The sequence below is a fragment of the Mycobacterium sp. E2238 genome, from assembly GCF_001672665.1.
GTDB lineage: Bacteria > Actinomycetota > Actinomycetes > Mycobacteriales > Mycobacteriaceae > Mycobacterium.
This window is the reverse complement of record NZ_LZKF01000107.1, coordinates 1-56,276: the sequence shown is the minus strand read 5'-3', so window position 1 is coordinate 56,276 and position 56,276 is coordinate 1. Positions and strand designations below refer to the sequence as shown.

Annotated in this window: 57 protein-coding genes and 1 tRNA gene (1 of these 58 running past the window's edge); 27 read left to right on the top strand and 31 right to left on the bottom strand. The window is 66.9% G+C overall.

From position 1 onward, the window contains the following. Positions 1-93, bottom strand: the beginning of a protein-coding gene (locus A5711_RS09055; protein ID WP_067945613.1) for a thiolase family protein. The gene continues 1,101 nt to the left of window position 1, outside the view; the window shows 93 of its 1,194 coding nt (coding positions 1-93); it begins with the start codon at positions 91-93; its stop codon lies off the left edge, out of view. A gap of 59 nt (positions 94-152) precedes the next feature. Between A5711_RS09055 and A5711_RS09050 the strand changes: the two genes are divergently transcribed. Beyond that, complete coding sequence (locus tag A5711_RS09050) at positions 153-488, top strand: Zn-ribbon domain-containing OB-fold protein (protein WP_067945611.1); 336 nt, start codon at positions 153-155, stop codon at positions 486-488. Positions 489-498: 10 nt separating this feature from the next. Here A5711_RS09050 and A5711_RS09045 read toward each other — a convergent pair whose 3' ends face one another. After that, on the bottom strand, positions 499-2,664 hold the full coding sequence (locus A5711_RS09045; protein ID WP_067945609.1) for an acyl-CoA dehydrogenase: 2,166 nt from the start codon (positions 2,662-2,664) through the stop codon (positions 499-501). Positions 2,665-2,772: 108 nt separating this feature from the next. Beyond that, positions 2,773-3,531, bottom strand: coding sequence for an SDR family NAD(P)-dependent oxidoreductase (locus tag A5711_RS09040; protein WP_067945607.1), 759 nt, complete (start codon positions 3,529-3,531; stop codon positions 2,773-2,775). Positions 3,532-3,650: 119 nt separating this feature from the next. Here A5711_RS09040 and A5711_RS09035 point away from each other — a divergent pair, with 119 nt between their 5' ends. The 4 genes from A5711_RS09035 to A5711_RS09020 are packed head-to-tail and all read left to right on the top strand — an operon-like array spanning position 3,651 to position 9,696. Further along, a complete protein-coding gene (locus A5711_RS09035) occupies positions 3,651-5,180 on the top strand; it encodes an ATP-dependent DNA ligase (protein WP_067945605.1) in 1,530 nt (509 codons plus the stop codon). Positions 5,181-5,219: 39 nt separating this feature from the next. Next, the gene (locus tag A5711_RS09030) at positions 5,220-7,484 is read left to right on the top strand and encodes a carbon starvation CstA family protein (RefSeq protein ID WP_067945603.1); all 2,265 of its coding nucleotides are present in this window, start codon (positions 5,220-5,222) and stop codon (positions 7,482-7,484) included. 9 nt (positions 7,485-7,493) lie between these two features. Continuing rightward, positions 7,494-9,023, top strand: a complete 1,530-nt coding sequence (locus tag A5711_RS09025; RefSeq protein ID WP_067945601.1) for an Hsp70 family protein — start codon at positions 7,494-7,496, stop codon at positions 9,021-9,023. A gap of 7 nt (positions 9,024-9,030) precedes the next feature. Beyond that, a complete protein-coding gene (locus A5711_RS09020) occupies positions 9,031-9,696 on the top strand; it encodes a nitroreductase family protein (RefSeq protein WP_067945599.1) in 666 nt (221 codons plus the stop codon). Positions 9,697-9,710: 14 nt separating this feature from the next. On the opposite strand, the gene A5711_RS09015 is transcribed toward A5711_RS09020, so the two are convergent. Next, entirely contained in the window at positions 9,711-10,175 is a 465-nt protein-coding gene (locus A5711_RS09015; RefSeq protein ID WP_067945597.1) for a cyclic nucleotide-binding domain-containing protein, read from the bottom strand. Positions 10,176-10,314: 139 nt separating this feature from the next. On the opposite strand from A5711_RS09015, the gene A5711_RS09010 reads away from it, so the two are divergent. Next, complete coding sequence (locus A5711_RS09010) at positions 10,315-11,145, top strand: oxidoreductase (protein WP_067945595.1); 831 nt, start codon at positions 10,315-10,317, stop codon at positions 11,143-11,145. Between the two features lie 125 nt (positions 11,146-11,270). On the opposite strand, the gene A5711_RS09005 is transcribed toward A5711_RS09010, so the two are convergent. From A5711_RS09005 to A5711_RS08995, 3 genes are all read right to left on the bottom strand, one after another. Next, positions 11,271-12,377, bottom strand: a complete 1,107-nt coding sequence (locus A5711_RS09005; protein WP_067945593.1) for an NDMA-dependent alcohol dehydrogenase — start codon at positions 12,375-12,377, stop codon at positions 11,271-11,273. Between the two features lie 16 nt (positions 12,378-12,393). Beyond that, positions 12,394-13,668, bottom strand: a complete 1,275-nt coding sequence (locus tag A5711_RS09000; RefSeq protein WP_067945591.1) for a cytochrome P450 — start codon at positions 13,666-13,668, stop codon at positions 12,394-12,396. 88 nt (positions 13,669-13,756) lie between these two features. Continuing rightward, positions 13,757-15,043 (bottom strand): sensor histidine kinase KdpD, encoded by a 1,287-nt coding sequence (locus A5711_RS08995; RefSeq protein WP_231987446.1) that lies wholly within the window; start codon positions 15,041-15,043, stop codon positions 13,757-13,759. 36 nt (positions 15,044-15,079) lie between these two features. Between A5711_RS08995 and A5711_RS08990 the strand changes: the two genes are divergently transcribed. Next, the gene (locus A5711_RS08990) at positions 15,080-15,754 is read left to right on the top strand and encodes a response regulator transcription factor (RefSeq protein WP_197520760.1); all 675 of its coding nucleotides are present in this window, start codon (positions 15,080-15,082) and stop codon (positions 15,752-15,754) included. Here A5711_RS08990 and A5711_RS08985 read toward each other — a convergent pair. Then, entirely contained in the window at positions 15,747-15,941 is a 195-nt protein-coding gene (locus tag A5711_RS08985) for a ferredoxin (RefSeq protein WP_067945587.1), read from the bottom strand. The genes A5711_RS08990 and A5711_RS08985 overlap by 8 nt on opposite strands. A 162-nt stretch (positions 15,942-16,103) precedes the next feature. Here A5711_RS08985 and adhE point away from each other — a divergent pair, with 162 nt between their 5' ends. Continuing rightward, entirely contained in the window at positions 16,104-18,737 is a 2,634-nt protein-coding gene (gene adhE, locus A5711_RS08980; protein WP_067945585.1) for a bifunctional acetaldehyde-CoA/alcohol dehydrogenase, read from the top strand. On the opposite strand, the gene A5711_RS08975 is transcribed toward adhE, so the two are convergent. After that, complete coding sequence (locus A5711_RS08975; RefSeq protein WP_067945583.1) at positions 18,722-19,678, bottom strand: LLM class F420-dependent oxidoreductase; 957 nt, start codon at positions 19,676-19,678, stop codon at positions 18,722-18,724. The genes adhE and A5711_RS08975 overlap by 16 nt on opposite strands. Before the next feature lie 542 nt (positions 19,679-20,220). Between A5711_RS08975 and A5711_RS08970 the strand changes: the two genes are divergently transcribed. After that, on the top strand, positions 20,221-21,000 hold the full coding sequence (locus A5711_RS08970) for an enoyl-CoA hydratase/isomerase family protein (protein ID WP_369829924.1): 780 nt from the start codon (positions 20,221-20,223) through the stop codon (positions 20,998-21,000). Positions 21,001-21,029: 29 nt separating this feature from the next. Beyond that, positions 21,030-22,325: an acyl-CoA dehydrogenase family protein gene (locus A5711_RS08965; RefSeq protein WP_067945582.1), complete on the top strand. Its 1,296-nt coding sequence runs from the start codon at positions 21,030-21,032 to the stop codon at positions 22,323-22,325. Here A5711_RS08965 and A5711_RS08960 read toward each other — a convergent pair. After that, positions 22,322-23,020, bottom strand: coding sequence for an MspA family porin (locus A5711_RS08960; RefSeq protein ID WP_197520762.1), 699 nt, complete (start codon positions 23,018-23,020; stop codon positions 22,322-22,324). The genes A5711_RS08965 and A5711_RS08960 overlap by 4 nt on opposite strands. A 246-nt stretch (positions 23,021-23,266) precedes the next feature. Between A5711_RS08960 and A5711_RS08955 the strand changes: the two genes are divergently transcribed. Then, on the top strand, positions 23,267-23,452 hold the full coding sequence (locus A5711_RS08955; RefSeq protein WP_231987445.1) for a hypothetical protein: 186 nt from the start codon (positions 23,267-23,269) through the stop codon (positions 23,450-23,452). Positions 23,453-23,464: 12 nt separating this feature from the next. Here the strand turns inward: A5711_RS08955 and A5711_RS08950 are convergent, their stop codons facing one another. From A5711_RS08950 to A5711_RS08935, 4 genes are read right to left on the bottom strand one after another with little or no spacing between them, the layout of a single operon-like run. Continuing rightward, positions 23,465-24,424 carry a phosphotransferase family protein gene (locus A5711_RS08950; protein ID WP_067945578.1) on the bottom strand — a complete coding sequence of 320 codons (960 nt, stop codon included), beginning with the start codon at positions 24,422-24,424 and terminating at the stop codon, positions 23,465-23,467. Then, a complete protein-coding gene (locus A5711_RS08945; protein ID WP_067945575.1) occupies positions 24,425-25,225 on the bottom strand; it encodes an SDR family NAD(P)-dependent oxidoreductase in 801 nt (266 codons plus the stop codon). Positions 25,226-25,270: 45 nt separating this feature from the next. Further along, the gene (locus A5711_RS08940) at positions 25,271-25,705 is read right to left on the bottom strand and encodes a DoxX family protein (protein WP_067945573.1); all 435 of its coding nucleotides are present in this window, start codon (positions 25,703-25,705) and stop codon (positions 25,271-25,273) included. Next, positions 25,695-26,618, bottom strand: a complete 924-nt coding sequence (locus A5711_RS08935; protein ID WP_082975686.1) for an alpha/beta fold hydrolase — start codon at positions 26,616-26,618, stop codon at positions 25,695-25,697. Before A5711_RS08935 ends, A5711_RS08940 begins: the two co-directional genes overlap by 11 nt. A 67-nt stretch (positions 26,619-26,685) precedes the next feature. Here A5711_RS08935 and A5711_RS08930 point away from each other — a divergent pair, with 67 nt between their 5' ends. Continuing rightward, positions 26,686-27,009 carry a multidrug efflux SMR transporter gene (locus A5711_RS08930; RefSeq protein ID WP_082953410.1) on the top strand — a complete coding sequence of 108 codons (324 nt, stop codon included), beginning with the start codon at positions 26,686-26,688 and terminating at the stop codon, positions 27,007-27,009. On the opposite strand, the gene A5711_RS08925 is transcribed toward A5711_RS08930, so the two are convergent. Next, positions 26,926-27,843, bottom strand: a complete 918-nt coding sequence (locus tag A5711_RS08925; protein WP_067945568.1) for an alpha/beta fold hydrolase — start codon at positions 27,841-27,843, stop codon at positions 26,926-26,928. The two genes, A5711_RS08930 and A5711_RS08925, sit on opposite strands and share 84 nt — an antisense overlap. 241 nt (positions 27,844-28,084) lie before the next feature. Between A5711_RS08925 and A5711_RS08920 the strand changes: the two genes are divergently transcribed. From A5711_RS08920 to A5711_RS08895, 6 genes are all read left to right on the top strand, one after another. Continuing rightward, on the top strand, positions 28,085-30,598 hold the full coding sequence (locus A5711_RS08920; RefSeq protein WP_067945566.1) for a glycogen/starch/alpha-glucan phosphorylase: 2,514 nt from the start codon (positions 28,085-28,087) through the stop codon (positions 30,596-30,598). Positions 30,599-30,641: 43 nt separating this feature from the next. Further along, positions 30,642-31,259, top strand: a complete 618-nt coding sequence (locus A5711_RS08915) for a hypothetical protein (protein WP_067945564.1) — start codon at positions 30,642-30,644, stop codon at positions 31,257-31,259. Between the two features lie 106 nt (positions 31,260-31,365). Further along, the gene (locus A5711_RS08910; protein WP_067945562.1) at positions 31,366-32,838 is read left to right on the top strand and encodes a hypothetical protein; all 1,473 of its coding nucleotides are present in this window, start codon (positions 31,366-31,368) and stop codon (positions 32,836-32,838) included. Between the two features lie 100 nt (positions 32,839-32,938). After that, positions 32,939-33,376 (top strand): hypothetical protein, encoded by a 438-nt coding sequence (locus tag A5711_RS08905; RefSeq protein WP_067945560.1) that lies wholly within the window; start codon positions 32,939-32,941, stop codon positions 33,374-33,376. Positions 33,377-33,594: 218 nt separating this feature from the next. Continuing rightward, positions 33,595-33,993, top strand: a complete 399-nt coding sequence (locus A5711_RS08900; RefSeq protein WP_067945558.1) for an MmpS family transport accessory protein — start codon at positions 33,595-33,597, stop codon at positions 33,991-33,993. Beyond that, the gene (locus tag A5711_RS08895; protein WP_067945556.1) at positions 33,990-36,818 is read left to right on the top strand and encodes an RND family transporter; all 2,829 of its coding nucleotides are present in this window, start codon (positions 33,990-33,992) and stop codon (positions 36,816-36,818) included. The genes A5711_RS08900 and A5711_RS08895 overlap by 4 nt, the downstream gene beginning before the upstream one ends. On the opposite strand, the gene A5711_RS08890 is transcribed toward A5711_RS08895, so the two are convergent. The 3 genes from A5711_RS08890 to A5711_RS08880 all read right to left on the bottom strand — a co-directional run bounded on the left by A5711_RS08890 (position 36,815) and on the right by A5711_RS08880 (position 38,087). Then, positions 36,815-37,555 carry an SDR family NAD(P)-dependent oxidoreductase gene (locus tag A5711_RS08890; RefSeq protein ID WP_067945553.1) on the bottom strand — a complete coding sequence of 247 codons (741 nt, stop codon included), beginning with the start codon at positions 37,553-37,555 and terminating at the stop codon, positions 36,815-36,817. The genes A5711_RS08895 and A5711_RS08890 overlap by 4 nt on opposite strands. Positions 37,556-37,564: 9 nt before the next feature. Further along, a complete protein-coding gene (locus A5711_RS08885; protein ID WP_067945551.1) occupies positions 37,565-37,807 on the bottom strand; it encodes a hypothetical protein in 243 nt (80 codons plus the stop codon). Between the two features lie 85 nt (positions 37,808-37,892). Then, positions 37,893-38,087, bottom strand: coding sequence for a long chain fatty acid-CoA synthetase Faa4p (locus A5711_RS08880; protein WP_067945713.1), 195 nt, complete (start codon positions 38,085-38,087; stop codon positions 37,893-37,895). 224 nt (positions 38,088-38,311) lie between these two features. On the opposite strand from A5711_RS08880, the gene A5711_RS08875 reads away from it, so the two are divergent. After that, entirely contained in the window at positions 38,312-38,641 is a 330-nt protein-coding gene (locus A5711_RS08875) for a hypothetical protein (protein WP_067945549.1), read from the top strand. A 2-nt stretch (positions 38,642-38,643) separates the two neighbouring features. Here the strand turns inward: A5711_RS08875 and A5711_RS08870 are convergent, their stop codons facing one another. Continuing rightward, positions 38,644-39,129 (bottom strand): MarR family winged helix-turn-helix transcriptional regulator, encoded by a 486-nt coding sequence (locus A5711_RS08870; RefSeq protein ID WP_067945711.1) that lies wholly within the window; start codon positions 39,127-39,129, stop codon positions 38,644-38,646. A 135-nt stretch (positions 39,130-39,264) separates the two neighbouring features. Here A5711_RS08870 and A5711_RS08865 point away from each other — a divergent pair, with 135 nt between their 5' ends. Further along, positions 39,265-40,209 (top strand): NADP-dependent oxidoreductase, encoded by a 945-nt coding sequence (locus tag A5711_RS08865; RefSeq protein WP_067945547.1) that lies wholly within the window; start codon positions 39,265-39,267, stop codon positions 40,207-40,209. 44 nt (positions 40,210-40,253) lie between these two features. Here A5711_RS08865 and A5711_RS08860 read toward each other — a convergent pair whose 3' ends face one another. The 3 genes from A5711_RS08860 to A5711_RS08850 are packed head-to-tail and all read right to left on the bottom strand — an operon-like array spanning position 40,254 to position 42,616. Then, positions 40,254-41,462 (bottom strand): NAD(P)/FAD-dependent oxidoreductase, encoded by a 1,209-nt coding sequence (locus A5711_RS08860; RefSeq protein ID WP_067945545.1) that lies wholly within the window; start codon positions 41,460-41,462, stop codon positions 40,254-40,256. Positions 41,463-41,465: 3 nt separating this feature from the next. Next, a complete protein-coding gene (locus tag A5711_RS08855; protein WP_067945543.1) occupies positions 41,466-41,654 on the bottom strand; it encodes a ferredoxin in 189 nt (62 codons plus the stop codon). After that, a complete protein-coding gene (locus A5711_RS08850) occupies positions 41,651-42,616 on the bottom strand; it encodes a metal-dependent hydrolase (protein ID WP_067945541.1) in 966 nt (321 codons plus the stop codon). The genes A5711_RS08855 and A5711_RS08850 overlap by 4 nt, the downstream gene beginning before the upstream one ends. A 252-nt stretch (positions 42,617-42,868) precedes the next feature. Between A5711_RS08850 and A5711_RS08845 the strand changes: the two genes are divergently transcribed. After that, positions 42,869-43,696, top strand: a complete 828-nt coding sequence (locus A5711_RS08845; RefSeq protein WP_067945539.1) for a DUF1906 domain-containing protein — start codon at positions 42,869-42,871, stop codon at positions 43,694-43,696. Between the two features lie 31 nt (positions 43,697-43,727). On the opposite strand, the gene A5711_RS08840 is transcribed toward A5711_RS08845, so the two are convergent. The 3 genes from A5711_RS08840 to pgm all read right to left on the bottom strand — a co-directional run bounded on the left by A5711_RS08840 (position 43,728) and on the right by pgm (position 46,744). Then, a tRNA-Ala gene (locus A5711_RS08840) sits at positions 43,728-43,800 on the bottom strand. 53 nt (positions 43,801-43,853) lie between these two features. Further along, a complete protein-coding gene (locus A5711_RS08835) occupies positions 43,854-45,023 on the bottom strand; it encodes an MFS transporter (RefSeq protein ID WP_067945537.1) in 1,170 nt (389 codons plus the stop codon). Between the two features lie 92 nt (positions 45,024-45,115). After that, positions 45,116-46,744, bottom strand: coding sequence for a phosphoglucomutase (alpha-D-glucose-1,6-bisphosphate-dependent) (gene pgm, locus A5711_RS08830; RefSeq protein ID WP_067945535.1), 1,629 nt, complete (start codon positions 46,742-46,744; stop codon positions 45,116-45,118). 104 nt (positions 46,745-46,848) lie between these two features. On the opposite strand from pgm, the gene crcB (A5711_RS08825) reads away from it, so the two are divergent. Both crcB (A5711_RS08825) and crcB (A5711_RS08820) read left to right on the top strand, forming a co-directional pair. Then, entirely contained in the window at positions 46,849-47,244 is a 396-nt protein-coding gene (crcB, locus tag A5711_RS08825; protein ID WP_067945533.1) for a fluoride efflux transporter CrcB, read from the top strand. After that, positions 47,241-47,624 (top strand): fluoride efflux transporter CrcB, encoded by a 384-nt coding sequence (crcB, locus tag A5711_RS08820; protein WP_067945532.1) that lies wholly within the window; start codon positions 47,241-47,243, stop codon positions 47,622-47,624. The genes crcB (A5711_RS08825) and crcB (A5711_RS08820) overlap by 4 nt, the downstream gene beginning before the upstream one ends. A gap of 1 nt (position 47,625) precedes the next feature. On the opposite strand, the gene A5711_RS08815 is transcribed toward crcB (A5711_RS08820), so the two are convergent. From A5711_RS08815 to A5711_RS08805, 3 genes are read right to left on the bottom strand one after another with little or no spacing between them, the layout of a single operon-like run. Beyond that, the gene (locus A5711_RS08815) at positions 47,626-48,243 is read right to left on the bottom strand and encodes a GNAT family N-acetyltransferase (RefSeq protein ID WP_067945709.1); all 618 of its coding nucleotides are present in this window, start codon (positions 48,241-48,243) and stop codon (positions 47,626-47,628) included. Then, the gene (locus tag A5711_RS08810) at positions 48,240-49,115 is read right to left on the bottom strand and encodes an LLM class F420-dependent oxidoreductase (RefSeq protein WP_067945530.1); all 876 of its coding nucleotides are present in this window, start codon (positions 49,113-49,115) and stop codon (positions 48,240-48,242) included. The genes A5711_RS08815 and A5711_RS08810 overlap by 4 nt, the downstream gene beginning before the upstream one ends. A gap of 20 nt (positions 49,116-49,135) precedes the next feature. Further along, complete coding sequence (locus tag A5711_RS08805; RefSeq protein WP_067945528.1) at positions 49,136-49,492, bottom strand: DUF488 domain-containing protein; 357 nt, start codon at positions 49,490-49,492, stop codon at positions 49,136-49,138. A gap of 55 nt (positions 49,493-49,547) precedes the next feature. Between A5711_RS08805 and A5711_RS08800 the strand changes: the two genes are divergently transcribed. Next, positions 49,548-50,822, top strand: coding sequence for an HNH endonuclease signature motif containing protein (locus A5711_RS08800; protein ID WP_067945526.1), 1,275 nt, complete (start codon positions 49,548-49,550; stop codon positions 50,820-50,822). Here the strand turns inward: A5711_RS08800 and A5711_RS08795 are convergent. From A5711_RS08795 to A5711_RS08785, 3 genes are all read right to left on the bottom strand, one after another. Continuing rightward, positions 50,819-51,517, bottom strand: coding sequence for a DsbA family protein (locus A5711_RS08795; protein ID WP_067945524.1), 699 nt, complete (start codon positions 51,515-51,517; stop codon positions 50,819-50,821). The genes A5711_RS08800 and A5711_RS08795 overlap by 4 nt on opposite strands. 19 nt (positions 51,518-51,536) lie before the next feature. Further along, positions 51,537-52,460, bottom strand: coding sequence for a CoA ester lyase (locus A5711_RS08790; RefSeq protein WP_067945522.1), 924 nt, complete (start codon positions 52,458-52,460; stop codon positions 51,537-51,539). A 236-nt stretch (positions 52,461-52,696) separates the two neighbouring features. Then, the gene (locus A5711_RS08785; protein WP_067945520.1) at positions 52,697-53,659 is read right to left on the bottom strand and encodes a hypothetical protein; all 963 of its coding nucleotides are present in this window, start codon (positions 53,657-53,659) and stop codon (positions 52,697-52,699) included. A 330-nt stretch (positions 53,660-53,989) separates the two neighbouring features. Here A5711_RS08785 and A5711_RS08780 point away from each other — a divergent pair, with 330 nt between their 5' ends. The 3 genes from A5711_RS08780 to A5711_RS08770 form a co-directional block, all read left to right on the top strand. Continuing rightward, positions 53,990-54,268 (top strand): WGxxGxxG family protein, encoded by a 279-nt coding sequence (locus tag A5711_RS08780; protein ID WP_067945518.1) that lies wholly within the window; start codon positions 53,990-53,992, stop codon positions 54,266-54,268. A 217-nt stretch (positions 54,269-54,485) separates the two neighbouring features. Continuing rightward, on the top strand, positions 54,486-55,055 hold the full coding sequence (locus tag A5711_RS08775; protein ID WP_067945516.1) for a hemerythrin domain-containing protein: 570 nt from the start codon (positions 54,486-54,488) through the stop codon (positions 55,053-55,055). Between the two features lie 39 nt (positions 55,056-55,094). Next, positions 55,095-56,276 (top strand): YdiU family protein (locus A5711_RS08770; protein WP_197520761.1); only part of this gene is annotated, 1,182 nt, incomplete at its 3' end.

The following is a 56,276-nucleotide window of genomic DNA, read 5'->3' as shown; positions in this document are numbered from 1 at the left end:
CATGGTCAGGTCCAGACCCGGGATGCCACTGCGGCGACCGATCCGCGAGATGCCGATGCCGGAGAGAATCGCGTCCTTCTCGAAATGCGTCATGCACACCGCCCGTCAGCCCACAGCCCCGCATCGAATCAATTGAGTGTACTGTATTCGTCGTGCCGGACGAGCCGCTGCTCATCGAATATTGCGACCCCTGCGCGCGGTGGGTGCATCCCGCGGCCGGCGAATGCCGCACTTGCGGCGGCCAACTGGTAGCGCGGCCGGTTTCCGGCCGCGGCACGGTGTTCACCTATACGGTCAACCACCACCCGTATAACCCGGAGATTCCCGTCCCGTACGTGATCGCCATCGTCGAGCTCGCCGAACAAGAGGGCCTGCGGGTGGCCGCCAACATTGTTGACTGCGAACCCGATTCGGTCAGGTGCGGCATGACCGTCGCGATCCGGCCGGAAAAGGGCAGCGGCGGGGCGCCGTTGTTCGCACCCGCCTGACCCGGGCGGCTTAGTTGATCAGCGGGTCGCGCGGCATGCCGAGGATCCGCTCGGCGATCTGATTGCGGGTGACCTCCGAGGTGCCGCCGGCGATCGCCATGCCTCGCGCTCCCATCGCCAGCCGGCCCACCACCGCACCGGGCCCGTCCATCAGTGCGACCTCCGGGCCCGCCAGCGCCGCCCAGATCGCGGCCCCGTCCACCATGTGCTCGGCCAGCTTCAGCTTGGTGATGTTGCCTTCCGGGCCGGGCCCGGCTCCCTCGACGCTGCGCGCGGCGCGGCGCAGGTTCAGCAGCCGCAGGGCGTGATCGTCGGCGAGGAAGGACCCGATCCGAATCGGCGCGCCCGCCAAGCGATCTGACTGCTGCGCAGCGAGCTGCACCAGGGTGGATGCCAGGCCCTCGTAGAACGATCCGCTGCCACCGATGCTCACTCGCTCGTTGCCCAGCGTCGCGCGGGCGACCGTCCACCCCGAATTGGGCGTACCGACGACGTCCTCGTCGGGAACGAACACGTCGTTGAAGAACACCTCGTTGAATTCCGAGCCGCCGGTGATCTGCCGCAACGGCCGCACCTCGACGCCCGGGCCCTTCATGTCGATGATGACGGTGGTGATGCCGGCGTGCTTGGGAGCTTCCGGGTCGGTGCGCACGGTGGCCAGGCCGCGCGCGCAATACTGGGCCCCGCTGGTCCAGACCTTCTGCCCGTTGATCTTCCAGCCGCCGTCCACCCGCGTGGCGCGGGTCTTCACCGATGCGGCGTCGGAGCCGGCCTCGGGTTCGGAGAACAACTGGCACCAGATCTCCTCTTGGCGCAGCGCCTTCTCCACGAATCTCTCGATTTGCCAATCGGTTCCGTGCTGGATCAGGGTCAGGATCACCCACCCGGTGATGGAGTAGTCGGGCCGCTTGACGCCGGCCGCGCGGAACTCCTCCTCGATCACCAGCTGCTCGACCGCGTCGGCGGCGCGGCCCCAGGGCTTGGGCCAATGCGGCATGACGTAGCCGGTCTCGATCAGCTTGTCGCGTTGCGCCTCTTTGTCGAGGGCGGCGATCTCGGCGGCGTCGGCATGGATCCGGGTGCGCAGTTCCTCGGCCTCGGGCGGCAGGTCCAAACTGTTCTCCCGCTTGGCGCCTGCGGCCGTGCGCTCGAAGACATCCCGGGCCGGCGCGTCACCGCCGAACAGCGCCGCGATCACCAGCGCGCGGCGCAGATGCAGGTGCGCGTCGTGCTCCCAGGTGAAACCGATGCCGCCGTGCACCTGGATGTTCAGCTCGGCATTGCGCGCGTAGGCGGGGAACGCCAGGGTCGCAGCGACCGCGGCGGCCAGCTGGAACTGGTTTTCGTCCTCGGATGCCGCACGCGAGGCATCCCACACCGCGGCGACCCCCGACTCGGATGCCACCAGCATGTTCGCGCAATGATGCTTGACCGCTTGGAAAGTCGCGATGGTGCGCCCGAACTGCTGCCGCACCTTGGCATAGTCCACGGCGGCATCCACACAGTCCGCCGCGCCACCCACCGCCTCGGCGGCCAGCAGGGTCCGTGCGCGGGCCAGCGCCGATGCCCGCGCGCCGACCAGGACGTCGTCGGCGCTGACGTTGACGTTCTCCAGGCGGACCCGTCCGGAGCGCCGGGTCGGGTCGAAGTTGTTCGGCACGTCGACCGACACGCCGGCGCGATCGCGCTCCAGCAGCAGCACGTCCTCGCCAGCGTTGATCAGCAGCAACTCGGCCAGCCCGGCACCGAGCACGATTCCGGCGTCACCGTCGGCGATCCCGTTCTTGAGTTCCACCCGGCCGTCCAGGCCGATGCCCGCGGTGACGGTCCCGTCGATCAGGCCGGGCAGCAGCCGCGACTTCTGTTCGGCGCTACCGTCTTTGGCGATCACCGCCGACGCGATGACGGTCGGCACGAACGGCCCGGGCGCGACGGCGCGGCCGAGTTCCTCGACCACCACCACCAGTTCGGGCAGACCGAAACCGGAACCGCCGTGTTCTTCGTCGACATGCAGGCCGAGCCAGCCCAGCTCGACCAGGTTCTGCCAGAACGGCGGCCGGGATTCCTCGGCGGCGTCGAGCAGGGACCTCGCCGCCCAGCGGGCCTTCTGCGAGGTCAGGAACCCGCGCGCGACCTCGGCGAGTTCGCGGTGGTCGTCGGTCAGTGCGATACCCATGAGGGACCCTCCTCGCTACCGGCTGGGTAGCCGGCCCCGCTTCGAGGGGAAGCGGGGCGGCTGCCTAAAGAGTGTACTTAATGCGAGGAGGGCCGCCCGGGCGGGTCGCTACTTGGGCGCGAACCGCTGCCCGGCATCCAGGCGCAGGCACTGGCCGTTGAGCATCGGGTTCTCCACGATGGCCGCCACCAGCTTGGCGTACTCGATCGGCCGGCCGAGACGCTTGGGGAAGGCCGCGTCCTTGGTGAGTGCCGCGGCGAATTCGTCCGGAATGCCCTGCGTCAATCCCGTGGCGAACAGGCTGGGCGCGATCGCCAGCACGCGGATGCCCAGCGAGCCGAGATCGCGGGCCATGGTCAGGCACATGCCGGCGATGCCGGCCTTGGCGGCGGTGTAGGCGACCTGCCCGATCTGCCCTTCGAAGGCCGCGATCGAGGCGGTGTTGATGATCACGCCGCGCTCTTCGTCCTCGGGCTCATTCTTGGCCATGTGCGCCGCCGCGAGCCGGCTGATGTTGAAAGTGGCGATGAGGTTGAGGTCGATCACGGACTGGAAGGATTCGAGGTCGTGCGGGCCGGACTTCGTCATCGTCCGCTTGGCGATGCCGCCGCCGGCGGTGGTGATGATGACGTGCAGGCCGCCCAGCTTGTCGACGGCGGTCTGCAGGGTCTCCTCGGTGCCCTTGAAGTCGGTGACGTCGACCGGGTAGAACGCGCCCCCGATGGCCTCGGCCACGTCTTTCCCGTCGGAACCCTCACGGTCGAAGATCGCGACGTCCGCACCGCGCTCGGCCAGCAACTCCGCGGACGCACGACCCATCCCCGACGCGCCGCCGATGACGACGACCTTCTTCCCGTTGATCTCCATCCGGCCTCTCCTTTGGGTTGTCAGAATCCATGCGATCTGTAACGTTACGTAGGCACGCTAGCGTGTCCGTCTGGCAGGGTTGACCCCGCCTTGTCCGAGAGCCGTGCCAAGCTGATTTCGTGCTCCTTCTCGACGTCGCGACGACCTCACTTGACGTGGGCGGCACGTCGTCACGGCTGAGCAAGGTCGCCCACATCGCCGACCTGTTGCGCCGCGCGGCGCCCGACCCCGACGGGGTCGCGACCGTGGTCTCCTGGCTGTCGGGGGAGCTGCGGCAGCGCCAGATCGGGGTCGGCTGGGCGTCTTTGCGGTCGCGGCCGGCGGCGGCGTCGCAACCGACGTTGACCGTGGCCGGTGTGGACGCCGGCTTCTCGGAGATCGGGGCGGTGTCGGGCAAGGGGTCGCAGGCGCGGCGCGCCGAACTCGTGGCGGGACTGTTGGCCGCCGCGACCGACATCGAGCAGGCCTTCCTGGTGCGGTTGCTGGGCGGGGAGCTGCGCCAGGGCGCGCTGGCGGGGATCATGGCGGACGCGGTGGCCAGGGCCGCCGACATCCCCGCCGCGTCGGTACAGCGCGCCGCGATGCTGGGCGGGGACTTGCCGGCCGTGGCGGCCGCCGCCCTGGGCGGCGGGACCGGCGCGCTGGACGCGTTCACCCTGCGGGTCGGCCGGCCGGTCGGCCCGATGTTGGCTCAGACCGCCACCGGGGTGCCCGATGCGCTCGAACGCCACGGCGGCACAGCCATTTTCGAGGCGAAGCTGGACGGCGCCCGGGTGCAGATTCACCGGTCCGGTGACGAGGTCACCGTTTACACCCGAAGCCTCGACGACGTCACCGCCCGGCTGCCCGAGGTGGTGGAGGCGACGCTGGCCCTGCCGGTGCGCGACCTCATCGCCGACGGCGAGGCGATCGCGCTGCGGGCCGACAAGTCCCCGCACCGCTTCCAGGTCACCGCGTCGCGGTTCGGCCGATCGGTCGACGTGGACGCGGCCCGTGCGGCGCAACCACTTTCGGTGTTCTTCTTCGACGTCCTGCACCGCGACGGCGATGACCTGCTCGACGCGCCGACCGCCGAGCGGCTGGCCGCCCTGGACGCGCTGGTGCCGGAGGCGCAGCGGGTGGATCGGCTGCTGACCTCCGAGCCCGCGGCCGCCGAGGACTTCCTGGCCGCGACGCTGGCCGCCGGCCACGAAGGCGTGCTGGCCAAGGCGCCGGACGCGCCGTATCAGGCGGGCCGGCGCGGGGCCGGTTGGCTGAAGGTCAAGCCGGTGCACACGCTGGACCTGGTGGTGCTCGCGGTGGAATGGGGATCGGGGCGCCGAAGCGGCAAACTCTCCAACATCCATCTCGGGGCGCGCGACCCGGCCACCGGTGAATTCGTCATGGTGGGAAAGACATTCAAGGGAATGACCGACGCGATGCTGGACTGGCAGACCGCGCGGTTCAGCGAACTCGCCGTCAGCGGAACCGACGGTTACGTCGTGCGGTTGCGGCCCGAGCAGGTGGTCGAGGTGGCGTTGGACGGCGTCCAGAAATCCTCCCGCTACCCCGGCGGTGTGGCACTGCGGTTCGCCCGGGTGGTGCGCTACCGCGACGACAAGGGCCCGGCGGAGGCCGACACCATCGATGCCGTGCGCGCGCTGTATTAAGTCAAGCGCTGTTCTTCTTCCGCGCGTAGGGTTTCCGCCGTGGCAGTGAAAGCGCGCGACGAAGACGTCAGCTACATCCACACCGACGAGCAGCTGCCGCCCGTCGCGATCGTGGACCGCTCCCCCATCACCGTCCGGCACAAGGTCGTGTTCGGGACCATCGCCGTGATCGGTGCGGTCGCGTGGGCGATCATCGCGTTCGCACGCGGCGAGGCGGTGAACGCGGTCTGGTTCGTGGTCGCGGCGATCTGTACGTACCTCATCGGCTTCCGGTTCTACGCCCGGCTGATCGAGATGAAAATCGTCCGCCCGCGCGACGATCACGCGACGCCAGCCGAAATGTTCGAGGACGGCACCGACTACGTGCCCACCGACCGGCGGGTGTTGTTCGGTCATCATTTCGCCGCCATCGCCGGAGCCGGACCACTCGTCGGCCCGGTGCTCGCCGCGCAGATGGGCTACCTGCCCTGCACTATCTGGATCGTCATCGGCGCGGTGTTCGCCGGCGCGGTCCAGGATTACCTGGTCTTGTGGATCTCCACCCGGCGGCGGGGACGTTCCCTGGGTCAGATGGCCCGCGACGAACTCGGCGCCACCGGCGGCGCTGCCGCCCTGGTCGGGGCGTTCGTCATCATGGTGATCATCATCGCGGTGCTGGCGCTGGTGGTGGTGCGCGGGCTGGCCCAAAGCCCCTGGGGCGTGTTCTCCATCGGCATGACCATCCCCATCGCCCTCTTCATGGGGTGCTACCTGCGGTTCCTGCGGCCGGGGCGAGTGGCGGAGGTGTCGATCATCGGCTTCGTGCTGCTGATGCTGGCCGTGGCCTCCGGCAACTGGGTCAGTGAAACACCCTGGGCCGCAACGTGGTTGAGCGTCTCACCGGTGACTGTGTCGTGGCTGATCATCGGCTACGGTTTCGTGGCTTCGGTGCTGCCTGTTTGGCTGCTGCTGGCCCCGCGCGATTACCTCTCCACATTCATGAAGGTCGGCGCCATCGCCCTGCTAGCGGTCGGCATCTGCTTGGCCCGCCCGCTCATGCAGGCACCCGCGATCTCGCGGTTCGCCGCCAGCGGCGACGGACCGGTGTTCCCCGGCTCGCTGTTCCCCTTCCTGTTCATCACCATCGCGTGCGGCGCGCTGTCCGGGTTCCACGCGCTGATCTCGTCGGGGACGACGCCCAAGCTGCTTGAGAAGGAAAGCCAGATGCGGTTCATCGGGTACGGCGGCATGCTCACCGAGTCGTTCGTCGCCGTCATGGCCCTGATCAGCGCAGCGATCCTCGACCAACACCTGTACTTCGCCCTCAACGCCCCGGCCGCGCAAACGGGTGGCACCGCGGCCACCGCCGCCGACTACGTCAATCGGCTCGGCCTGTCGGGCACCCCGGTGACCGCGGACCAACTCACCAGGGCCGCCGCCGGCGTGGGAGAAAAGTCGATCGTGTCGCGCACCGGCGGAGCCCCGACCCTGGCGGTCGGCATGTCGGAGGTGTTGCAACGCGTCTTCGGCGGGGTGGGTCTCAAGGCGTTCTGGTATCACTTCGCGATCATGTTCGAGGCGCTGTTCATCCTGACCGCCGTCGACGCGGGCACCCGCGTCGCGCGGTTCATGCTGTCCGACGCACTCGGCAACCTCGGCGGCCCGCTGACCAAACTGCGCAACCCGAGCTGGCGGCCGGGCGTGTGGGTTTGCAGCCTCGCCGTGGCCGCCGCCTGGGGCAGCATCCTGCTGATGGGCGTGACCGATCCGCTGGGCGGCATCAACACCCTGTTTCCTCTGTTCGGCATCGCCAACCAGCTGCTGGCCGCCGTCGCGCTGACCGTGATCACCGTGATCGTCGTGAAGAAGGGCCTGCTGAAGTGGGCATGGATTCCCGGGATTCCGCTGCTGTGGGACTTGGCGGTCACGCTCACCGCGTCGTGGCAGAAGATCTTCTCGGCGGATCCCAATGTCGGCTATTGGACGCAGCACTTCCAATACCTCGCGGCCAGAAACGCCGGCAAGACGTCGTTCGGTTCGGCCAAGAACGCCCATCAACTCGACGAGGTCATCAGGAACACCTTCGTCCAGGGCACGCTGTCCATCCTGTTCGCGCTTGTCGTCGTCATCGTGGTCATCACCGGGGTGGTCGTCGCCTTGAGCGCGATGCGCGGCGCGGGCAGGCCGCTGACCGAGGATGAGCCGGTGCCGTCGAAGCGGTTCGCGCCGTCGGGTCTGGTCGCTACCGCCGCCGAGCGGGAGTTGCAAAAACGATGGGACGCGCCGACCGAAAAGGTCGTGTCGAACTCCCCAGCGCGGTCCTAAGATTGCGCGATGAGAGTCGGCATCGACTTTGGCACCACACACACTGTCGTTGCGGCCGTCGACCGAGGCAACTATCCCGTCATCTCGTTCGACGGCGTTGACGCGTGGCCGTCGATCGTCGCGGCCAACGCCGCCGGGGACTTGCGGTTCGGTGCGGAGGCCGCCGCCGTCCGCCACGACCCGGGGTGGTCGGTCCTGCGATCGTTCAAACGTCTGCTCAATGAGGCCGGGCCCCAGACCGAGGTGAGCCTGGCCGGCCGCAGCCATCGACTGGCGGACCTGCTTACCGGCTTTCTGGCCCAGCTGAAGAGCGACCTGCTGCGCCGCTCCAACGCCAGCCTCGCCGCCGGAGAAACCGTCGAGGCCGCGATCAGCGTGCCGGCCAACGCCTCGAGCGCCCAGCGCCTGCTGACACTGGACGCCTTCGTCGCGGCCGGCTTCCACGTCGTCGCGCTACTCAACGAGCCGTCTGCCGCGAGCCTGGAATACGCGCACCGGTACCGCTCCACCATCACCGCCAAACGGGAATACGTCCTCATCTACGACCTGGGCGGCGGCACCTTCGACGCCTCCTTGCTCAAGATGACCGGACACGCGAACGAGGTCGTCATCAGTGAGGGCATCCAGCGCCTGGGCGGCGACGACTTCGACGAGGCGATCGTCGACCTCGTGCTGGCCGGTTCGCGGCTCTCCGGCGTAGACGCCGCCGCCCGCGACCTGCTGCGGGAGGAGGTCGCGGCCCGCAAGGAGGCGGTGGGTCCGCAGACGCGCCGCTTCCTGGTGGACCTCTCGGGCGTCGACGGGGCGGACCGGCCCCCGTTCTCGTGTCCGGTCGACGACGTCTACGCGGCCTGCGCTCCGCTGGTCGACAAGACGATGAAGCTGCTCGAACGCGTCCTGCACAACCGCGCGCCGGGCGGCACCGACGTGACCTGGTCGGAAGTCGCCGGCATTTACGTCGTGGGCGGCGCCGGCAGCTTCCCGCTCGTTTCGCGGATGCTGCGCACCGCCTTCGGCGACAAGCGGGTCAAACGCTCGCCGCACCCCTTCGCGGCCACCGCCATCGGCCTGGCCGTCTTTCTCGACAAGGAATCCGATTTCGCGCTCTCCGAACGCTTTTCGCGCAACTTCGGCGTCTTCCGCGAGGCCGAAGCCGGCGCCGGCGTCGTCTTCGACCCGATCGTGTGCAAGGACGTCTCATTGCCCGCCGATGGGCACACCCCGTTGGTGGTGAAGCGCACCTACCGGGCGGCGCACAACATCGGCCACTTCCGGTTCGTCGAGTGCAGCCGCCTGGTCAACGGCCGGCCCGACGGCGACGTGACGCCCTACGACCCGGTTCTTTTCCCGTTCGACCCGGCCCTGCACGAGCGCGACGACCTCGGGCGCCAGCCGGTCGGCCGGTGGCGGGACGGGCCCGACGTCGAGGAGCGCTACGTCATCGCTCCCAGCGGTGCGGTCGAGGTGACCCTGACGACGCAGCCGGCCGGATTCAAACGCACCTTCCGCCTGGAGCGCCGCGCCTCCGCGAGCGCGTGACGCGGCCATGGAGCTGTACGACGTCATGCGGACGACGTTCGCGGCGCGCGATTTCACCGACGACCCGTTGCCCGACGAGGTGTTGTGGCGCATCTTCGACAACGCCCGGTTCGCCCCGAGCGGCGGCAACCGCCAGGGCGCCCACATCACCGTGGTGCGTGACCCGGACACCCGTCGCCGCCTCGCCGATCTGGGCGTGACCGCGGCCCGGCGCTACTTCGCCCAACTGCAGGCGGGTGAAAACCCTTGGAATTCAATCCATCCCAGCGGTGTGCCGCAGGACGTCATCGACCAGACCGACATCCCCGACACCTTCGTCGCGCCGATCGCGAAAGCGCCTGTCGTCCTTGTGGTTTCGGTCGACCTGACCGTCGTCGCCTCGATCGACCAGGACTTGGACCGCGTCGGCCTGGCCGGTGGCGCATCCGTTTACCCGCTGATCTGGAACGTCCTGCTGGCCGCCCGCTGCGAGGGCTACGGCGGCACCATCACAACCATGGCCATCGCGGCCGAGGACCAGGTTCGCCACCTGCTGGGGATCCCCGACCTGCACGCGCTCGCCGCGGTTGTGCCCCTTGGCAAACCGGTGCGCCAGCCGACCAGGCTGCGCCGCCGACCGGTCGCGGAATTCATCACTCGTGACCGCTTCGACGGTCCGGCATTCGAAGGCTGAGAGCCGGTCCGTCCCTATCCGACGACATCGGCATAGATGTCCAGGAGCCGGAACCTCGTCGCATCGAGATACTGGCCGAGAACCGCGATCACTCGCTTCTGCAGCTCGTACCCGAGTTCGTGGTCCTCTTCGCACTTGCCGCGCAGGCACTTGCCGTCGAAACCGATGGCGCGCGTCGTCTCGACCGCGCGCCCATCGAACCGCCAGTTGTACGGCGGCACCAACCACGACCAGCCGAGGATGTCTCCGTCTCCGAGCGTCTGCACTGTCAAGCTGCCGCGGCCCAGCGCGGGGGTTTCGAGCGCGATCCTGCCCGCGCGGATGAGGTAGAAGTGATCAGCGGGCTGGCCCTCGCGGAAGATCAACTCGCCCGCGGTGAAGCGCAGGTTTGCCGCACACCCGACCACCAACTGCACATGGCGCGGGTCCATCCCGCGGAAGAACGGGTGCCTGGCCAGAACGCCCTCTAGCGTCCTCACTGCCTGCTTCCTTCGCCGGTGCCGATCAATTGCTCAAGACGGACGATAGTTGATTATGAAGGCCCACGTTCCGCGATCGAAGAGAAGAATTGCAACGGCATAGCCCTGCATTTCGTCTGGGTGTTAAGGAGCCGTCCGTATGTCCACCTGGTTCATCACCGGCTGCTCGACCGGACTCGGTCGCGCGCTCGCCGAAGCCGTCATCGGGGCCGGCCACAACGCCGTCGTCAGCGCGCGCGACGCCGCGAAGGTCGCCGACCTGGCGTTGGCCGCGCCCGAGCGGGTGCTCGCCGTCACGCTCGACGTCACCGACCCCGCACAGGTCGCCTCGGCGGTGCGCGAAGCCCACGATCGGTTCGGCGTCCCGGACGTCCTGGTCAACAACGCCGGCTACGGCTACCGCGCCGCCGTGGAAGAAGGCGACGACGCCGACGTGCGCACCCTGTTCGACACGCACTTCTTCGGGACCGTCGCCATGATCAAGGCCGTCCTACCCGGCATGCGGGCACGCCGCGGCGGCGCGATCGTCAACATCTCCTCGATCGGCGCAACGGTGACCCCGGTGGGGTCCGGCTACTACGCGGCCGCCAAGGCAGCCGTCGAAGGCATGAGTGGCGCCCTGCGCGGTGAGCTTGCCCCACTGGGCATTTCGGTGACCATCGTCGAGCCTGGTGCGTTCCGTACCGATTTCGCCGGGCGCTCGCTCGTCCAGTCGGCAACCGTCATCGACGACTACGCCGCGACCGCGGGGCGGCGCCGCAAGGAGAACGACACCATGCACGGCAACCAGGCCGGCGACCCCGCCAAGGCGGCCACCGCGATCATCGCGGCGGTCGCGTCAAGCGAGCCCCCGGGATTCCTGCTCCTCGGCCCGGACGCCCTGGCCTACTACCGCTACGCCGCGGACGCTCGCGCCGGCGAGATCGCGAAATGGGAGCAGCTGACGAGCGGCACTAACTTCGAGCCGTAATCCGTCGGCGCCATCGCGCGAAGCTCTTCCATCGGCCGGCGGCGTGGTGCGCGGCGCTGACCCCGGCCGGGATGCCCAGGGGCGCAGCGAGAATGACGACGATGGTGATTAGGCTCATGGCATAGTCAGAATCGGATCAGTCCGCGGAGATTGACCCCGGCGTGCAGGTCGGCGTAGCCGGTGTTGATCTCGTCGAGGGTGTATTCCCGGGTGACGAGCTCGTCGAGCTTCAGCCGCCCGGCGCGGTACAGGTCGAGCATTCGGGGTATGTCGTGCCGGGGATTGGACGATCCGAAAAGCGAGCCGCGAACCTGCTTTTCGTACAGGGTCAGATCGAAGAGCGACATGGCGACGGATGTGTCGGTCGGATGCGGGATCGCAGTCATCACCACCCTGCCGCGCTTGCCGACCAGGCTCAGAGCCTGCGCGACATATGCCCCCTCCGCCGAATCGGTGCTGACCACGCAGACGTCAGCCATCTGGCCGCGGGTCAGGTCGGCGATCAGGGCTCGCGCCTCGTCGACCGTCGCCGCGGTGTGGGTGGCGCCGAACTCCAGGGAACGGCCGCGCTTGTACTCCACCGGATCGAGCGCGACGATCACGCGCGCACCCGCGATCCGCGCGCCTTGCACCGCGTTCATGCCGATACCGCCGACACCCATGACCACCACGGTGTCGCCGTCACGCGCTTCGCCGGTGCGCACCATGCTGCCGTAGCCGGTGGTGACGCCGCATCCCACCAGGGCGGCGGTGTCGAGCGCGGTGGATGGGTCAACCTTGATCACCGAAGCCAGTGGCACCACCGTGTATTCGGAGAACGTTCCCAGCACGCACATTTGGCCCAGCGCTTGGCCTTTCGCGTGGAATCGGAAGGTGCCGTCGAGTTGCGGGCCCGCGATGATGGCGGCGCCGAGCACGCACAGGTTGCTCATGCCGCGCGAACAAGGTTCGCAGCGGCCGCAAGCGGGGATGAAGCTCAGCGCGACCGAATCGCCTTCGGCCACTTCGGTCACGCCCGGGCCGACATCGACGACCACTCCGGCGCCCTCATGCCCGCCGACGACCGGTAGCTGCATCGGCATGTCCCCGGTGATCAGGTGGTCATCGGAGTGGCACAGCCCGGCGGCGGCCATCTTGATCAGGACCTCGTTCTCCTTGGGCCCGTCGAGGTCGACCTCGTCGACCTCCCACTTCTGGTGCAGCCCCCACAGCACCGCCGCTTTGGTTTTCATCGAAAACTCCTTGAAATCAGCGCTTCTCGGGCGTCCAGGTCGCCGGCAGGCTGTTGACACCGTTGATGAAGTTGGCCAGGGCGTAGTTGGGCTCCGGCGCCGAGATGTCCGGGATGCGCGTGTAGACCTCGGTCAGCAACGCCTTGAGCATGGTGCGCGCCAGCGCCGCGCCCAGGCAGAAGTGCGGACCGCCGCCGCCGAAGGCGATGTGCGGGTTCGGGTTTCGCAGGATGTTGAAGGAGTGGGGGTCGTCGAAGACGTCCTCGTCGCGGTTGCCCGAGTAGTACCACAGCACGACCTTGTCGCCGGCCTTGATCTCCGAGCCGCGCACGTTGATGTCCTGGGTGGCGGTACGGCGCATGTGCAGCAGCGGCGACCCCCAGCGCAACACCTCCTCGACGGCGGTGCCGACCCGGCCCTCGACGTCCTCGACGAGCAGCGCGCGCTGGTCGGGGAATTTCGAAAGGGCGGCGATGGCGTGAGCCGAGGCGTGTCGCGTGGTGTCGTTGGACGCTACGCCCATCAACACGAAGAAGGCCTTCAGCTCGTCGTCGGTCATCTTCTTGCCGTCGAACTCCGCCTGCACCATCCAGGTCATCAGGTCGTCGCCGGGGTTGGCCCGCCGCTCGGGGATCAACACCGTCGCCACCGCGTGCAGATCCATCACGGCGCCCATGAACAGTTCGAGTTCGCTCTGCTCGCCGCGGATGTTCGGGTCTGTCCAGCCCACGAGCCGCTGCGCGGCGCTGACGGCCTGATCACGCAGTTCGCCTTCGGGCAGGCCGAAGAAGCTGCCGAAGATGCGGCCGGGCAGCTTGACCGACACGAGTTGGACGAAGTCGCCCTCACCCAGGTGTGCCATTTCGCTGACCAGGTCGTGGGCGTGGCCGCGAATCCAGCCTTCCAGGCGGCGCACGTTCTTGGGCTTGAAGGCCTCCGTCGTGATCCCGCGCAGCTGGGTGTGCCGCGGGGCGTCCATGGCGATGAACGACTGGGCGATCTCCACCGCCTCCGGGGCGAAGTCCTCCATGGTGATGCCCTGCGCCGAGGAGAAGATCTCCGGGTGGCGGCTTGCCATCCGGATGTCCTCTTGTTTGGTCAGCGACCAGAAGCCCCTGGTGTTGAGCTCGGGAGGCAACAGATCCGACTCCGCGGGGCGGCTCCACGGGACGGGGTTCTCCGCGCGCAGGACGGCGAAGGCGGCGTCGCGCTCTTCCGGGGGTTTCGCCCAGAATTCGCGGGCGCTCAGATCGATGCCCTTGTGGGTGGGCGCGGTCGTGGGTGCGGTCATCTGGCCATGCTGACCAGCGCGGCCGCGGCGCGGCACAGGCGCGAGTGCCAAACACTGGCCTGCGCGGGCCAGCGCATGAAACCCGCGATCAGGCGATCGGTGCGCGGAAGGTGGCGACCAGGCCCCCTCCGTCGCGCGCGGCGAAGTCGACCCGGCCGCCCATCGCCTCGGCGATCTGCTGCACAATCCACAGGCCGAGCCCGGCGGTGCCACGTTGGCCGCCGACGCTGACGTACTTGGTGGTCAGCTCGCCCAGGCTGTCCGCCGGGATGCCCGGCCCCCGGTCGGCCACCGTGCAGACCAACTCGCCGCCTTCCCGCGAGCACGTGACCTCGACCGGTTCACCCCGGCCGTGCCGGGAGGCGTTCTCCAGGAGGTTGGTCAGCAGCCGGCGCAGCCCTTGGGCGTTGACGGCCACGGCGCCGACGTCGCCGCTGACGCTCAGCCGTAGCCGCGGCGCCGCCAGACCGACAGCGTCGGCGGCGGCGACGATGAGGTCGGCCAGGTCGACGCGACGGATCCGGCCCGTTGAGAATGTCGGGCGGCGACTCAGCGCGACGTCGGAGAGCGCGTCGAGCATCTCGGCCAGGTGGTGGACGTGGCGGGCCACCAGCTGCAGACTGGTGTCCCGGTCGGCCTGCGACATTGCCTGCCGTGAAGTCAGTGCCTCGGTCAGCGCCTCCAAAGACGTGACGGGAGTGCGGAATTCGTGCACCAGCACCTGAAGTCCGTCCTGTTGCGACTGGTAGGACCGCAGCAGGCGGGCCCGCAAGTCGCGTTCCTCTTCGGCGGCTGCGTGTTCCGCCTCGGCCTCCACCAACGCCCGCACCCGGGAGCGGTGTTCGCGTTCGGCGAGCGCGGAGAGACCCGCGGTGATGATCGCGACGAAGATCAGATAGACCGCCGACCACCCGGCCTGCAGGGCCGGGGCCGCGGTGACCGGAAGTCGGGGCGACGACGTCAGCGCCACCGCGACGTGGGCGGCACCTAAAAGTACTGCGACCAATAGGGTTTCGCTGAACGACAGCCGCGCAGCCGAGGCGATGACGGCCAGCGCCAGCACGGCGACCACTGGGCTGTAGACGCCGCCGCTCAAGGCGATGAGGGCCAGCGTGAAAGCCGAGTCGAACCCGGTGACCAGCCACGCGTACCGGGTGCGCCGAACCTCCAGCTGCGGGTAGGCCATCACCACGGCCGCGTAAAGCATCGCGCCGCCCAACACCGCTACCGTGGCCGCGGTGTGCTGCCGGACCCACTGGGGCCCGATCGCCAGCAGCACGCCGATTGAGATGACCACGGCGACCCGTACCGCGACGACGGTGCGGGCCAGCCCGTAGTCCTCGCCGTCGAAGTCCATTCGATCGAGCGGTCTCACCCAGCTGACCATAGAGTTCGGGTTAGCATCGCGGCAATGACTCGCTCGCCGTACGTCGTGGTGATCGTGGACGATCATGAGCTGTTTGCGCAGGGCCTGGCCCTGTTGCTCACCCGCGAATGGGGCGAACTGTTCACCGTCGGCGGCCAGACGACGTACGTGGAAGAGGCCGCCGACCTGGTGGCCCGCTGCGACGCCGATGTCGCGATCATCGACCTGTCGATGCCGCCCCTGGGCGGGGTCGCCGCCATCCGGCACATCAAGGCGCGCCACCCGAAGACCCGGATCCTGGCGCTTTCGGGGACCGACGACCCCGGGCTGGCCGAAGAGGCGTTGCGGGCCGGGGCCGACGGTTTTCTGCCAAAAACCGCGAGGCCGGAGGCGCTGGCGGGGCCACTGTGGACGATCGCGGAGGGCTTGCGGGTCGTCGACGGCGCCCTGCTCGATGCGCTGCTGAGCAACACCCGCAAGCCGCCGTCCGAGCTGCTGGACAGCCTCGGCGCGCAGGATTTCCAACTGTGGACGCTGCTCGCGACCGGCATGGAGACCGGGGACATCGCCCAGCGGATGCTGGTGTCGGAGCGCACCGCCAAACGCATGGTCGCCGCGCTGCTGCACAAACTTGGAGTCAACAACCGCATCGCCGCTGCCGCGTTGGCCGGGCGCTACCGGTTGCTCGATGACGTTGCCGAAACGGGCCGGATCAGTTGAGGATTCGGATCGCTTGGGCGGGACACATCGCGGCCGCCCGAATCACCCGTTCGCGGTCGGCTTCGGGTGGCTCCGGCTCGAGCACCACCACCTGTTCGGCACCGTCGGGAATGTCGAACACGTCGGGAGCCGCCAGCAGGCACTGTCCGTGCCCTTCGCACAGGTCGTAGTCGACGGTGACGCGCATGACCGCCAGTATCGGTCCGGGCTGGCCACCGCGGACGGTCCGCACGCGCCAGATGTGGCCTGGCCGGGCCAGCTCGGCGAGGGCCTTTCAGCCCTAGGCGGACGACGTGGCGTCCGCTCATTCTGGAGCCCTTAGTACCTGTTCCTGAGCCGAAACGCGATCATGACCACTACACAAACGCAGCCCGCCTCCCCGCTCGAAGCACCCGCGGTTGCCGAACAGCGCAAACACGAAGTCGACGCGATCGTCGACGCGGCGGCCGAGGCGGCCCGAGAATTCCGCAAGCTCGACCAGCAGCAGGTCGATGCGATCGTCGAGGCGATGGTGCGCGCGGGCGTGCGTGCAGCCGGGGAACTGGCGACTGTCGCGATCGAGGAGACCGGCTTCGGCGTCTTCGAGGACAAGGTCGTCAAGAACTATGTGGCCACCGAGTTCCTGCACGACTACCTGCGCGGCAAGAAATCGGTGGGAGTCATCGACGAGGACGTCGAAAACAACATCGCCCATGTAGCCGAGCCGATCGGCGTCGTGCTGGGGATCACCCCGGTGACCAACCCGACCTCGACGGTGCTGTTCAAGGCGATCGTGGCCGCCAAGACCCGCAACGCCATCCTCTTCCGGCCCTCGCCGGATGCGGTGCGCTGCTGCGAACGCAGCCTGGAAATCCTCCGCCCCGCGGCCGAAGCGGCCGGAATGCCACCTGGGGCGCTGCAAGTCATTCCCGACGCCGCGCACGACGTGACGCACTACCTGTTCAAGCACCCGAAAGTCGATTTCATCTGGGTGACGGGCGGACCGAAGATCGTCGCGCTGGCGAATTCGGCCGGAAAGCCTGGCCTGTCCGTTGGCCCCGGCAACGCGCCCATCTACGTTCACAAGACGGCCGACCTGCAAGGCGCGGTCGTCGACATCCTGATCTCGAAAACCTTCGATTCCTCGGTCATTTGCCCGGCCGAGCAAACCTGCATCATCGATGACGAGATATACGACGAGGCGATTGCCGAGTTCGAGCGGATGGGCGCCCGACTGCTCACCCCGGGCGAGGCCACGGCGCTGGCAGAGTTCGCATTCGGCTGCGGCGACAAGGTCTCGCACGAGGCGCTCGGGCAGAAGGCGCCGGAGCTGGCCGCCCGAGCCGGCTTCAGTGTGTCGCCGACCGTAAAGGTGTTGCTGGCACAGCTACCTGCCGGCCTGGACGAACTCGCTTCGCATCCGCTGCTGGCCGAGAAGCTGATGCCGGTGCTCGGCGTGGTGCGCGCAACCGGCGTACAGCACGCCGTCGACGTGGCCGTCCTGGTCACCGAGCACGGGGGGCTGGGTCACACGTCGGCGGTGTACGCCAACGACGAGGACGTCATCGAGGCATACGCCCTGGCGGTCCGCACGGGGCGCATCCTGGTGAACGCGCCCACCGCGGTCGGAGCCCTCGGCGGGGTGTACAACAACCTGACGCCCACGTTCTCGTTGGGTTGCGGCACCTGGGGCGGGTCCAGCACGACGGAGAACGTCAACTATCGCCAACTAATGAACATCAAGACCGTCTCGCGGCGCCGCACCCCGCCGCAGTGGTTCCGCGTCCCGTCCAATACCTACTTCAACGAAGGCGCACTGGACAACTTGCGCGATCTCGACTGCGAAACCGTCGTGGTGATCACCGACGTCCCGACCGAAGAGCGCGGCGTGGTCGACCAGCTGCGCGGCAAGTTGCGCGCCCCACACGTGCAGGTGTTCAGCGAGGTGACACCGGAGCCCGACGAAAAGACCATCCGCCGCGGTGTCGCGATGCTGGCGCGGGTCCAACCCGATCTGCTGGTCGCCGTCGGCGGCGGCTCGGTGCTGGACGCCGGCAAGGCGATCCGCCTGTTCTACGAACACCCGGAGAAGAGCCTCGATGAGCTGACGATGCCGTTCCTCGACCCCCGCAAACGCGTGGCCGACTATCCGGTCGACCGCCATCGCGTCCAATTGGTTGCCGTCCCAACCACATCGGGCACCGGATCAGAAGTCTCACCGGCGGCGGTGTTGACGGTGCGCGGCAAGAAGGAGACGCTCGTCGACTACAGCCTGGTGCCTGACCTCGCGGTCGTCGACCCGGTCCTCACCTCGTCGATGCCGCGGACACTGACCGCCGACACCGGCGTCGACGCGCTGACCCATGCCCTGGAGGCGGCCGTCTCGATCTTCGCGTCGCCGTATACGGACGCGTTGTGCGCCCAGGCGGCGCGACTGATCTTCGATGCGTTGCCGAGGGCATACGACGACCCCAACGACCTATCGGCGCGCACTGACATGTCCAATGCGGCAACGCTTGCCGGACTTGCCTTTTCGAATGCGTTCGTCGGGACCAATCATGCGCTCGCCCATGCGGTCGGCGCTAGATTCGGGATTCCGCACGGCCGGGCGAACGGCATCTTCCTGCCGCACGTGCTGCGTTACAACGCAAGTCTGCCCAGCAAGTTCATGCCCGCGCCGGGTTATTCCGCCTACGTCGCCCCGGGCAAATACGCACAGCTCGGTCAACTGATCTTCGGCGGCCATGAGCCAGACGAGTGCCGCGCCCGGTTGTTCCATGGGGTCGATGATCTGCTGAACCGACTGAACATGCCCCGATCGGTGCGCGAGTGCGGCATCGACGAGAAGCAATACCTGGGGGCGCTCCCGGCGTTGGCGATGACGGCGTTCGAGGACCTCAGCAACCGCACAAATCCGCGGATGCCCTTGGTGAGCGAGATCTCCGCTTTGCTTCGGGCGGCCTTCTACGGCGACGCCGAAGCTCAACCTCAACCCCGCAGCTGAGGCAGCACGTCACGCTCGTACGCCGCGAAGAACCCGTCCATGTCCGGGCCCACCTGCTGGACATACACCTCGTCGATGTCGGCGTCGAGGTACTCCCGCACCTTCGCGACGTGCGTGTCGGGGTCCGGTCCGCACGTGACCGCCTCGGCAACCTGGTCCGGCGTGACGAGAGACATCAGGGCGGCGAAGTCCTTGGGGCGCGGCAGGGTCTGCGCGGTTTGCCCGGGCAGCGCGTCGTTGCCCCACAGCCGGTGTGCCGCCTTCAGCGCGGTGTCGGCGTCCTTGTCCCAGCTGACTTTGGCCCCGGCCTGCACGGGTTTGTCACCGCCGCCGGAGTCGCGGAACGTCTTGACGAGGTCGGCCTCCGGCATCACCAGGACGAAGCCGTCCCCGATGCGTCCGGCCAGCTCCGCCCCCTGCGGGCCGAAACCGGAAACGTAGATCGGCACCGGCTGCTCGGGCCGCGTGTAGATGCGCGCTTCCTGCACCTCATAGTGCTTGCCGTGGTGACTCACCTCGTCGCCGCGGTGCAACAGGCGGATCACCTCGACCGCCTCTTCCAGCATCTCCTGGCGCACGCCGACCGACGGCCAAGGGTCGCCGAGGATGTGTTCGTTCAGCGCCTCGCCGCTGCCCACCCCGAGCACGAAGCGGCCGTCGAGTTGGACGGCGGCGGTGGCGGATGCCTGCGCGACGATCGCCGGGTGCGTCCGGATCGTCGGGCACGTGACGGCGGTGCTGACGGGCAGCGACGTCACCTCGGAGAGCGCCCCGATGACGCCCCACACGAAGGGGCTCTGGCCCTGCTCGTCGTTCCAAGGGTGGAAATGATCGGAGATCCACAGCGCGTCAAACCCGGCCGCTTCCGCACGCTTGGCCTGGTCCACGAGTTCCTTGGGGCTGTACTGCTCGCAGGACAGAAAGTATCCGATCTTGGTCATGCCGTGCGGGCTACCCGCTGCGCGCCCCGTTATGCACCGTCTTCGCCGTTTATCCGCTGTGCCCCGCGGGAGCCCGCCCGCTCGTGTGCCCGGCGCCGGGGCTCGACTCGAAGCCTCGCTGGCGTTCGACTCCCCTTGTCGGAAAGCGGTTTTCGCCGATCTGCGGAGTCACCGAAAGCGGTGCCATCGACGGGCTCCCGATTCCGGACGTGGACCCCCGGACTGGACCGACCAGGCGGCGCAGCACGAAGTGGACTGCGGCCTAATGCCTTTCCGCTTCAGCGGTGCCCACGAGGACGGACGCGAGGGCGCCGTCACGGACAACCTGCCTCGGGGCCCAGCCAACCCGCACCGCGCGAGAATAGCTTCGCTAATTTAGAGAAGGTAGTTCTCCATGACCGAGAGACGAATTACGATACCGGTGACCGTGGGTCCGCCCCCGAACGATGGGAGTCCGTCATCGACGCCTGGATTCTCGCCGCGGCGCACGCCCCCCGCGGCCATCGCCGCCTCGACGGCGGACTGACCGTCAACGAGCGGGTGTGAACGTGGCGGGCGCGCTGGCGTTCGATCGGCCCCGCGACGGTGTGGTTGTGCTGCGCCTGAACCGCCCCAAGCAGCTCAACGCCATCAACGAGGCGATGCAAACGGAATTGCGTCAGACGCTGGCCGATTTGGCCACCGACCCCTCCGTGCGCGCGGTGGTACTGACCGGCGCCGGGCGAGGCTTTTGCGCCGGGGTCGACGTGCGCGACTTCGGCCCATCGATGCTGGACGCCACCGCACCCGCACTGGAGCGAATGCGCTTTCAGGAGCGGATGGCGAGCCTGGCGGAAGCCGTGCGTGCGCTGCCGCAACCCGTGATCGCCGCGGTCAACGGCCCCTGCGTCGGCGCCGGCCTCGCACTATGCTTGGGCGCTGACATTCGAATCTGTTCGCAGAACGCATCATTCGGCAACGCCGCGATTCTGCTCGGGCTCTCCGGGGCCGAGATGGGCATGAGCTACCACCTGCCTCGCATCGTCGGCACCAGCGTGGCCGCCGACTGGATGCTCACCGGGCGAACCGTGTCGGCCGCCGAAGCGGATCGGCGCGGTCTGGTCAGCGAGCTCGTCGAGCCGGATCGGTTAGCGGAGCGGGCCGTCGAGTTGGCTTCGCAGATTGCCGGCCATTCTCCCCTGGGCGCGCAACTGACCAAGCGTGCCCTGCAGGTCAACACCGACGCGGATTTCTCGGCGGCGCTCGAGCTGGAGAACCGCAACCAGGTGATCGCGCACGCCACCGACGAGGCCGCCGAGCGCCGCAAGAAGTGGTCGTCGTGACAAAGTCAGCCACCTAGAGAGGACGGCGCATGTCGTGGGACTTCTCCACCGACCCCGAGTGGGCACGGCAGCTGAAGTGGGTCGAGGACTTCGTGCGCGAGGAGTGCGAACCGATCGACCTGATCGTCAAAGAGTCGCACGACCTGAACGATCCGGTCCGCCAGGCGCTGATCCCGCCGCTGCAAGAGATCGTCAAGGACCGCGGCCTCTGGGCCACCCACCTGGGCCCGCATCTGGGCGGCCCGGGCTACGGGCAGGTGAAACTGGCGTTGCTCAACGAGATTTTGGGCCGGTCGGGATGCGCACCGATCGTCTTCGGCTCCCAGGCCCCCGACTCGGGCAACAGCGAAATCCTGGCGCACTACGGCACCCCGGAGCTCAAGACACGCTACCTCGAGCCGCTGCTCGACAATCGCATCGTTTCCTGCTTTTCGATGACCGAACCGCAGGGCGGTGCAGACCCGAAGGTCTTCCGCACCACCGCGGTGCCTGACGGCAACCACTGGATCATTAACGGCGAGAAGTGGTTTTCGTCGTTCGCCTCGATGGCATCGTTCATCATCGTGATGGCCATGACCGACCCCGACGCGCCGCCTTACCAGCGTTATTCGATGTTCGTGGTCCCCGGCGACACCCCGGGAATCAATGTGCTGCGCGACGTCGGTCTGGGCTATCAGCCGCTGGGCGGCGGACGCGAGGGCTATGTCCGTTATGAGAACGTGCGTGTTCCGGCCGATCACATGCTGGGTCCGCGGGGCGGGGCCTTCGCCGTCGCGCAAACCCGCTTGGGCGGCGGGCGGATTCACCACGCGATGCGCACCGTCGGCCTGGTCCGCCGGATCTTCGACATGCTCTGCGAGCGGGCGGTGTCGCGGTACACCCAGGGCGAGGTGCTGTCCAATAAGCAACTCGTTCAGGAAATGGTCGCCGACTCGTGGATGGAGATCGAGGCTTTCCGGCTGCTGACCTTGCAAACCGCCTGGAAAATCGACCAATTCAACGATTACCAGGCAGTGCGCGCGGACATCTCGGCGGTCAAGGCGATGATGCAGAAGGTGTTGCATGATGTGTCGTCACGGGCGCTGCAGCTGCACGGATCGCTGGGCACCACCCACGAGATGCCGTTCGTGCAGTACTTGGTGGAGTCGTTCGTGCTGGGGCTTGCCGACGGCCCGACCGAGGTGCACAAGGTGACGCTGGCCCGGTTGCTGTTGAAGGACCGCGAGCCGGCGCCCGATCTGTTTCCGTCCGAACATCTGCTGCGACTGCGTGCGGCGGCGGAAGCGAAGTTCGCCGACAAGCTGGCCGGGATCGCGCGCGATTAAACGGATTTGGTGACGCCGACGTACGACAGCACCACGTCGGACAGGTCGCTCATCCGGGTCAACACCGCATAGGAACGGATGAACGACTGGCCCACACATCCGTCGATCTTGATGTGGAAGTTGCTGATCATGACCCAGGGGTTCGCTCCCTTGAATTGCTTCTTGATCACCGGCACCGTGAGGACGAGGCCCGGTTTCATTCCGATGCTCATCACACCATTCATCGGAGTCGAAACAAACGGCAGCAGGGGCGGCAATGTACCGGTGGTGTCGAACGTGGGGCTGACGCCCGGGATGATGCCGGCACCGCCCTCCATGATCACGCCGTTGGATGTACTCATATCGATCCCGCAGCCGATCTGGTAGCCGACTTCCAGGATGCCGTGGGGCTCTTCCGGCCCCTTCAGCGATCCGACGTAGATACCACTCGCCATGTATTCGCGCGACGCCACGGAGGTGGTCAGCGGTGCGACCGGAACCTGCGCCTCGTCCTTCGCGCCCAGACCCAAGACCCAGCCGTCGGGAGTGTTGAGGATGACGGGGGGATTCGAGGGCACCGCTCCCCCAGCCGGCGCCGAGGCCGCAGCGGCAGGCTCGATCTCGGGGCCATCATCGGGATCGGCGATCGCCGTCGGCGCCGTGAACAGAGACAAAGCGAGGCAAGCGGTGACCACCAGCGCGCGACGAACGACCACGGCAACCGGCCTCACGCACGACAACGTACGCACTTGCCATTTCGAGTCGCGAAATTTGCTGGGCGGCTAATCGAAGTTGTTGTGTGTTTGTGACGCTTATGCGATATCGACACCGAAGGTAGAATTGAATGCTGTTAGCCGGCGGTCGAGGCAAACGACGGAAGGGCCACGATGATGAAGCGTAGGTGGGCGGCTCTACTTGTCGCAGGTTCCGTCGTCGCGGCAGCTTTGACCGGTGGAGCCGGAATGGCGGTCGGGGTAGCGCTCGCGTCTCCGGATCCGGGCCAGGTGGACGACATCCCGACGATCGACGAATGGCAGATCCAGTATCCGACCACCATGACGAACCCCTATGAAGATTCAGTCGGTTCGTCAGGCGACTGGGGTGGCGTCGGAATGTGGTGCCAGAATCTTCACGCCAACTGCAGCTGATCGCCTACGCCGTCAATCCAGCAGGGACAGTGCCCGATCCAGCAGCCCAGGGAGCGTTGTCGCCATGTCTTCCAAGTCCTTCCGGGGCGTTCGCCTGCGCCGATTGTGCTTGACGATCAGCGACCATGTCGCCGCCGACTTGAAGCACGCGAGGGCAGCGAACCAGGCCAGGTCGGTGACCTCGCGGCCCAGCTCTTCCGCGTAGATGTCGGCGAGCTCACCGACGGGCGGCGCCATGGCCGCCGAGCCGGGAACCCGCCGGTACGTATCCGGGTCGCAGTTGATCAGGAACCAACCCGCGTCGATACGCGGATCACCCACGGACCAGATTTCCCAATCGATCACCGCGTTGATGCGCGATCCGGCGGCCACCACGTTGCCCAGCCGGAAATCACCGTGCACCACACTCGGCCCGAAATCCGATGGTGCGCAAGTCAACAACGCATCACGGGCGGCCGGCCAATCCGGCGCCAGCGCCGGGTCGACCGTCTGCAGCGTGTCGGACCATCGCCAGACTTCGGCGACCGCATCGACAATCGGTTCATCATCCAGGCCAAGCTCGCTCGGTGACAGACCGTGCAGCGCGGCCATGGCCCGGGTCGCGTTGCGATACCGATTGGGAAGATCCGGAGATCCGGAACCGCCGTCGAAAAGCGGTTCCACACAGTCGCCTTCGACGCGTGACATCACGAACAAGGGCGGCGTGTGCGGCGGGTCGCCCCGGTCGTCCCACAGCACCTCTGGCACCGGAACTCGCGTCGCAGCAAGGGCTTTGATGATGCGCGCCTGCCGGAGCACGTCGCGATGGGCGACGGGCTCGACACCGGGCGGAGCAACCTTGATCACCACCGGCCGGCCCTCGAGGACGCCTCCGAACGTGAGGCTGGAGGCTCCCCCGGACAGCGGCGCGACGCCGGTCACGCCTGCGCTGCCCAGCCGTCGACGCAACTGGTCCGGCTCGAGCTCGGCCATTCAGCCGGCGGGCTTGGTCCAGCCGACCTCGGCGAGGAAGGGCTGGGTATGCGCGATGCGCCCGGTCAGGGTCTTCGGATCACCGGTGCACAGCCGGTAGGCCGTCTCGGTGATCAGTTCGATGTCCTCGGTATCGGTCTTGGCCAGGTCGAGGGTGCCGGCTCCCGGTGTGGCCACGGGATTGCTGGGAGCAGCGGCGTTCACGGCGATGCCGTCGTCGTAGAGCTCGGCCGCAAGGCTTTTCGTCAGCCGGTTGAGCGCGGCCTTGACCGTCCCATAGACGCCGAAACCCGCGGTGCGGTCGAACTCCGAGAACGGCGGGCCCGGCGGCAGATCGCCGCCCACCGAGGTCAGGTTCAAAATCCAGCCCCGCCCCCGTTCGCGCATCGTCGGAATCGCCAGTTGGCTCAACTGCAGTGGGCCGAGCACATGCATCTCCATCATCAGGCGGACCCGCCGTTCGGGAAACCCGTCTAGGGGCCGCAAGAAGGTCACCGCCGCGTTGTTGACCAGGATGTCCGGGGCGCCGACGGCGCTGACCACCTCGGCGAAAAGGCGTTCGCGTTCCGCGGACTGGGACAGATCGGCTTGGATCGCGACGGCCTTACCGCCGGCGGCCACCAGCTCGTCCAGGGTTTGACTCAGCGACCCTTGGTATTTGGGGTCGGGGTCCATCGTGCGGGCGGTCAGCGCGACCGTGGCGCCGCGAGCGGCGAGCCGCGCGGCGATCGCCTTGCCCAGCCCCCGGCTGCTGCCGGTGACGAGGGCAACCATCCCATCGCACCGTCGGTCAGCGCTCATCGTCGGCCTCCTACGGAAATGGCTTCTCCGCATCAGAGAATGCCATTATCGCCCGTCGAGGGGAAGTGCTGTCCTGCGCAGCGCGTCGATCGAGTACCGCCCGCCACCCGTGAAGACCAGGAGCAGGAACGCGAAGCAGAACAGGATCGCCAACCCGCCGCCGTTGCCCGCCGGCGGGTCGGCGACGGGCCAGAGCGCTTGCGGCTGATGGATCCAGAAATAGGCGACCGCCATCTCCCCCGATGCCACGAACGCGACGGCCCGGGTGAACAGTCCGGTCGCGATCAACAGGCCCGCGACGACTTCGATCAAACCGGCGTACCACCCGGGCCAGGACCCGAACTCGACGCGAACGGGCGAAGGGACGGGCCAATCGAACAGGCTCCTCGAGCCGTAGGCAGCGAACAGCAAGCCGTAGACGGCCCGAAACACACTCAGCACGGCCGGGGCGTAGCGGCTCAGATCCTTTTCACGATCCAAAGGTTACGGTCGCGGCCCAGTCGAGCAGGCGCCGCCAAAGCCGATGCCGACCCGACGCCATGTTGTGGCAGTGTGCGCTGTCGCCCAGCACCAGGGTGGTGATGTCCGGGCAGCTGCGATAGAGACCGGCCTCGGCGCGTGGGTCCGGTGAGACGTCGACGACGCCATACCCGAGCAACACGGGGACGTCGATCAGCGCGGCGTGTTCAGCGACGACCCCGGGAATCATGGCGGTGCCGAACACGCGCGGCACCATCGATTTTGCGACGACGCAGTCCGCGGCCACGACGTCGGCGGGGACATCGGCAAGGTGGAACCAACTCTGCAAGTGCTCGCGCGGACCCTCGAAGTAGGGCTGCTCCAAGGCGGACAGGATCTCCCGGGCGAGCTCGGCGCGTCCCTGCGCGGTCGCCGACCGGGCGATGAATACGGGATCGAGGTTCAGTGGCGCCACGTGTTGGTTGGTGCACCCGAGTAGGGCCAATGCGGCGAAGCTCGAGAACAGCGCTTGTTGGGTGATCGCGAGATAGCCGCCGAGGGAATGGGCCATTGCCACGGGGCGTGCGTGGATTCCCGTTACTTCGGGCAACGCGGAGACCGCATGGGCGAGCGCGGCGGCGATGTCGGCGAAGCCGAAATCGCGTGCGGGCTGGGAGCTTTCGCCGGTACCCAGGGGGTCGACGGTGACGACGGCGTAGCCGTTCGCGGTGGCGAAATCGGCGAAGCTGTACCCGTGCTGGCCGGGGATGTGCAGGTCCCAATAGTCGCGACTGTAGGTACCACCAGGCAGACAGACCAATAGTGCCTGCGCCTCCGCGCCGGTGCGCGCGGGATAGTACGTCGCCGCCAGCGACGCTTCCTCGCCGATAATGTCGCCGACATCGAACTTCACTGGCCGCGCGGGAAACGTCATACGCCGCAATCCTTCCACGACATGTCCTGTACACACATACATGTACGTCCGCACGCAAGGAGGCGCCTTGACCTATGTGTTTCTCCTCTGCGCCATCTTCGCAGAGGTGATAGCGACCAGCCTGCTCAAGAGCACGGAAGGCTTCACCCGCCTGTGGCCGACCGTGATATGCCTGAGCGGCTATGCCGTCTCTTTCGCGCTCTTGGCGGTGTCCATTTCACGCGGCATGCAGACCGACGTCGCCTACGCGTTGTGGTCGGCAATCGGCACCGCGCTCATCGTGCTGATCGCCGTGCTGTTTCTCGGCTCAACGGTGTCGGTCGCCAAGGTGGTCGGGGTCGGGTTGATCATCGCCGGCGTCGTCACGCTGAACTTGTCCGGCGCCCATTGAGGCTGCGCTGGTAACCAGCGGTGCACTCAGCAGATCGAGCAGCGCTGCGGTCACCTCGTGCGGGCGTTCCTCCATGACATAGTGGTCGGCACCGCGCAGCCGGGTCAGGTTGGCGTGCGGAATGGCCGCGGCCAACTCGCGTGCGGAGCTGAACGGGATATAGGGATCGCGGTCACCCCAAATTACCGCGGCCGGGCACCGGATCGTCCCGAGCCCGTCCGCGAGCCACGGGACGGCGGCGACCGGGTAGTGAGCGAAGAAATTCCAGAACGTGCGCTTTCCCTCGGGCGAATTCATCCAGCCCAGATACTCGGCTTCCAGCGCGGTGTCGAAACAGCCGAGTCTTCGGTAGCGGGCAAGAGCTAGATGGTGCAGCGTGGCCAACGGAAGGTGTTGCGCGGCGCGAGACAGCGGCGGGCGGGTGGCTATCCAGTGTTGGCCCCGCGAGAAGCGGTAGAACCACGGGCGAAAGATGTTATGTGCGCGGGTGTTCAACAGTGCGAGTCGCAGCACCCGCTCGGGATGGCGGATGGCATAGCCGAGCCCGATGAAGCCACCGTAGTCGTGGGCGCACAGGTTGAACCGTTGCCACCCCAACTCCTCCGCGAACCGTTCGATCCGCTCTACTTCGTTGTCGTAGGTCGGTGCGGTCGCCGGCGGATCGGACCGGCCGAAGCCTGGCCAATCCGGCGCCACGACAAGATGGCTGTCGGACAGCGCCTTGATCTGATGGCGCCAGCAGGACGCGCTCTGCGGATATCCGTGCAGCAGTAGCACCGGCTCTCCCCTGCCAGCGGCCTCGCCGAACACGTTGCATCCGTCGATGTTCCACATGGTCGAAACGTATTCGGATCCATGCTCGCGCTACCCCTCGCATTAAGACACGCGGCGCTCCATTCCCGCCACCGCAGGCTCTTCTACGGCCAACGCCGTTTCGTCGCCGGCCCGTGAGCTGGTGTTTACGCAACAGCCTTCAACTGCGCGCCCGGTGTGCAAGCATCGCTGCCAGACTGACGGTCTGCCGCCCGCGGGCGAACAGGTTGATTGCGGCAACCTCGAGGAAGTAGGACCCACCATGACCGATGTCGAGCAGACGCCCTCCGACGGGCTCGCCCCCGCCAGGGCCGATCTGGTTGAGCACTCCCGCACCGGGATGAGTGCGGCCGCGCTGCAGCGGGCCATCAACGATCACCTGCGCTACTCGATCGGCCGCCCGGCGGCGGCCCGGCGGCCCGAGCACTACTACCGGGCGCTGGCACTGGCCGTGCGCGACCGCATGCAGGACCGCCGCGTGGTCTCGACGCAGACCTCACTCGATCTCGGCCGCAAGGTGACCTGTTACCTGTCGGCCGAGTTCCTGATGGGTCCGCAGCTGGGCAACAACCTGCTGAATCTCGGCATGGAGCGGGCGGCCCGTGAAGCGCTGTCGGCGATGGGTCAGAACCTCGACACGGTCCTGGCCTGCGAAGAGGAGCCGGGCCTTGGCAACGGCGGCCTCGGCCGGCTGGCCGCGTGCTACCTGGATTCGCTGGCCACCCTGGAGCGACCAGCGATCGGCTACGGAATCCGTTATGAGTTCGGCATTTTCGACCAGGAGATCCACGACGGCTGGCAGGTTGAGCAGACCGACAACTGGCTGGACCACGGAAACCCTTGGGAGATAGCAAAACCCGACGTCAACTACCTGGTCAAGTGGGGCGGCTACGCCGCTCACTACACGGACGACGCCGGCCACGACCGCGTCCAGTGGATACCGGGGCGGGTGCTCAAGGGCGTCGCCTATGACACGCCCATCCAGGGTTACGGCGTCAACACCTGCAACGTGCTGACGTTGTGGAGCGCGCGGGCCGTCAAGTCATTCGCCCTGGAGGCCTTCAACACCGGCGACTACTACGGGGCGGTCGAGGACGAGGTCATGTCGGAGACCGTCACCAAAGTGCTCTATCCGAACGACGAGCCGGAGGCCGGTAAACAGCTGCGCCTGCTGCAGCAGTACTTCTTCGTGTCCTGCTCCTTGCAGCACGTGCTGCACATCATGGACGATCTGGCCGACGTTTCCGTCAAGGAGCTCCCCCAGCGTTTTGCCATGCAGCTCAACGACACCCATCCATCGATCGGCGTCGCCGAGCTCATGCGGTTGCTGGTCGACGAACGCCACCTGGACTGGGATGAGGCGTGGGAAATCACGGTGGCGACGTTCGGCTACACCAACCACACCCTGCTGCCCGAGGCACTGGAGACCTGGCCGCTGGAACTGTTCGCCGAGTCACTGCCGCGCCATCTCGAGATCATCTACGAGATCAACCGCCGATTCCTCGACGAGGTGCGCGCCCGGTTCCCGGGCGACGAGGACCGAGTCAGCCGGATGTCGCTCATCGGCGAGAACGGCGGCAAGTACGTCCGAATGGCGCACCTGGCCACCGTCGGCAGCCACGCCATCAACGGTGTCGCCGCGTTACACTCCGAGTTGCTGAAAAGCAGTGTGCTCAAAGACTTCTACGAGATGTGGCCGGAGCGGTTCAGCAACAAGACCAACGGTGTGACGCCGCGCCGCTTCCTGGCGCTGGCCAATCCCGGGCTGCGGGAATTGCTGGACCGCACCGTCGGGGACGGGTGGCTGACCGACCTGGGCCGCCTGCGCGGACTCGAGCCATTCGTCGACGACGCCGCCTTTCGCCGGGAATGGCGCGACATCAAGCGCAACAACAAAGCGCGCCTCGCTAAATACATCCACTCGGTGGCAGGCGTCGACCTCAACCCCGACTGGATGTTCGACGTACAGGTCAAACGCATCCACGAGTACAAGCGTCAGCATCTCAACGTCCTGCACATCGTGGCCCTGTATCACCGGCTCAAGCAGGATCCGGGCCTGTCGATTCCGCAGCGCGCCTTCATCTTCGGCGGCAAGGCGGCGCCCGGGTACTTCATGGCCAAGCGGATCATCAAGTTGATCACCGCCGTTGGGGAAACCGTCAACGCCGACCCGGACGTCAGCCGGTTCCTCAAGGTGGCGTTCGTGCCGAACTTCAACGTGCAGAACGCCCACATGATTTACCCGGCAGCCGACCTGTCCGAGCAAATCTCCACCGCGGGCAAGGAAGCGTCCGGGACCGGCAACATGAAGTTCATGATCAACGGCGCCCTGACCGTCGGCACGCTCGACGGCGCGAACGTGGAGATGCGCGACGAGGTGGGCCCGGAGAACTTCTTCCTGTTCGGGCTGACCGAGCAGGAGGTCGAAGCGGTCAAGGCGGGCGGGTACCGCCCGGCCGACTACATCGAAGGCAACGACGAACTGCGCGCGGTGCTCGACCTGATTGCCGGCGGCACGTTCTCGGGCGGCGACACCGAGGTGTTCCGGCCACTGGTGGACAACCTGCGCCATGAAGACCCCTTCCTGGTGTGCGCCGACTATGCGGCCTACGTGAAGTGCCAGGAGCAGGTGAGCGCCGCGTGGCAGGACAGGGAGTCGTGGACGAAGATGTCCATCCTGAACACCGCCCGCAGCGGCAAGTTCTCATCGGATCGCGCCATCGCCGAGTACTGCGACGACATCTGGAACGTGTGGCCGCTGACCGTCAAGATGTGAGAAAGCCGCTGATAATCGCGGCGTCCGGGCCTAGGATCTCGCCATGCCGATTCTGGGCAATGCAACGGTCGTCGTCGCGCGCGTGACGAGGTCGACATCCAATGCGTTGCGCGTCGCGCTCGCTACCCCCGATGGCACCGAACTGGCGCATGCCCAGCAAAAGGGCGGCGCCGCAGTGCTGTTCGGTTTCAAGAACGGGGGCAAGAGCGACTACACGTTGTCCGCGGCCAGCGGTGACGAACTCAAGATCGCGGTGGCCGCAACGACCACCATCACCAGCGGCGGCGTGCCCGTGGGAAAAATCGTCCCAGCCGACGGCGCGGCACGCCTGGAAGACGGTGGCGGCACCGTGCTGGCGGTGGTGCGGCCGCACACCGGGCACAAGGCCGACGGCGCCTGGCATCATCGCTTGTTCTCGCCGTCCGGCGAGGCGCTCGGCGTGCTCACGCTGATGACCGTTCACACCGGTTGGAGCGACATTGAATCCGATGCCATCCAGCTGCTGACCAACCGCAACGTCGCCACCCTGAAGGCACCATCGGCCGGCGCGATGCTGACCCTCGCCGCACCGGTCGAGCCACACCTGGGCGACGTCCTGGCCGCAGCGTGCGTTGACTTCTCGGTGCTCCCCCGCGGGTACATCGATCAAAGCCAGACCTAGCGACGGCCGAGAAGGTCCGCCCAGAACGGCACCAGACCGGGGGCGACAGTGGACGTTTTCAACGTCCACAGCAAGGATCGACACCGTGACCCCTGGCAGGAGGAAAGTGACCCGACGATTCCGCGGGCTTGTCCTGGCCCCGCTAACCGCGATGCTGGCGGTGCTCCTCGCGCCGGCCGCCTCGGCCGACACCTACACAGATCAGCTGGTGGGCAAGTTCAACGCCCAGACCCACGTGGTGGCCGACCCGGCGGCGAATCCGCCGTTGCGGGACCCGGACCGGCTCAATGACCAGATCCTCACCAGCCGCTGGACGTGGAGTTCCACGCCACCGATCTGGGTGGCGGCGGTGGCGCCCCGTCAGACCGGGGTGACCACCCCGGATGCCATCCACAACGTCGTCCTAGGGCGCAATCCGGCGTTCAGCGGGATCATTCTGGTCATCGACTCCAAGGGCTATCACGTGCGCGCCTACAACGTGCCCAAGTCGGTCGCAGACAGCGTCGACCCGTTCATGAGCCAGTCGGCCAGGATCCACCGGAACGACCCGCAGGGCGCGACGAGTGAATTCGTCAACAAATTGACCAGGTTGGACGTGTCGTCTGGGGGGCCGGCGGCCACCACCTCCCCCGTCGTGCACCAGAACCCCGACCGCTGGTCATGGCTGTGGACCATGCTCGTCTTCATTGCCGTCGCATTGAGCGTGGTCGCCTTGGTCTCATTCGCTGTCAGCCGAAATCGCAAGCGCCGCAAGGCTGCACAGGAGCGTGAACAGATCAAACAAGAATTGATCACCGCCGAATCCGGTGTCGGGGACATCGACAACGCGGTGCTCACCAACAGCGAAACGGACGTCAGCGCGGAGTCGACCAAGGCCAACGCCAGCCTCTACGACGCCCGAAAGGCTTACGAGACAGGCGACTACGGCGCGGCGCGGGCACACCTGCGAGTAGTGGAGTCCACGGTGGCCAGGGCCAACCAGAAGCTCGGACGCCCCGCGCCCAATGTTGCCGCTGTCGGCTCGGTGCCCGAGGACGAGCGCAAACAGGCCTCGGTGCGGGCGAAGAATCCCGACACCGGTGAGTACGTGACGATCAACAACAACAACTACAGCACCACCCCGCAGCCCGGCTATCCGCACTACTACGGCGGCGGCTACCACAACGGAATGTTCTTCTACCCCGGCTATTACCCATACGCGTTCTGGGGGGCGGGTTGGGGTTGGGCGCTCACCGACGTCCTGCTGATGGATGCGCTGCTGGACGACCATTGGGGTGGCAGCTACGACCGCGGCTTCGAGGCCGGCCGTGACTCGGCGTATGCGGACGCGAACTACGACGGCGGCCAAAGCGCCGGCTACGACAGCCAGCAAGGCGACGTCGGGTTCGGCGGTGGCTATGACTCCGGCGGCGACACCAGCTTCGCGGGTAGCGACGGCTCGTATTCCGGCGGTGGCGACGTGGACTTCGGCGGCGGCTGGGACTCCGGCGGCGGATCCGACTTCGGCGGCGGATCCGATTTCGGCGGCTCCGATTTCGGCGGTGGGTCGGACTCCAGCGGCGGCGACTTCGGGTTCTGATGCCCCAGAAGTAAGGTTTCCCGATGAGTACCGACAAGATCAACCGCGGCATGCTGCCCGCCGGGGTGAAGATCGGAAGCGGTGACTCAGAAGGAGTTCGATGGTTACTGAGAGTTTGTTCGGTCTGCTGACCGTAGTCGCGTTAGGGCTGGCGTTGACGCTGGCCGGCATCGCCACCGTGTTCGTACGGCGTATGGAGAGGCGACCAACCACCCCGGTGAGCGAGCAAATCGGGAGCGCCAAAGAGGTCGTGCGAAAACTGCGCAAGCGCGAACCGATGTCGTCGGAAGAACTGGATTACGCGAAGCAAATCGTCGCCGACCGCAGCTCGTTCATGGCGCTTTGCATCCCGGGCGCGTTGTTCATGCTGGGCTGCTTCTACGTATTCGGCAGCCTTTACCACCTGCACGGAGCGACGCCGTCCGAGCGCACATTTCTCGGGGTGATCCCGATGCTGACCTCCACGAACCTGGCCCTTCGCCTGCTCAGTAGCGCACGGTTGAGAAGGCGCCTGCGCAGCGCGCCGATCGCATCGTAGGGAGTCCGCGTGACGAGGTCCGGCAGGCCGAGATCGCGCCTGCGGCCCGGTTGCAGTAGTCTCTTTACCGTGACATATCAATCAGGTTGATATGTCACCTGGTCTTGCCGCACGCGTACGGCGGTCGGGGATGGCACGAACACAAGGTCAGGAGGGGTCGGGGAGATGAACGAGTGAGTCCTCGTTCAGTCGGCAGGACTGTCTTGGAGCGAGCCTGGATGCCGTTGGTCACCGTGGTCGCGGTCGGTGTCGGTCTGCTCTGCATGTACAAGGTGCACCAGTTCTCGGAACCTGAGCCGGTCATCACCGTCAACGGCCCACAGGCGCCCGAGCAGTTCAACGTCAAACGGATCACCTATGAGGTGTTCGGCTCCGCCGCTCAGGGCGGAAAACTCGTCTACATCGACATCGACGGCCATCCGCATCAGGTCGAAATCACAACTTTGCCGTGGTCCCACACGGAGACCACCACGCTCTCGGTAGCGTCCGGCAGCATCTCGGTGCATGTCCACGGCGGTCAGGTGGGTTGCCGAATGCTGGTGGACGGCGTGATCCGCGACGAACAGACGGACGACCATCAGGACGCCGACGTCGAGTGCAGGGTCAAGTCGGCATGAGCGAGCATCGTTTTGACGAGCCCCGGGTCAAGCGCCCGTTCATCCCCAGGATGGTCCGGGCTTTCGCGATACCGATCATCTTGTTCTGGGGCCTGCTCGCGGTCAGCACGAACACCTTTATGCCCCAAGTGGAACGGGTCGCCGAAGAGCTCGCCGGACCGATGGTCCCGCACTACGCGCCCTCACAACGGGCGCTGCTGCACATCGGCGAAAAGTTCCACGAATCCAACTCGACCAACCTGACCATGGTGGTGTTCGAGGCGAATCGACCACTGGGAGACCAAGACCACCGGTACTACGACGATCTGATGCGCCGCCTCCAGCACGACACCCGGCACGTGCAATACGTGATGGATCTGTGGGGCAAGCCTTTCACCGCGGCGGGGGCACAGAGCGTGGACGGCAAGTGCACGTATGTGCTGCTGCGACTCGCCGGCGACATCGGCCAGATTCAAGCCAACCAATCCGTGGACGCGGTCCGCGACATCATCAAAAAGGACCCGCCGCCGCCCGGCCTCAAGGTCTACGTCAGCGGCGCGGCTCCGCTGGCCTCCGACACGCTTTCCATCGCCAATGCCAGCCTGAACAACGTCACGATCGTCACGATCTGCCTCATCGTGGTGATGCTGCTGCTGGTGTATCGCGCTCCTTCAACCCTGTTGGTGCCTTTGCTCGGGGTGCTCATCGAGATGCTCGTCGCCAAGGGTGTCGTGTCAACGCTCGGTCACCTCGGGTACATCGAACTCTCGTCGTTCGCGGTGAACATCGTCATCGCGCTGACCCTGGGAGCGGGAACCGATTACGGCATCTTCCTGATGGGTCGATATCACGAGGCGCGACAGGCGGGCGAAAGCCGGGAGGACAGTTTCTACATCGCGTACAAGGGTGTCGCGCCGATCATCATCGGCTCGGGCCTGACGATCGCCGGTGCGTGTTATTGCTTGACGTTCGCGCGCCTCAACTACTTCCACACCATGGGGCCGGCCGTCGCGATCACCATGCTGTTCACCATCGCGGCGGCGATGACGCTGGGCCCGGCGGCGCTGACCGTCGGCAGTCTGTTCGGGATGTTCGATCCGAGAACCGAGGCCAAAGGGCGTCTCTATCGCCGCATCGGGGCGAGCGTGGTGCGCTGGCCGGTGCCGATCCTGGCGGCCAGTTCTGCCGTCGTCATGATCGGGGCGATCTTCGTACCGACGTACCGGCAGAACTACGACGATCGCCAGTACCAGCCGGCCAGTGCGCCCGCCAATCTCGGTTTCCAGGCGGCGGATCGGCACTTTCCCAAGAGCAAGCTGTTCTCCGAGATGCTGATAGTCGAAACCGATCACGACATGCGCAACTCGGCCGACTTCATCTCGCTGGACCGCGTCGCGAAGGCTCTGATTCGCCTGCACGGTGTGGCGATGGTGCAAGGCATGACGCGGCCCTTGGGCCGGGCGCTCGAGCACGCCAGCATTCCGTACCTATTCACCACGCAGGGCAGCGGCAACGGTCAACAACTCCCGTTCAACAGGGAGCAGAACGCCAACACCGACGCGCAGGCCGAGATCCAGGCGCACTCCGTCGCGGTCTTGCGCAAAGAGGTCGGCTTCTTCCAAAAGGTTTCCGACGAACTGCATCAGACGGTACTCACCGTCGAGGACCTGCAAAGGGTCAGCGACGACATCAGGGACGAGGTCTCGAACGTCGACGATTTCTTCCGTCCGATCAAGAGCTACTTCTATTGGGAGAGGCACTGTTTCGACATCCCGATCTGCTGGACGTTTCGGTCGCTGTTCGAGACCATCGATCAGATCGACAAGTTGGCCGACGACATTGCGGACGCGAAGGTGTCTCTGCAGGAGGTGGACAAAACCTTCCCGCAGATCATCGCCCAACTGAAAGCCACCGCCGACGATACCGAGGCACTGCAGTCGAAGTTGGTCAACAGTTACGGATCCGCCGATCTGCAATCCGTGCAAACGGAGCAGACTTTCGATGATCTGATCAACGTCGGGAACGACTTCGACAAGTCCCGCAGCGACGACTTCTTCTACATCCCGCACGAGGGCTTCGACAACGAGGACGTCAAAACCGGCATGAAGTTGATGATGTCGCCGGACGGCAAGGCGGCCCGGTTCATCGTCACCCACGAGGGCGACGCGATGGGCCCCGAGGGCGTGGAACACGTCGAACAGTTCCCCGACGCGATAAAGACGATCCTGAAAGAGACCTCGTTGGCCGGCGCGCGAATCTACATCGGCGGTTCGGGCTCCAACGACAAGGACATCAAGCAATACGCGATGTCCGATCTCATGATCGCCGCGATCGCCGCCTTCGTGCTGATCTTCTTGATCATGATGTTCATCACGCGAAGTCTGGTGGCGGCCTTGGTGATTCCCGGCACCGTGGCCTTCTCCTACGCCGGCGCGTTCGGCCTGTCCATACTTGTCTGGCAGCACCTGATCGGCCTGCACCTGCACTGGCTCGTGCTACCTCTGACGTTCATCATCCTGGTGGCGGTCGGGTCGGACTACAACCTGCTGCTGATCAACAGGGTCAAAGAGGAGCTGCATGGCGGAATCCACACCGGTCTGATCCGCGCGCTGGGCAGCACGGGCGGCGTGGTGACATCCGCGGGTCTGGTCTTCGCCTTCACCATGCTGGCCATGCTCACCAGTGATCTCAGGACGATCGGCCAGGTGGGTTCGACCGTGTGCATCGGCCTGCTGCTCGACACGCTGATCGTGCGTTCGTTCGTCGTACCGTGCATCCTGCGAATTCTCGGGCCGTGGTTCTGGTGGCCCACCCTGGTCCGCAGCCGCCCGGCGGTCGCGCGCTAGCCGGCGCCCTTGCCGTTGTCGACGCGATAGACGGCGCCGTGCACGGCGGCCGCGGCATCGCTGGCCAGGAAGGCGATCACGTTCGCCACATCGAGGGGCTGCATCATGCCGCGCGGTGAGGCGGTACGCATGATCAGGTCGTAGTTGGGATTGTCCGGCGCACTGAAATGTTCGATCTGCGGCGTGAGCATGCCGCCCGGGCAGATCGCGTTGACCCGCAAGCGATCCGCGGTGTACTCCACCGCCAGAGCGCGGGTGAGTCCGATCAGGCCATGCTTGGCGGCGCAGTAGCCGGCCGAGTACGCCTGGCCCTCAACACCGGCGATGGAGCCCACGTTGACGATGTTGCCGCCCCGCTCCAGCAGGTGCGGCAGCGCGGCCCGGCACAGGTAGAACGGCCCGTTCAGATTCACCGCGAGGTCGTGCGTCCAGTCCTCATCGGTCATCGACTCCGTCCGGCGCATCTGGTGGTGGCCGGCCACGTTGACCAGGACGTCAAGCCCGCCCAACTCGCGCACACACTGCTCGACCGCGCCGCGGCAGGCCTGCGCCGAAGCGACGTCCACCGATGCGTACGAACCGTTTTGCACGTCGGCGAATACCTCGGCCAGGCGTGCGGTATCTCGGCCGATGCCGAAAACCGTTGCGCCCTCGCGAGAAAACAGCCGAGCCGTCTCGGCGCCGAGGCCCGACGACGCTCCGGTCACCAGGGCGACCTTGCCCTCTAGCGTTGCCATATCAGTCGCTCAATACCGCATCCGCGCAACGCCACCCCGCAGCAGTCCGAGGGGAGCACCGAATCTGGGCCCCCACATGGTCATCGCACGGCGCGCGGTCAACAACACGACCAGACTGATCGCGAGCCGCCCCAACGCCACCCGGCTCGTTCGCCCCTTCCAGCTTCGCGGCCTCGCCCCAGCGCGCCGGCCGAGGCAGTAGCCGACACACATCGCCACCGTCAACGCGGCGACTGCCGCGAGCACCGTCATGATGATGAGCGTTGTGCGTCACCGTCGCGGCGCGATCACGCGCGGGATACACCTTGGCCAACATGAGGCCGGGGCCTGTCCGCGGCTAACCGGTCTCGCTGACGACGTAGACGGCGACATAGCCGATGGGGATGCCGGTCCAGGTCGCAATGCATTCACGCGCCGCCAACTCCACCGCACCCCGGCGGCTGGTCCGCGTGATCCTGCTGATCTCGGGAATCCGGATCATCCACCCGTCAGCGTCGCGCGTGATTTCGATATCGAAGCACTGGCCGACCATGGGGCACTTCACGCGGGGAGCGGCCCGATGTGCACGGGCGCTGCGCAGTGATTGTCGGCGCAACAGGGTGGGCTGAATGGGCATGGCTGCTTTCGGAGAGTCGCAATCGAACCGCGGGAAAGATTAATGCGCATCGTGGCGAAAACCTAATCGGCCAGTCAGACTGGCACGCAACTGATGCGCACTCTCCACCAGGTCGTCGCCGGGACTTAATGTTTGCGCTTATGCGACCGGTCCAGCCGCCCGGACTCGCGGCGAGCGCCGTGTCCGCGTTGATCATCGGCAGTCTTGCCGTCCCGTCGGCGCATGCGGACGGAGGCTACGGGCCCGGTTCCTACGCGGTGCCCGCCCAGCTCCCCTACGGCACCTACGTCGCCCATGCCGAACCGGGCGACTATTCGGCCGCGTGCATCTTCACAACGTGGACGGGCGACGGGAAATTGATCGCTTCCGACAGCGGGACCCAGAAAAACCCGGTGGTCGCGCGAATTCAGGCTCCCGAGGTGGCGAAGTTCATCACGCACGGCTGCACACCGTTGACGAAGGTCGGATGAGATCAGCGCCGGCGTTTGCGCGAGGCGGCCGAACGCCCTGGTCGAGCACGCATGTGATCGCGGGCGCGACCCATGATGTCGGCCAGCGCGCGCACGTCCTCGCCCGAAAGGGCATCGAACAGCAAGTCGCGGACCACGCCGATGTGGCCGGGCAGGACTTTGGCGAGGCGCGCGTGGCCGGCCCGCGTGATGCGGACGACCGTGGCGCGCTGGTCAGCGTCGCTGGTTTCGCGGGCGATGAGGCCCGCCTGCTCCAACAGGCCCGCCTGATGGGTCAGACCGCTGCGGCTGTAGACCACACCGTCGGCCAGCTCGGTCATGGTGAGGTGACGCTGGGCGTCGGCAAGCTTCGCCAGGATCTCGAACTGCACATAGCTGAGATCGCCCTCGGCCCGTAACTGTCGTTGCACGGCGTACTGGAGCAGGCTTACTCCCTCCATCAGGGCGAAGTACGCGCGCATCTGCGGGGGCTTTAGCGACTCCGTCATGACGCGATCATAATGCTTCGACATTGAAGCAATGTGGTGGTCATCACGCCGCCCTCCGGGATCGCTTCGACTTCGAAGCAAGTTGTACGGACTGCAACCGCTTCGATCTCGAAGCACCTACGAACGGAGAAGATCATGAAGGCTGTGCAGTATCACCGTTACGGCGGCAGCGACGTGCTGCGGTATGAGGAGGTTCGGCGGCCGGCGCCCGGCCCGGGCCAGGTCCTGGTGAAGGTGGCGGCCACCTCCTTCAACCCGGTCGATGCCGGCATCCGCGGCGGCTACCTGTCCGAGGTGTACGCCATCTCCTTCCCCCACACCCCGGGCGTCGACGTGGCGGGAATCGTCGCCGGTCTCGGCGAGGGGGTGACCGGCTGGAAAGTTGGCGACGCCGTCGTCGGGATGCTTCCGCTGGACGCCCCGGGCGCTGCCGCCGAGTACGCGCTCGCACCGGCCGGGGTGCTGACCGCCGCGCCGAAGTCGGTGCCGCTGGCCGATGCCGCCGCACTGCCGACCGTCGGTTTGACGGCTTTGCAGGCGCTGTTCGAGGTCGCCGAGTTGAGGGCCGGTCAGTCCGTTCTGATCAACGGAGCGGGTGGAGCGGTCGGCGGCTACGCGGTTCAACTGGCCCAGCAGGCCGGAGGCGTTGTCACCGCGACCGCCTCGGCCCGCAGCGAGAACCGCCTGCGGCGCTACGGGGCCGACCGGATCATCGACTACATCGACTACACGTCCACGCCGCTCGCCGTCGCCGGGCAGCCGTTCGACGTGGTGCTGAATCTGGTCAGTACCTCACCGGAGCAGACCGCGGCCCTCGTCGGTCTGGTCGCCGACGGTGGGTTCTATATCGGCACCATGACATCGGGAGCCGAGGACCCGGCACGGGGGGTGCGGGCGCAGCGCGTCTTCGTCCGCAGCGACGCCGCGCAGCTGGGCGAACTCGTCAACCGGGTCGATGCCGGGCAACTGGCGATCGACGTCGCCGGCCGCCGCCCGCTGACCGACGTCGCCGCCGTGCACGATGACTCCGACGCCAATCGCCTGCCGGGAAAGACCATTCTCGTTCCTGCGAGTGAGTGACGTTCGGCCAGAACCGGATACGCAGTAGCGGATGCCCGCATTCGCTAATCCGGTCGGCTCGGCGGAAATTCGGCTCGCTTCTCGATGGCTTCGCGATAGGCATATACCCGGCCCGGGATAGTCCCGAGCACAGCGATGGTGCGACCGCCCCGCCCGTACGCGGCGACGAACTCCCAGGTGCCCGGATCGCCTTCGACGACCTCGACCGCATCGTAATCGGTTGGCACGCCGAGCATTTGCAGCTTGACGTCGTACTGATCGGACCAGAAGTACGGCACCTCGTCATAGGACTCCGCGCCGTCCGGCCCCGCCAGCAGGGTCCTGGCCGCAGCCGCGCCTTGACGGCCCGCGTCGTCCCAGTGCTCGGTGCGCAGATGCCGTTCGTACAGCGGGTGCCACCACCGCGCGACATCGCCGGCGGCAACAACGGCGTCCCCGCCCTCGGCCGCGCCCGTCGCGTCGCAAATCACGCCGTCGTCGACACGCAATCCGGAGCCGTCCAGCCAGTCGGTGGCCGGGATGACCCCGAGCCCAACGATGACGAGGTCGGCCGGAACCCGTGAGCCGTCGGTGAGCCGGACGCCCTCCACCCGGCCGTTACCCTCGAATCCCTCGACGCCCACGCCCACTCGCAGCTCCACGCCATGTTGACGATGGAGGTCGGCCCAGCGCGACCCCAGTTCCTCACCCAGCGCGGAAAGCAATAAGCTGCCGGCCTTCTCGACCAGCACCACGTCCAAACCCATCGCCCGGCAACTCGCGGCGACCTCGGCGCCGATGAACCCGCCGCCGACGACCACCACCCGCGGTCGCGAACTTAGTCGGTCCCGGATGGTCAGGCAGTCCTCGACCGTGCGCAGCATCAGCACCCCGTCCGCGACCGGGCCACCGGGCCATTCGCGTGGGACCGCGCCGCTGGCGATCACCAGCCCGTCGAACGGCAAGGCGAATTCCTGGCCGTCGTCGCGCATATGAACGGTGCGTGAGGACAGGTCCAACCTGAGGGCCGATGCGCCGCGCACGACGCGCGCTTCCATGTCGAATTGCGGCGCCAGGTCGACGCCGGCCCGGTGCACCTTGCCGGTGAGGAACTTCTTCGACAGCGGCGGGCGATGGTAAGGGGCGTGCCGCTCGGCGCCGACGATGGTCAGGGCGCCGTCATAGCCCTCCTGCCGCAGCGTTTCCGCCGCGCGCGTGCCCGCCACGCCGGCACCGACGACGACGATCTCTTTCAGGTCTCTTCCCCTCGGCATCGCTCAATCCTTCACCGTGATCGCCTGCGTGGGACACGACACTTGGGCGCCGATCAACTGCTGGCGCAGCTCGTCGGGTGCATCCTCCTGCAGTACGTGGAGACCGTCCTCGCGCACGTCGAACACCTCGTGGCAGATGCTCATGCACACGCCGTTGCCATCGCAGGTGTCAAGATCTACCGAAACCTTCATCGCGCCTTCGCCTTTCGTGCTCCGTTGCCGGAAGTCTCGATCCCTTGGGTTTGATCCGGTGACTTCCCCTGGGCTCGCGCCCGCTCCCGGGCGGCCTTCGCCACCGGCGAATAGTCCAGGTAGTCGATCGCCATCTGCGTGTCCGCCTCGTCGTTGGGATGATGGCTGGGCCGCATGTACCTGACGGGCGTCGTCACCATGAGCTTCCACGGGCCCGGCAACCGGTACTCGCGGGCGGCCCATAACCAGTCCCGCCAGCGCCACTTGTCATCGATGGTCGGGTCTTGGGCCATCAGGTAACGAGCCCCCGCGACCCACCAACCGATGAACAGCGGCGAGACGAACAGCATCGAGAACGCCCTGATCAGGTAGCTCCCAGAGACGTGCTGGTAGACGTCGTACACCAGCGAACGGTGCTCGACCTCCTCCGCGCCGTGCCAACGCAGCAGGTCAAGCATCATGGGGTCGGCCTTCGCGTAGTCCAGACCCCGGTTCGTCAGCACCCACTGGCCCAACATCGCGGTGTAATGTTCCAGCGCGGCCACATCGGCCAGCCGCCGGTACAGCCACCACCGCTTCATGGCAGGCGGAAACCACTTGGGCGCGTCGCCCAGCGTCATCGACAACAGCCTGCCGAGCCGATCGGTATACGGCTTGGTCTCGATGCCCTGCTCGGCCAGGTGGTCCAGCACCACCTGATGCGCCCACGCATGCCAGGACTCCTGCTGGATGAACGGCTTGATGGCCGCCTCCAACTCCGGGTCCTCGACCAGCGACGACGCTTCGAGCACGGCCTTGATGAAGTGCCGCTCGCCCTCCGGCAGCAACAGATGCAGGACGTTGATCATGTGCGTCGAGAACGGGTCGTCGGGCACCCAGTGCACCGGCGTCTCCGACCAATCGAACCGGACCATCCTGCGATATGTGGGGTGTCCATCGTGATGAAGTTGGACCTCGGGCATCAGAAGCTCCCTCCCGCCGACAGGCTGTGCGGGCATAGATTCTCGCGAACAAGCGTTCACTCGGCCGCGTACCCACACGAGTGGCGGGTTATGCGTACCAGGGGTACCGGGATGCTGAGAGTTCCCTGCCGACGGAATCGTCGCTGACGCTTCCAGCCATTGACTCAGGTCGGTGAACGACACGGGATCGATTTGATATCGACTACAGCACGACACTTCTGTTAACAAAAATCACAAACTTAACATCACGCGATGCAGGACTTGTCGGTGACCGTGCGCTTGCCCCGGTCGCGCCCTCTCCCCCGACGCGACGTATTGCGCTACGCCATCGCTATATCTGCACTGCCGGCGTTGTATGCGGCATCAGCCAGTGTCGCCATCCCTACGGCGGATGCCGTTCCTACGACGGCTGCCACCACTCCCAAACTGATCGACTTCGCCATGCGCCAAATTCCAGCGGAGCAGATTCGAGCTGCCGGCTACGCCGGGGTCATCAACTACGTGTCGTTATCGCGTCCCGGCTCGTCCATGGGCGCCAAGCCGATCACCCGGCCTTACGCCGAGCAGCTGACCGCTGCCGGGCTGATGATCGTCAGCAATTACCAATACGGTAAGCCGGGCGGGACGGCACCATCGGACTTCAGGCGCGGGTTCGAGGGCGGTGTTGCCGATGCGCGCACCGCCTGGGGCCTGCACACCGCGGCGGGTGGCGGTCAGAGCGCCCCGATCTTCTTCAGCGTCGACGAGGACATAGACCACGACACTTGGAACAACTTGGCGGTCAAGTGGTTTCGCGGAATCAATTCGGTGCTGGGAGTGCAGCGCACCGGTGTCTACGGCGGTCTCGATGTGTGCCGATGGGCCGCCGCCGACGGCGTTATCGGCAATTCGCGCACCCCCGGCCACCGGTGGGCCTGGCAGACCAAGGCCTGGTCCCACGGCCAGGTCGACCCTGCCGCGGTTCTCTACCAACGCGTGGTGAGTACGGCAGCGAATCCCGGCCCAAGAGTCGGAGGGCTCGAAGTCGACGTCAACGACGTCCTCGCCGGCGATTGCGGCCAGTGGAACCTACATCCTTAAGCCCACGTTTCGTCGCACTGCCGAATTTCGGTGGAGCTAAGGGGACTCGAACCCCTGACCCCCACACTGCCAGTGTGGTGCGCTACCAGCTGCGCCATAGCCCCAAGTCGTGCCAATCGAAGCTACACCAACCGCCACCCCGGTTCAAAGCCGCTGTTCAGGCCGCCTCGCCGTCCGCCTGGGGCTCCGCCAGGCCGTGCTCGGGATGAATCAGCGTCCGCGTCTCCGGCGCCAGGATCCAACCGAAGGCGGCGATCACCAGCACAATCCCGCTGATGCCGAAGCCCCAACCGAAGCTCAATTCCTCGGCGGCCCAACCGACCGTCACGGAGCCGACGATGGCACCTAGATCGGACAGCATCTGCACCGCCGCCACCGGCATTCCAGCGCGCGCCTCGCTGCCGAGAATGTCCGCCACCGCGGCCTGCATCGGCGACATGAAAATGCCTGTGGTCGCACCGGATACCGCCGCAGCGATCATGAACGCCGGCAACGACGACACGACTCCCAGCGCGGCGGTCGCCACACCGGACGCCGCCAGGCCGATGATCAACAACGTGCGCCGTCCCATCCGGTCGGACAGGTACCCGCTGGGAACGACGGCCACAGCGTTGCCGGCCGCAAAGGCCGCCAGCGCCACCCCGATCATTCCGACGCTTTCGCCCATGACGTCGGAGAGAAACAGCGGCACCAGCGCGACGCGCAGCCCAAACGCCGCCCAGCCGGTCGCGAAATTGGCCAACAGCGCTGCCCAATAGGCGCGGAATCGCAGCGCCTGGCGCATCGTCACCGTGGACCGTGTCGGCGGACGGGGCGCGGCGAGCTCCGAATGCCGCAGGCCATAAAACAACACAGCCGCAACCCCCAGCATCGCGACGCCGTACACGATGAATGGCGCGGTCAACCCCCACCCCGCGGTCAGGCCGCCGACGGCCGGGCCGCCGACCGCGCCAACCATGAACGACGTGGTGAACAACCCGGCGATCCGTCCGCGCGCATCGGGCGGGCTGATGTGGATCATCAGCCCCAACGCCGAGACGTAAAACATCGTCGAGCCGATGCCGCTGATGGCCCGGAAAGCCAGTAGTTGCCAATAGGCCTGCGAATACGCGCACGCGATGGTGGACAACGCCACGATCAGCAAACCACCGATGTAAATCCGGCGCTCGCCCAACCGCTGCACCAGCACCCCGCTCACAGGGGCAAAACACAACCGGCTCAAGGAAAAGACGGTGACCAAGAAAGTCACCGCCTTGATGCTGACGCCAAAGGTATGGGCGAAAGCGGGCATCGCCGGCGAGATGACGCCATAGCCCAGCGCGACCATGACATTCGCCCAGCTCAGAATCCAGACTTCGCGCGGCAGCCGCGGGGGACGGGAACCACGTTCTCCCGAACGGGTAAGCCTGAGCGAAATCGTCACCCAATGACTTTATTAACCACCTCGCGCGCGGCTTCCTGCACCTCCGCCAAATGCTCGGGACCGTTGAAGGATTCCGCGTAAATCTTGTAGACGTCCTCGGTGCCCGACGGCCGCGCGGCAAACCATGCGTTGGCGGTCGTCACCTTCAATCCGCCCAGCGCGGCACCGTTGCCGGGCGCGGCGGTGAGTTTCGCGGTGATCGGCTCGCCGGCCACCTCGGTCGCGGTCACCTGCTCGGGCGAGAGCTTGGCCAGCCGGGCTTTTTGGTCACGATCGGCGGGCGCGTCGACCCGCGCGTAGAAGGGTGTGCCGTATTCGGCGGTCAGTTCCCGGTAGCGCTGCGACGGCGTGGACCCCGTGACGGCCAGGATCTCGGAGGCCAGCAGCGCGAGGATGATGCCGTCCTTGTCGGTGGTCCAGACCGAGCCGTCGCGCCGCAGGAACGACGCCCCCGCCGACTCCTCGCCACCGAAGCCGATGGTGCCGCCGATCAGGCCGTCGACGAACCACTTGAACCCGACCGGCACCTCGACGAGCTTGCGGCCGATGCCGGCGACAACCCGGTCGATGATCGACGAACTGACCGCGGTCTTGCCGACGGCGATGCCCTCCGGCCACGACGGTCGGTGCGTGTAGAGGTAATCGATGGCCACCGCCAGGTAGTGGTTGGGGTTGAGCAGCCCTTCGTCGGGCGTGACGATGCCGTGGCGGTCGGAGTCCGCGTCGTTGCCGGTGGCGATCTGATAGCGGTCGCGATTGGCGATGAGGCCGGCCATCGCGTCCGGCGAGCTGCAGTCCATCCGGATCTTGCCGTCGTGATCGAGCGTCATGAACCGCCAGGTCGCATCGACCAGCGGGTTGACCACGGTCAGGTCCAGACGGTGCCGCTGCGCGATCTCACCCCAGTAGTCGACGCTCGCCCCGCCGAGCGGGTCCGCCCCGATCCGCACCCCGGCCGCGCGGATGGCGTCGATGTCGATCACGCCTGCCAGGTCGTCGACGTAGTTGCCGAGGTAGTCGTGGCGCTGGACGGTCCGCAGCGCCCGGGCCAGCGGCACCCGCTTCACCCCGGCACCATCACGCAGAATCTCGTTGGCGCGCTTGGCGATTGCGTTGGTCGCGTCGGTGTCGGCCGGGCCGCCGTTGGGCGGGTTGTACTTGAAGCCGCCGTCCGGCGGTGGGTTGTGCGACGGCGTCACGACGATCCCGTCGGCCAGCGCCTCGGTGCGGCCGCGGTTGTAGCTGAGGATCGCGTGGCTGACGGCCGGCGTCGGGGTGTAGCGGTCGCGGGAGTCGACCATCGTGACCACATCGTTGGCCGCGAGGACCTCCAGCGCCGACACCCAGGCCGGCTCGGAAAGGCCGTGTGTGTCACGGCCGATGAACAACGGTCCGGTGGCGCCGTGGGCGGCGCGGTATTCGACGATGGCCTGGGTGATGGCCAGGATGTGGGCCTCGTTGAACGCCCCGTTGAGCGCGGACCCGCGGTGGCCCGACGTGCCGAACACCACCTGCTGGGCGACGTCGTCGGGATCGGGCTGGATCGAGTAGTAGGCCGTCACCAGGTGGGGCAGGTCGACGAGGTCTTGGGGCTGGGCCGGCTGACCGGCGCGGGGGTGGGCCATGGTTCTCAATTCTGCCCGTGGCGCAGCTCGCTGACTTGTCAGGTACTTTTCTGACGTCCCGGATTCACCCACCCGTAAGTCCTGGAGAGGGGAAGGGATTACGCGTGGCACACGACTATCGCGAGTTGGCCGCGGTTTTTGCCGGCGGGGCGCTGGGCTCCCTCGCCCGTGCCAGCCTGGGCACGCTCGCCGCCGGTGACCCAGCGAAATGGCCGTGGCCGACGTTGACGGTGAACATCGTCGGCGCATTCCTCTTGGGCTACTTCACCACCCGGCTGCTAGAGCGGTTGCCGTTGTCGAGTTACCGGCGTCCCCTGCTCGGCACCGGGTTGTGCGGTGGACTCACCACGTTCTCCACGATGCAAGTCGAGACGCTGAGGATGGTCGAGCACGGGCATTGGACCCTGGCCGCGTGCTACACCGTGACCAGCATCGTGCTGGGCTTGCTGGCAGTGCACTTGGCCACCAAATTGGTGCGCAGGGTACGGATCCGCGCATGACGGCCGGCGCGCTCACGACGGCTGCGGTATGGACTGGCGTCGCGCTGATCGGCGGCGTCGGGTCGGTGCTGCGGTTCGTGGTCGACCGCGCGGTGGCCCGCAGGGCCGCCCAATCCTTCCCGTTCGGCACGCTCGTCGTGAACGTCAGCGGCGCGGCGCTGCTGGGATTTCTTGGCGGCCTGGTGCTGAACAAGGAGGCGGCCCTGTTGGCCGGCACCGCCTTCGTCGGCGCCTACACCACGTTTTCCACCTGGATGTTGGAAACTCAGCGGCTCGGCGAGGAGCGACAGGTGCGCGCGGCGGTCGCCAACATCGTCATCAGCGTCGCGCTGGGTGAGGCGGCGGCGCTCCTCGCGCAGTCCATTGCCGAGCGGCTCTGAGTCAACTGCGCGGAACGTCCTCGGGCGTCCGGGGCAGCATGTAGAGCGCCATCCGCCGATTCGACATGTCGTGCTCGCCGAGGAAGACACAGCCGCCCCGCTCGCAGAACGTGCGCGCCAAGACGTTGCGGTGGTCGGGGTCGAACATGATGCGCCGACATCGCGGATCGAGGCCCAAGATGCTGCCCACCAGGTAAGGCAGCAGGTAACTGACGTGTCCCCGCTTGATGTAATCCAGGTCGGCTACCGCGACATGCAGACCCAGATCGTGGGGATCGTAGTCATATCGGTTCGCAATGGAATCCTTTGCCGCCCGGTACAACTCGATGTAGGCGCGGGGTATGGCATCGAGCGTGGCAATGAACGGGCGGGAGAAGCCGCCTTCGAGTTGCGCGGCCAGATAACGACGCCAGCGCGCCAAAGGCCAGGCGGACTCCCACGCTTCCACCAGATGCGGCCGGCTCATCCACTCGGTGATCATCTCGGCGTCGGCCTCCGGGTCGGCAAGACGCAACCCATACGGCTCGGGCAATGCGGGTATCGGCGGCGGCGGCACGGCGCGCACCTCGTCGGGGATGTCGGTCAACTCCCGCGGCAGTATCGGATCGGCCTCGCTCATGCCGGTGTCGCCATCGTCCACTGCTCAGCCAGCGCCGAGACCCATTCGGCGGCCGCGTCGGGCCGGTCCGGCGGCGCCGCGACAAGAACCAATTCGTCAACGCCCAACTCGGCGAGGGCGCCGACATCCGCAACGCCCGGATCGCGCAACGCCACCGACAGCCAAAGCTGCCCATGATCACGCCCCGCCTCGGCACACAGTTGCTCCAGCTTGGCGATGCGTTCCCGGACGGCCTCAACGCCGTCGATGTTGAACCCATACCAGCCGTCTCCCCACGTCGCCACCCGGCGCAGGGCCGAATCGCTATTGCCCCCAATCACGATCGGGATCCGACGATCGCGCACCGGCTTAGGGTTCACGCGAATGCCATCGAAGCAGACGAAATCACCGTCGAACGAAGCGACGTCGTCACGCCATAACGCTCGCATCGCCGCAACGTATTCGGCGGTCCGCGCGCCGCGATGGGCGAAAGGGACTGACAGCGCGGCGAATTCCTCCTTCGACCACCCGACACCGATGCCCAATGTCAGCCGGCCACCGCTGAGCCGATCCAGGCTGGCGGCCTGCTTGGCCACCACGACCGGATTGTGTTCGGGCAGCAGGAGCACGCCCGTCGCCAGCCCGATCCGGGACGAGGCGGCGGCGGCGAAGCTCAGCGTGATCATCGGATCAAGCCAATCCGCTTGTGCGGGAACAGCGATGACGCCGTCATCCGAATAGGGATAGCGAGACGCGGGCCGGTCGACCATGACGACGTGTTCGCCGACCCACAGCGTGGCGAAGCCGCAGTCGTCCGCTGCTGACGCGACGGCATCGATCACCGCGCGGTCGGCGCCGGCACCGATCCCCAGGGCGTGCAATCCCAGCTGCATCGCCCGATCGTCTCACGCGTTCAGCGGCTTTTCAGCAGCTCAGCGAGAACGGCCGCCTGGCTGATGTCCGTATCGCGGGTCGCCGTCACCAGGGTGACCACGCCGCGGCCGGCCAGCTTTCGCAGCTCCTCCAGCGCCGGGTTGCCCCGCAGTTCCGCCTTGTACCGCGAGGCGAATTCGTCGAACCGTTCGGGCCGGTGCTGATACCACTCGCGCAGATCCTTCGATGGCGCGACCTCCTTGCACCAGCTACCCACCCGCGGGTCCTCCTTGCGGAGTCCTCGCGGCCAGACTCGGTCGACCAGCACGCGCTGGCCTTCCTCTGGGATGACGTCGTCGTAGACTCGCGCCACCCGGATCCGACTCTTGGCGCTCATACTCGCCAGCGTAGCGACGCGCGCGTTGTCGGTGCCCCCGTTTACTATCGAACCTATGTTCGAAGAATTGACGGAGGGTGACCCGCCGGCCGACGAATCGGCGCTGATAGAGCGCATCGCGGAGCTGGAGACGGTCAAATGCGCGGCCGCCGCGGAACAGGCCCGAGCGGCTGCCGCCCTGGACGCGGCCCGTCGTGCCTCCGAAGCGGCGGCAGGGGTGCCCGCCGCGCGGCGAGGCCGCGGCGTGGCCGCCGAGGTCGCACTGGCGCGGCGCGACTCCCCCGCGCGGGGCAGCCGGCATCTCGGCTTCGCCAAGGCCCTCGTCTACGAGATGCCGCACACCCTGGCGGCGCTGGAATGCGGGGCGCTGTCGGAGTGGCGCGCCACGCTGATCGTGCGCGAGAGCGCCTGCCTGGACGTCGAGGACCGCCGCGCACTGGACGCGGAGTTGTGCGCCGACCCGGCGAGCCTGGCCGGCATGGGCGACGCGCGAGTGGCCGCGGCCGCGAAAGCGATCGCCTACCGGCTGGATCCGCACGCGGTCGTCGAGCGGGCGGCCAAGGCGGAGCAGGAGCGCACGGTCACCATTCGGCCGGCGCCGGACACGATGACGTATCTCACCGCGTTACTTCCTGTGGCCCAGGGCGTTTCGGTCTACGCTGCGCTGCGCCGCGAAGCGGATACCCGCGGTGATGGGCGCTCGCGCGGCCAGGTGATGGCAGACACCTTGGTCGAAAGGGTCACCGGCCGCAGCGCCACGGTCCCGACTCCGATCGCGGTCAACTTGGTGCTATCCGACGAGACGCTGCTCGGCGGTGACGATGCGCCGGCCGACATCTCCGGCTACGGTCCCATCCCCGCGGCGGTCGCGCGCGCGATGGTCAACAGCGCTGTCACCGACCGACGCTCGCGCGCGACGCTGCGCAGGCTCTATACGCACCCCCGGGCCGGGGCGCTAGTGGCGATGGAGTCCCGGGCACGCATCTTTCCCCGCGGGCTGGCCGCATTCATCGGGCTGCGCGATCAGCGTTGCCGCACACCGTACTGCGACGCGCCGATCAGGCACCGCGACCACGCACAGCCGTGGGCGGGCGGCGGCCCGACCACCGCGGACAACGGTCTGGGGTCGTGCGAGAGCTGCAACTACACGAAGGAAGCCGCGGGCTGGCGGGTCAGCACCGGGGTCGACGAAAACCACACCCACATAGCACTATTCACGACGCCGACCGGCAAGAGCTACCGATCGATGGCCCCGCCGCGCGCCCCAGCGATCACGGTCAGCAAGTTGGAAATCCGCATCGGGGTGTCACTCGCACGTCACGCGGCCTAGGTGGCTTGGTCGGTGAACCGCGAAACATCGACGACCTCACCGCGATTGATGCTGACCCAGTCGCGCCCATCCAGGTAGGGACGCAGCGTGCGGCCAATCAGCTCGACATCGGCGCTCGACTTTGGCCGCTGCAGCTCGTACACGTGGGGCAGCTCGGCCATGCCGGTGACGACGTTCCACAGCGTCAGGGCCTTCGGCCCGGTCGGCGGGTCCACCAGGACGGGGCCAAACAGGCACTGTCCCAACAGGAACAGCGTCGGCACTCCGTATCCGCCGGCATCGATCACCCGTTGGTGGTCATCGCGTATCTCGTCGTGGGTCGTCGGATCGCTCAGCGCCGCGTCGAAAACCGATGCCTCGACGCCGATCTCGCTCAGCAAGCGGCGGGCGACGGCGGGGTCGTGCGGTTTGCCGCCGAGCGTGTGCAGTTCATGCCCGGTGGCGGCGTACCACCGATCCAGCAGCGACATGTCCGTTCGGCGCAGCAGCGCCCCGATGCGCATCAACGACCATCCATAGGACCACTCGCGTTCCCACGGGTGCTTCTGGCCCTCTGAGCGGTTGATTTCCTCGAGGCTGAAGAATCGCCAGTCGACGGTGATGCCGAGTTGCTCGCGAACGTCGCGGATCCACAGCGAGGTCTGATAGGCGAACGGGCACATCGGGTCGAAATGAAAATCCACCACAACGCTCATGCCGGACCTGCTTTGCCGCTCAGTAGTGATAGGTGTCCGACGGCGCGGGTGAATGATCCCGTTCTTCGTCGTCGAAGTCCGACGATTCTATGTCGTAGGCGCGAGCCAGCTCGAGGATTTTGGTGGCCCTGGCAATCCGCGGCAGGTCCGACCCGTTGCGGATCTCTCCCCCGTCGCGTTCGAATTCGGCGAAAAACTCTTTGGCCCAAGAGATTTCGTCCTGCGACGGGGACAGGCCCTCGTTCACGACGGCGCATTGGTCCGGGGTCAGGCAGATCTTGCCCGTCATCCCGAACTCCACCGACACGGCGGTCGCTTCGATGAGTTTCAACGCGTTGGAGCCGATTGTCGGTCCGTCGATCGCGCTGGGCAGGCTGGCCGCCTTGGCGGCGATCGTGAAGCGCGACCGGGCGTAGGCCAGCGTGCTCGGGTCTTCCCCGAAACCGGTATCGCGGCGGAAATCGCCGATGCCGAAGGCGAGCCGGAAGGTGCCCTTGGCCGCGGCTATTTCGGTGATGCGTTCCAGCCCGCGGGCCGTTTCCACCAGCGCCACGATCGGCACGTTCGGCAGCCGTTGCGCGGTCTCGGTGACGTGGTCCACCGATTCGACCATCGCCAGCATCACCCCGCCGACCGGTGTGCCGGCCAGCGCGGCGAGGTCGTCCGCCCACCAGGGGGTGCCGAAGCCGTTGACGCGCACCCAGTCGGTGTTGCCGGCTCCCAGCCAACTCACCACGTTGTCGCGGGCGGTGTGCTTGTCTTTCGGCGCGACGGCGTCCTCGATGTCGAGTACGACGATGTCGGCCCGGGAATGCGCCGCGGACTGGAACCGGTCGGCGTGGGCACCGTTCACCAGGAGCCAACTCCGGGCCAACACGGGATCGATGCGGTAGCCGATGACGTCGTCGGGCTCCGTCGCGCTGCTATTGACCTGGTCGTACATTTTTAGCTGATCTGCCGTCTTTCGTAGCTCGTCGATGTGGGGTTAGTGCCTTAACCGTAGCGATATCCCGAAACGGGCGGTCGGGCATGCCCCGGGAAAGCCGAGACGCCCGGGGCGAGCGACACCCCCGACGACGCCCAGCGGCGGGAGAACCCTCGCTTTACTGCGTATTCGCCTCGACGGACGAAGGCCGCCCGGGCGGAGGGAACTCGCCCGGGCGGCCTTACGGATTCCGGCTAGTTGATGCCGACTACCTCTTGCGCGATCGCGGCGACACGCGTCTGCGCGGCCGACACGACCCGCTGGCGGTTCTTGTTCGCCTCTTCGTAGGCGATGATCGCCCGCACGTCGCTCGGGTTGGTGAGGTCCTTCACCTCGGCGACGGCCTCGCTGACGTTGAGCTCGTCGTAGTTGGCGATGGGCAGCTCGTCGGCGTCGAGCACTCCCACAGCAGCACGCGCCGCGTGCAGGGCGTCGGCGGTCTGCCGGGCCCCCTCGTTGCGGGTAACCCTCTCGGCCGCCTCGAGAGCGGCGTTCCGCGACGCGGCGAGCGCACGGGTAGCCACGTCACCGGCGTACGCGCCCCGGCTCACCAGCTCGTTGAACGTCGGCCGGGCCGAGCGCAGCGCGTCCGCGGCCCTGTCGACGCCCCTAACCGACCACTCGACCGGCAGGTTCACCAGTTTCACCGCTGTACCGGCCGCCGCCTGCAACGGCGTGCGGCGCAGCGCGGCGGGGCCGCCCAGCGCATCTTCTGCAAGCACGGTCGTCAGCCAATCGACGGTCGCCGAGTGGGCCGTGATCAGCCGGGTCGCCAGGCTCTCGATTTCGGGGAGCTCGGCCGCGACGGCCAGGGCTTTGAGGTAACGGGCGCGGTCCAGCAACTGGTCCTCCAGGGCCAGGTCACCGAGCAGCGCCTCGTCGAACGGCTGGGCCTGTTCGGTCAGCGCCTTGACCGCGGCGGCGGCGCGGCCCAGGAAGGGGCCGACGATGTCGGGAACGCCGCCGAGCCCGCGGATCGCCTTCTCGATGGCCTCGGACCGCTCGCGGGCGTTCGACGCGTTCTGCGTCAGCTCACGCTCGACCGCCTCGGTACGCGCTTGTGCGATGCGGGTTTCGGCGACCTGGACCTCTGTGTTGGTCAGCTGGTGAAGCGCACGCAACTGCGCCAGCACCGTCGTCTTGTCCGATGAAGTCATGGAAATTCGCCTCCTGCGTTGATTGTTTGGATCGGCACGAAAGCGCCTTTTTAGCGGCTACCCATTCGGGCGCCGACAGATAACATCGACCTCCGCCGTGTGATCCAGATCGCTTTTGCGGGGGCGAGGGCATCCCGGCGCAGCGACCGGACAGCAAACAAGTCGATATCCCCGCGCAAGTTTCACGCCCGCCCTCCCGGGTAGCCATGCCTTGCCACGCCGCCGCTTCGGCGGAGCGTCGCTTTCCGCGAGGACTAGAGCACCCTGGTCCTTCACATGCGTCCCGGCACCCTTCAGGGTTCCGACCGGGGCAAACCACTAGGAGTACACATGCGTAGGACCATTGCGATCGTTTCGGCCACCGGGGCGCTGTTGTTCGGTGGGGCAGGCGTCGCCAACGCCGCCAGTGCGGCCTCTCCCGCGCCGTCGTCCACCACAACCACGTTGGCGGACAACGACAACAACAACAGCCAACACAACGACAACACCGGGCTGTGGGGCCTCCTCGGCCTGCTCGGCTTGGGCGGACTCGCCGGACTGAAGCGCCGCAAGGACGCCGTCACCGGCACCGGTGTCGGACCAGCCGCCACCGGCGACCGTCGCGTCTAGTTCCTTCGCTCGGCTTCAGATCCCCGTCAGGCGCCGCGCCTGGCGGGGATCTGGCCCGGCGCCCGAACAGGAAAAAGGCTTGTGCGTCAAACGATTCCCCGGGCCACCCGCGCCCGCGAGGCCTCGTTTAGGGGCTTGTACAGCGGGTATGCCTCGTCAAGCCGCACACAGCCCATAGTGCGAGTCCTAATCCCCGAGAGAACAGTGAGGTACGGCGATGGCCGACATGATTGTCCAATCGCCCGACGAAGTCGTCGCGTTTCTGAAAGCGCAGCACAACCTCATCGAGGACATGTTCGACGAGGTGCTGCACGCGTCAGATCCGCAGGCGCGCGAGAAGCCGTTCTCGACGCTGCGTCAGCTGCTGGCCGTCCACGAGACAGCCGAAGAAATGGTGGTGCACCCGCGCGTGCGCCGCGAGGCCGACGCCGGTGACGCGATCGTCGACGCCCGGCTCAAGGAAGAGCACGAAGCCAAGGAGCTGCTGTCGAGCATCGAGAAGCTCGACGTCACCTCGAAGGAGTTCATCGACGAGGTCACCAAGCTCCGGGAGGCCGTGCTCGACCACGCCAAGCAGGAGGAGAGCGAAGAGTTTCCCGTGCTGCAACGCGAGGTCGACGACGCCGACCTCAAGCGGATGGGTGCGGCGGTGCGGGCGGCCCAGGCCATCGCGCCTACCCACCCGCATCCCGGCGTGGAATCGGCCAAGCTGAACTTCGCTCTGGGGCCGTTCGCGTCGATGCTCGATCGCGCCCGCGACCTCATCGGGCAGGCCCTGGGCTCGTAGGAATTCCGTAGGCTCGTTGAGGTGAGTGCCGCCCCGGATATGACCGTTGCCCTACAGGACCGGTTTTTCCGCGAATTGCCGGAGATGGCCGTCCGCTGGAAAGCTGAGGCGCCCGCCGACTTGCGGCTGCTTGCCCTCAACGAGCGGCTTGCCGCCGAACTCGGCCTGGACGCCGGCTGGCTGCGAAGTCCCGAAGGGATGCGCTTCTTGGTGGGCGACTTGGTCCCCAGCAGCGCCGTTCCGGTGGCCCAGGCCTATTCGGGGCATCAGTTCGGCGGCTTCGTCCCCCGGCTCGGCGACGGGCGCGCACTGTTGCTCGGGGAGCTCGTCGACGACGATGGTCGGCTGCGCGACATCCACCTGAAAGGCTCGGGGCCCACGCCGTTCGCCCGCGGCGGGGACGGCCTGGCGGCCGTCGGGCCCATGCTGCGCGAGTACATCGTCAGCGAGGCGATGCATGCGCTCGGGGTGCCGACGACGCGATCGCTGGCCGTCGTGGGCACCGGGCGCCCGGTGCTTCGTGAGGCGGAGCTGCCCGGCGCCGTGCTGACCCGCGTGGCCAGCAGCCACCTGCGGGTGGGCAGCTTCCAGTTCGCCGCGTCCACCGGCGACGGGGGCCTGCTGCGCCGCCTCGCCGACCATGCGATCGCCCGCCACCACCCCAGTGCCGCGGACGCCGAACGCCCTTACCTCGCGCTGTTCGAAGGGGTGGTCGCAGTCCAGGCATCGCTCGTCGCGCGCTGGATGCTGATCGGATTCGTCCATGGGGTGATGAACACCGACAACATGACGATCTCCGGCGAAACGATCGACTACGGACCGTGCGCCTTCATGGAGGCGTACGACCCCGACACGGTGTTCAGTTCCATCGACTTCTGGGGGCGCTACGCCTACGGCAACCAGCCGCTCGTCGCCGGCTGGAACCTCGCCCGTTTCGCCGAGACGCTGCTTCCGCTGCTGTCCGACGATGTCGAGGAGGGGGTCGCGCTCGCGGAGAATTCGTTCGGGGTCTTCCAGCGCGAATACGACGCCGTGTGGTTGTCCGGAATGCGGGCCAAATTGGGTTTGCCCGCGGACGTGGAAAGCCAAGAGCTGAAAACACTTTCCGACGAGCTGCTCGTCCTGTTCAAGGACAGCCACGTCGACTACACGTCGTTTTTCCGCCACCTCGGCCGCGCGGCACGAGGCGATGCCGAACCGGCGAGGTCGATGAACAAGCCG

Coding starts and splice junctions, on each gene's coding strand:
- A5711_RS09045 (WP_067945609.1), bottom strand. CDS start 2,664: ATGGGTATCGCACTGACCGACGACCACCGCGAACTCGCCGAGGTCGCG.
- A5711_RS09040 (WP_067945607.1), bottom strand. CDS start 3,531: ATGGAGATCAACGGGAAGAAGGTCGTCGTCATCGGCGGCGCGTCGGGG.
- A5711_RS09025 (WP_067945601.1), top strand. CDS start 7,494: ATGAGAGTCGGCATCGACTTTGGCACCACACACACTGTCGTTGCGGCC.
- A5711_RS09020 (WP_067945599.1), top strand. CDS start 9,031: ATGGAGCTGTACGACGTCATGCGGACGACGTTCGCGGCGCGCGATTTC.
- A5711_RS09010 (WP_067945595.1), top strand. CDS start 10,315: ATGTCCACCTGGTTCATCACCGGCTGCTCGACCGGACTCGGTCGCGCG.
- A5711_RS09005 (WP_067945593.1), bottom strand. CDS start 12,377: ATGAAAACCAAAGCGGCGGTGCTGTGGGGGCTGCACCAGAAGTGGGAG.
- A5711_RS09000 (WP_067945591.1), bottom strand. CDS start 13,668: ATGACCGCACCCACGACCGCGCCCACCCACAAGGGCATCGATCTGAGC.
- A5711_RS08990 (WP_197520760.1), top strand. CDS start 15,080: ATGACTCGCTCGCCGTACGTCGTGGTGATCGTGGACGATCATGAGCTG.
- A5711_RS08985 (WP_067945587.1), bottom strand. CDS start 15,941: ATGCGCGTCACCGTCGACTACGACCTGTGCGAAGGGCACGGACAGTGC.
- adhE (WP_067945585.1), top strand. CDS start 16,104: ATGACCACTACACAAACGCAGCCCGCCTCCCCGCTCGAAGCACCCGCG.
- A5711_RS08975 (WP_067945583.1), bottom strand. CDS start 19,678: ATGACCAAGATCGGATACTTTCTGTCCTGCGAGCAGTACAGCCCCAAG.
- A5711_RS08965 (WP_067945582.1), top strand. CDS start 21,030: ATGTCGTGGGACTTCTCCACCGACCCCGAGTGGGCACGGCAGCTGAAG.
- A5711_RS08955 (WP_231987445.1), top strand. CDS start 23,267: ATGGCGGTCGGGGTAGCGCTCGCGTCTCCGGATCCGGGCCAGGTGGAC.
- A5711_RS08950 (WP_067945578.1), bottom strand. CDS start 24,424: ATGGCCGAGCTCGAGCCGGACCAGTTGCGTCGACGGCTGGGCAGCGCA.
- A5711_RS08945 (WP_067945575.1), bottom strand. CDS start 25,225: ATGAGCGCTGACCGACGGTGCGATGGGATGGTTGCCCTCGTCACCGGC.
- A5711_RS08935 (WP_082975686.1), bottom strand. CDS start 26,618: ATGACGTTTCCCGCGCGGCCAGTGAAGTTCGATGTCGGCGACATTATC.
- A5711_RS08925 (WP_067945568.1), bottom strand. CDS start 27,843: ATGTGGAACATCGACGGATGCAACGTGTTCGGCGAGGCCGCTGGCAGG.
- A5711_RS08920 (WP_067945566.1), top strand. CDS start 28,085: ATGACCGATGTCGAGCAGACGCCCTCCGACGGGCTCGCCCCCGCCAGG.
- A5711_RS08915 (WP_067945564.1), top strand. CDS start 30,642: ATGCCGATTCTGGGCAATGCAACGGTCGTCGTCGCGCGCGTGACGAGG.
- A5711_RS08905 (WP_067945560.1), top strand. CDS start 32,939: ATGGTTACTGAGAGTTTGTTCGGTCTGCTGACCGTAGTCGCGTTAGGG.
- A5711_RS08900 (WP_067945558.1), top strand. CDS start 33,595: ATGCCGTTGGTCACCGTGGTCGCGGTCGGTGTCGGTCTGCTCTGCATG.
- A5711_RS08895 (WP_067945556.1), top strand. CDS start 33,990: ATGAGCGAGCATCGTTTTGACGAGCCCCGGGTCAAGCGCCCGTTCATC.
- A5711_RS08890 (WP_067945553.1), bottom strand. CDS start 37,555: ATGGCAACGCTAGAGGGCAAGGTCGCCCTGGTGACCGGAGCGTCGTCG.
- A5711_RS08885 (WP_067945551.1), bottom strand. CDS start 37,807: ATGACGGTGCTCGCGGCAGTCGCCGCGTTGACGGTGGCGATGTGTGTC.
- A5711_RS08880 (WP_067945713.1), bottom strand. CDS start 38,087: ATGGTCGGCCAGTGCTTCGATATCGAAATCACGCGCGACGCTGACGGG.
- A5711_RS08875 (WP_067945549.1), top strand. CDS start 38,312: ATGCGACCGGTCCAGCCGCCCGGACTCGCGGCGAGCGCCGTGTCCGCG.
- A5711_RS08870 (WP_067945711.1), bottom strand. CDS start 39,129: ATGACGGAGTCGCTAAAGCCCCCGCAGATGCGCGCGTACTTCGCCCTG.
- A5711_RS08865 (WP_067945547.1), top strand. CDS start 39,265: ATGAAGGCTGTGCAGTATCACCGTTACGGCGGCAGCGACGTGCTGCGG.
- A5711_RS08860 (WP_067945545.1), bottom strand. CDS start 41,462: ATGCCGAGGGGAAGAGACCTGAAAGAGATCGTCGTCGTCGGTGCCGGC.
- A5711_RS08855 (WP_067945543.1), bottom strand. CDS start 41,654: ATGAAGGTTTCGGTAGATCTTGACACCTGCGATGGCAACGGCGTGTGC.
- A5711_RS08850 (WP_067945541.1), bottom strand. CDS start 42,616: ATGCCCGAGGTCCAACTTCATCACGATGGACACCCCACATATCGCAGG.
- A5711_RS08845 (WP_067945539.1), top strand. CDS start 42,869: ATGCAGGACTTGTCGGTGACCGTGCGCTTGCCCCGGTCGCGCCCTCTC.
- A5711_RS08835 (WP_067945537.1), bottom strand. CDS start 45,023: ATGGTCGCGCTGGGCTATGGCGTCATCTCGCCGGCGATGCCCGCTTTC.
- pgm (WP_067945535.1), bottom strand. CDS start 46,744: ATGGCCCACCCCCGCGCCGGTCAGCCGGCCCAGCCCCAAGACCTCGTC.
- crcB (WP_067945532.1), top strand. CDS start 47,241: ATGACGGCCGGCGCGCTCACGACGGCTGCGGTATGGACTGGCGTCGCG.
- A5711_RS08815 (WP_067945709.1), bottom strand. CDS start 48,243: ATGAGCGAGGCCGATCCGATACTGCCGCGGGAGTTGACCGACATCCCC.
- A5711_RS08810 (WP_067945530.1), bottom strand. CDS start 49,115: ATGCAGCTGGGATTGCACGCCCTGGGGATCGGTGCCGGCGCCGACCGC.
- A5711_RS08805 (WP_067945528.1), bottom strand. CDS start 49,492: ATGAGCGCCAAGAGTCGGATCCGGGTGGCGCGAGTCTACGACGACGTC.
- A5711_RS08800 (WP_067945526.1), top strand. CDS start 49,548: ATGTTCGAAGAATTGACGGAGGGTGACCCGCCGGCCGACGAATCGGCG.
- A5711_RS08795 (WP_067945524.1), bottom strand. CDS start 51,517: ATGAGCGTTGTGGTGGATTTTCATTTCGACCCGATGTGCCCGTTCGCC.
- A5711_RS08790 (WP_067945522.1), bottom strand. CDS start 52,460: ATGTACGACCAGGTCAATAGCAGCGCGACGGAGCCCGACGACGTCATC.
- A5711_RS08785 (WP_067945520.1), bottom strand. CDS start 53,659: ATGACTTCATCGGACAAGACGACGGTGCTGGCGCAGTTGCGTGCGCTT.
- A5711_RS08780 (WP_067945518.1), top strand. CDS start 53,990: ATGCGTAGGACCATTGCGATCGTTTCGGCCACCGGGGCGCTGTTGTTC.
- A5711_RS08775 (WP_067945516.1), top strand. CDS start 54,486: ATGGCCGACATGATTGTCCAATCGCCCGACGAAGTCGTCGCGTTTCTG.